Annotated in this window: 61 protein-coding genes, 1 tRNA gene and 2 other annotated features (1 of these 64 running past the window's edge); of the genes, 22 read left to right on the top strand and 40 right to left on the bottom strand. The window is 29.0% G+C overall.

Annotation, left to right across the window (positions count from 1 at the left end; translation table 11 throughout):
- Together ACLVEP_RS01200 and ACLVEP_RS01195 are read left to right on the top strand one after the other, a co-directional pair.
- Window positions 1–1,400: the 3' portion of an FAD-dependent oxidoreductase gene (locus ACLVEP_RS01200; RefSeq protein WP_412582268.1), read on the top strand. 523 nt of this gene lie to the left of the window's left edge; the window shows 1,400 of its 1,923 coding nt (coding positions 524–1,923); its start codon lies off the left edge, out of view; its stop codon occupies window positions 1,398–1,400.
- A 17-nt stretch (window positions 1,401–1,417) separates the two neighbouring features.
- On the top strand, window positions 1,418–2,458 hold the full coding sequence (locus ACLVEP_RS01195) for a zinc-dependent alcohol dehydrogenase (protein WP_412582267.1): 1,041 nt from the start codon (window positions 1,418–1,420) through the stop codon (window positions 2,456–2,458).
- Window positions 2,459–2,512: 54 nt separating this feature from the next.
- On the opposite strand, the gene ACLVEP_RS01190 is transcribed toward ACLVEP_RS01195, so the two are convergent.
- From ACLVEP_RS01190 to ACLVEP_RS01180, 3 genes are read right to left on the bottom strand one after another with little or no spacing between them, the layout of a single operon-like run.
- Window positions 2,513–3,169: an ABC transporter ATP-binding protein gene (locus tag ACLVEP_RS01190; protein WP_412582266.1), complete on the bottom strand. Its 657-nt coding sequence runs from the start codon at window positions 3,167–3,169 to the stop codon at window positions 2,513–2,515.
- Window position 3,170: 1 nt separating this feature from the next.
- Window positions 3,171–5,189 carry a hypothetical protein gene (locus ACLVEP_RS01185; protein WP_412582264.1) on the bottom strand — a complete coding sequence of 673 codons (2,019 nt, stop codon included), beginning with the start codon at window positions 5,187–5,189 and terminating at the stop codon, window positions 3,171–3,173.
- 5 nt (window positions 5,190–5,194) lie between these two features.
- Window positions 5,195–5,449: a hypothetical protein gene (locus ACLVEP_RS01180; protein WP_412582262.1), complete on the bottom strand. Its 255-nt coding sequence runs from the start codon at window positions 5,447–5,449 to the stop codon at window positions 5,195–5,197.
- Between the two features lie 168 nt (window positions 5,450–5,617).
- On the opposite strand from ACLVEP_RS01180, the gene ACLVEP_RS01175 reads away from it, so the two are divergent.
- The 4 genes from ACLVEP_RS01175 (at window position 5,618) to ACLVEP_RS01160 (ending at window position 7,302) form a co-directional block, all read left to right on the top strand.
- Window positions 5,618–5,956, top strand: a complete 339-nt coding sequence (locus tag ACLVEP_RS01175) for a PadR family transcriptional regulator (RefSeq protein ID WP_412582260.1) — start codon at window positions 5,618–5,620, stop codon at window positions 5,954–5,956.
- Window positions 5,946–6,326, top strand: a complete 381-nt coding sequence (locus ACLVEP_RS01170; RefSeq protein ID WP_412582258.1) for a DUF6120 family protein — start codon at window positions 5,946–5,948, stop codon at window positions 6,324–6,326. The genes ACLVEP_RS01175 and ACLVEP_RS01170 overlap by 11 nt, the downstream gene beginning before the upstream one ends.
- A gap of 1 nt (window position 6,327) precedes the next feature.
- The gene (locus ACLVEP_RS01165; protein WP_412582257.1) at window positions 6,328–6,777 is read left to right on the top strand and encodes a hypothetical protein; all 450 of its coding nucleotides are present in this window, start codon (window positions 6,328–6,330) and stop codon (window positions 6,775–6,777) included.
- Window positions 6,778–7,092: 315 nt separating this feature from the next.
- Window positions 7,093–7,302: a hypothetical protein gene (locus tag ACLVEP_RS01160; RefSeq protein ID WP_412582255.1), complete on the top strand. Its 210-nt coding sequence runs from the start codon at window positions 7,093–7,095 to the stop codon at window positions 7,300–7,302.
- 107 nt (window positions 7,303–7,409) lie between these two features.
- Here ACLVEP_RS01160 and thrS read toward each other — a convergent pair whose 3' ends face one another.
- From thrS to ACLVEP_RS01145, 3 genes are all read right to left on the bottom strand, one after another.
- Complete coding sequence (gene thrS, locus ACLVEP_RS01155) at window positions 7,410–9,158, bottom strand: threonine--tRNA ligase (protein WP_318001205.1); 1,749 nt, start codon at window positions 9,156–9,158, stop codon at window positions 7,410–7,412.
- Window positions 9,159–9,407: 249 nt separating this feature from the next.
- Complete coding sequence (locus tag ACLVEP_RS01150; protein ID WP_318001206.1) at window positions 9,408–9,638, bottom strand: hypothetical protein; 231 nt, start codon at window positions 9,636–9,638, stop codon at window positions 9,408–9,410.
- 53 nt (window positions 9,639–9,691) lie between these two features.
- A complete protein-coding gene (locus ACLVEP_RS01145) occupies window positions 9,692–10,411 on the bottom strand; it encodes a pseudouridine synthase (protein ID WP_412582253.1) in 720 nt (239 codons plus the stop codon).
- Between the two features lie 150 nt (window positions 10,412–10,561).
- Here ACLVEP_RS01145 and ACLVEP_RS01140 point away from each other — a divergent pair, with 150 nt between their 5' ends.
- From ACLVEP_RS01140 to ACLVEP_RS01125, 4 genes are read left to right on the top strand one after another with little or no spacing between them, the layout of a single operon-like run.
- Window positions 10,562–11,317 carry a threonine/serine exporter family protein gene (locus ACLVEP_RS01140; protein ID WP_317999781.1) on the top strand — a complete coding sequence of 252 codons (756 nt, stop codon included), beginning with the start codon at window positions 10,562–10,564 and terminating at the stop codon, window positions 11,315–11,317.
- Window positions 11,317–11,766 carry a threonine/serine exporter family protein gene (locus ACLVEP_RS01135; RefSeq protein WP_412582252.1) on the top strand — a complete coding sequence of 150 codons (450 nt, stop codon included), beginning with the start codon at window positions 11,317–11,319 and terminating at the stop codon, window positions 11,764–11,766. The genes ACLVEP_RS01140 and ACLVEP_RS01135 overlap by 1 nt, the downstream gene beginning before the upstream one ends.
- Window positions 11,763–12,908, top strand: coding sequence for a nucleotidyltransferase (locus tag ACLVEP_RS01130; RefSeq protein ID WP_412582251.1), 1,146 nt, complete (start codon window positions 11,763–11,765; stop codon window positions 12,906–12,908). Before ACLVEP_RS01135 ends, ACLVEP_RS01130 begins: the two co-directional genes overlap by 4 nt.
- Window positions 12,909–12,968: 60 nt before the next feature.
- Complete coding sequence (locus ACLVEP_RS01125) at window positions 12,969–13,160, top strand: hypothetical protein (protein WP_412582250.1); 192 nt, start codon at window positions 12,969–12,971, stop codon at window positions 13,158–13,160.
- A 39-nt stretch (window positions 13,161–13,199) separates the two neighbouring features.
- On the opposite strand, the gene ACLVEP_RS01120 is transcribed toward ACLVEP_RS01125, so the two are convergent.
- Window positions 13,200–14,210 carry an IS1595 family transposase gene (locus tag ACLVEP_RS01120; protein ID WP_412582248.1) on the bottom strand — a complete coding sequence of 337 codons (1,011 nt, stop codon included), beginning with the start codon at window positions 14,208–14,210 and terminating at the stop codon, window positions 13,200–13,202.
- Between the two features lie 292 nt (window positions 14,211–14,502).
- On the opposite strand from ACLVEP_RS01120, the gene ACLVEP_RS01115 reads away from it, so the two are divergent.
- Entirely contained in the window at window positions 14,503–15,216 is a 714-nt protein-coding gene (locus ACLVEP_RS01115; protein WP_412582247.1) for a hypothetical protein, read from the top strand.
- Window positions 15,213–16,475 carry a hypothetical protein gene (locus ACLVEP_RS01110; protein ID WP_412582245.1) on the top strand — a complete coding sequence of 421 codons (1,263 nt, stop codon included), beginning with the start codon at window positions 15,213–15,215 and terminating at the stop codon, window positions 16,473–16,475. The genes ACLVEP_RS01115 and ACLVEP_RS01110 overlap by 4 nt, the downstream gene beginning before the upstream one ends.
- Before the next feature lie 42 nt (window positions 16,476–16,517).
- On the opposite strand, the gene pheT is transcribed toward ACLVEP_RS01110, so the two are convergent.
- The 3 genes from pheT to ACLVEP_RS01095 form a co-directional block, all read right to left on the bottom strand.
- Window positions 16,518–18,908 carry a phenylalanine--tRNA ligase subunit beta gene (gene pheT, locus ACLVEP_RS01105; RefSeq protein WP_412582244.1) on the bottom strand — a complete coding sequence of 797 codons (2,391 nt, stop codon included), beginning with the start codon at window positions 18,906–18,908 and terminating at the stop codon, window positions 16,518–16,520.
- A 4-nt stretch (window positions 18,909–18,912) separates the two neighbouring features.
- Window positions 18,913–19,950 (bottom strand): phenylalanine--tRNA ligase subunit alpha, encoded by a 1,038-nt coding sequence (gene pheS, locus ACLVEP_RS01100; protein WP_119362903.1) that lies wholly within the window; start codon window positions 19,948–19,950, stop codon window positions 18,913–18,915.
- 35 nt (window positions 19,951–19,985) lie between these two features.
- Window positions 19,986–20,180: a binding site (T-box leader), on the bottom strand.
- 366 nt (window positions 20,181–20,546) lie between these two features.
- The gene (locus tag ACLVEP_RS01095) at window positions 20,547–22,112 is read right to left on the bottom strand and encodes a DDE-type integrase/transposase/recombinase (protein WP_412582242.1); all 1,566 of its coding nucleotides are present in this window, start codon (window positions 22,110–22,112) and stop codon (window positions 20,547–20,549) included.
- 209 nt (window positions 22,113–22,321) lie between these two features.
- On the opposite strand from ACLVEP_RS01095, the gene ACLVEP_RS01090 reads away from it, so the two are divergent.
- The gene (locus tag ACLVEP_RS01090) at window positions 22,322–23,020 is read left to right on the top strand and encodes a hypothetical protein (RefSeq protein WP_412582241.1); all 699 of its coding nucleotides are present in this window, start codon (window positions 22,322–22,324) and stop codon (window positions 23,018–23,020) included.
- Between the two features lie 75 nt (window positions 23,021–23,095).
- Here ACLVEP_RS01090 and ACLVEP_RS01085 read toward each other — a convergent pair whose 3' ends face one another.
- From ACLVEP_RS01085 to ACLVEP_RS01060, 6 genes are all read right to left on the bottom strand, one after another.
- Window positions 23,096–25,990 carry an MBL fold metallo-hydrolase gene (locus tag ACLVEP_RS01085; RefSeq protein ID WP_412582240.1) on the bottom strand — a complete coding sequence of 965 codons (2,895 nt, stop codon included), beginning with the start codon at window positions 25,988–25,990 and terminating at the stop codon, window positions 23,096–23,098.
- Between the two features lie 145 nt (window positions 25,991–26,135).
- A complete protein-coding gene (locus tag ACLVEP_RS01080; protein WP_107030597.1) occupies window positions 26,136–27,611 on the bottom strand; it encodes a prolyl oligopeptidase family serine peptidase in 1,476 nt (491 codons plus the stop codon).
- A gap of 73 nt (window positions 27,612–27,684) precedes the next feature.
- Window positions 27,685–28,509, bottom strand: a complete 825-nt coding sequence (locus tag ACLVEP_RS01075; RefSeq protein WP_412582239.1) for a helix-turn-helix transcriptional regulator — start codon at window positions 28,507–28,509, stop codon at window positions 27,685–27,687.
- Window positions 28,488–29,273, bottom strand: coding sequence for an HAD family hydrolase (locus tag ACLVEP_RS01070; protein ID WP_412582238.1), 786 nt, complete (start codon window positions 29,271–29,273; stop codon window positions 28,488–28,490). Before ACLVEP_RS01070 ends, ACLVEP_RS01075 begins: the two co-directional genes overlap by 22 nt.
- A 2-nt stretch (window positions 29,274–29,275) precedes the next feature.
- A complete protein-coding gene (locus ACLVEP_RS01065) occupies window positions 29,276–29,992 on the bottom strand; it encodes a TrmH family RNA methyltransferase (protein WP_412582236.1) in 717 nt (238 codons plus the stop codon).
- The gene (locus tag ACLVEP_RS01060; RefSeq protein WP_412582235.1) at window positions 29,989–30,657 is read right to left on the bottom strand and encodes a M48 family metallopeptidase; all 669 of its coding nucleotides are present in this window, start codon (window positions 30,655–30,657) and stop codon (window positions 29,989–29,991) included. Before ACLVEP_RS01060 ends, ACLVEP_RS01065 begins: the two co-directional genes overlap by 4 nt.
- A 46-nt stretch (window positions 30,658–30,703) precedes the next feature.
- Here ACLVEP_RS01060 and sspI point away from each other — a divergent pair, with 46 nt between their 5' ends.
- Window positions 30,704–30,898 (top strand): small acid-soluble spore protein SspI, encoded by a 195-nt coding sequence (gene sspI, locus ACLVEP_RS01055; RefSeq protein WP_412582233.1) that lies wholly within the window; start codon window positions 30,704–30,706, stop codon window positions 30,896–30,898.
- Between the two features lie 7 nt (window positions 30,899–30,905).
- Here sspI and ACLVEP_RS01050 read toward each other — a convergent pair whose 3' ends face one another.
- The gene (locus tag ACLVEP_RS01050) at window positions 30,906–31,361 is read right to left on the bottom strand and encodes a hypothetical protein (RefSeq protein WP_317999793.1); all 456 of its coding nucleotides are present in this window, start codon (window positions 31,359–31,361) and stop codon (window positions 30,906–30,908) included.
- Complete coding sequence (locus tag ACLVEP_RS01045; protein WP_412582231.1) at window positions 31,354–32,196, bottom strand: hypothetical protein; 843 nt, start codon at window positions 32,194–32,196, stop codon at window positions 31,354–31,356. Before ACLVEP_RS01045 ends, ACLVEP_RS01050 begins: the two co-directional genes overlap by 8 nt.
- A gap of 88 nt (window positions 32,197–32,284) precedes the next feature.
- On the opposite strand from ACLVEP_RS01045, the gene ACLVEP_RS01040 reads away from it, so the two are divergent.
- Both ACLVEP_RS01040 and ACLVEP_RS01035 read left to right on the top strand, forming a co-directional pair.
- Window positions 32,285–32,950, top strand: a complete 666-nt coding sequence (locus ACLVEP_RS01040) for an SEC-C metal-binding domain-containing protein (protein WP_317999795.1) — start codon at window positions 32,285–32,287, stop codon at window positions 32,948–32,950.
- On the top strand, window positions 32,950–33,585 hold the full coding sequence (locus ACLVEP_RS01035) for a DUF1287 domain-containing protein (RefSeq protein WP_412582229.1): 636 nt from the start codon (window positions 32,950–32,952) through the stop codon (window positions 33,583–33,585). Before ACLVEP_RS01040 ends, ACLVEP_RS01035 begins: the two co-directional genes overlap by 1 nt.
- Window positions 33,586–33,606: 21 nt before the next feature.
- On the opposite strand, the gene aroF is transcribed toward ACLVEP_RS01035, so the two are convergent.
- From aroF to ACLVEP_RS01005, 6 genes are all read right to left on the bottom strand, one after another.
- On the bottom strand, window positions 33,607–34,623 hold the full coding sequence (gene aroF / locus ACLVEP_RS01030) for a 3-deoxy-7-phosphoheptulonate synthase (protein WP_412582227.1): 1,017 nt from the start codon (window positions 34,621–34,623) through the stop codon (window positions 33,607–33,609).
- Between the two features lie 38 nt (window positions 34,624–34,661).
- Window positions 34,662–34,894: a binding site (T-box leader), on the bottom strand.
- A 29-nt stretch (window positions 34,895–34,923) separates the two neighbouring features.
- Window positions 34,924–35,589: an HAD family hydrolase gene (locus ACLVEP_RS01025; protein WP_412582225.1), complete on the bottom strand. Its 666-nt coding sequence runs from the start codon at window positions 35,587–35,589 to the stop codon at window positions 34,924–34,926.
- Between the two features lie 179 nt (window positions 35,590–35,768).
- Complete coding sequence (locus ACLVEP_RS01020; protein ID WP_412582224.1) at window positions 35,769–36,335, bottom strand: histidine phosphatase family protein; 567 nt, start codon at window positions 36,333–36,335, stop codon at window positions 35,769–35,771.
- An 11-nt stretch (window positions 36,336–36,346) separates the two neighbouring features.
- The gene (locus tag ACLVEP_RS01015) at window positions 36,347–37,210 is read right to left on the bottom strand and encodes a hypothetical protein (RefSeq protein ID WP_412582222.1); all 864 of its coding nucleotides are present in this window, start codon (window positions 37,208–37,210) and stop codon (window positions 36,347–36,349) included.
- A gap of 72 nt (window positions 37,211–37,282) precedes the next feature.
- Window positions 37,283–37,453 carry a 4Fe-4S binding protein gene (locus ACLVEP_RS01010; RefSeq protein WP_032091706.1) on the bottom strand — a complete coding sequence of 57 codons (171 nt, stop codon included), beginning with the start codon at window positions 37,451–37,453 and terminating at the stop codon, window positions 37,283–37,285.
- A 71-nt stretch (window positions 37,454–37,524) separates the two neighbouring features.
- Complete coding sequence (locus tag ACLVEP_RS01005; RefSeq protein WP_412582220.1) at window positions 37,525–38,052, bottom strand: histidine phosphatase family protein; 528 nt, start codon at window positions 38,050–38,052, stop codon at window positions 37,525–37,527.
- 85 nt (window positions 38,053–38,137) lie between these two features.
- Here ACLVEP_RS01005 and ACLVEP_RS01000 point away from each other — a divergent pair, with 85 nt between their 5' ends.
- The 4 genes from ACLVEP_RS01000 (at window position 38,138) to ACLVEP_RS00985 (ending at window position 41,082) form a co-directional block, all read left to right on the top strand.
- Window positions 38,138–39,544: an amidophosphoribosyltransferase gene (locus ACLVEP_RS01000; protein ID WP_032091708.1), complete on the top strand. Its 1,407-nt coding sequence runs from the start codon at window positions 38,138–38,140 to the stop codon at window positions 39,542–39,544.
- 89 nt (window positions 39,545–39,633) lie between these two features.
- Window positions 39,634–40,563 carry an aspartate carbamoyltransferase gene (gene pyrB, locus ACLVEP_RS00995; RefSeq protein WP_412582218.1) on the top strand — a complete coding sequence of 310 codons (930 nt, stop codon included), beginning with the start codon at window positions 39,634–39,636 and terminating at the stop codon, window positions 40,561–40,563.
- Entirely contained in the window at window positions 40,563–40,985 is a 423-nt protein-coding gene (locus ACLVEP_RS00990; RefSeq protein ID WP_412582217.1) for an aspartate carbamoyltransferase regulatory subunit, read from the top strand. The genes pyrB and ACLVEP_RS00990 overlap by 1 nt, the downstream gene beginning before the upstream one ends.
- Window positions 40,986–41,006: 21 nt before the next feature.
- Window positions 41,007–41,082, top strand: a tRNA-Thr gene (locus ACLVEP_RS00985).
- Between the two features lie 9 nt (window positions 41,083–41,091).
- On the opposite strand, the gene ACLVEP_RS00980 is transcribed toward ACLVEP_RS00985, so the two are convergent.
- From ACLVEP_RS00980 to ACLVEP_RS00910, 15 genes are all read right to left on the bottom strand, one after another.
- Window positions 41,092–42,342: a hypothetical protein gene (locus tag ACLVEP_RS00980; RefSeq protein WP_412582215.1), complete on the bottom strand. Its 1,251-nt coding sequence runs from the start codon at window positions 42,340–42,342 to the stop codon at window positions 41,092–41,094.
- Between the two features lie 45 nt (window positions 42,343–42,387).
- Entirely contained in the window at window positions 42,388–43,083 is a 696-nt protein-coding gene (locus ACLVEP_RS00975; RefSeq protein WP_412582213.1) for a biotin--[acetyl-CoA-carboxylase] ligase, read from the bottom strand.
- A gap of 48 nt (window positions 43,084–43,131) precedes the next feature.
- Entirely contained in the window at window positions 43,132–43,557 is a 426-nt protein-coding gene (fabZ, locus tag ACLVEP_RS00970; RefSeq protein WP_022000687.1) for a 3-hydroxyacyl-ACP dehydratase FabZ, read from the bottom strand.
- Window positions 43,557–44,798, bottom strand: coding sequence for a beta-ketoacyl-ACP synthase II (gene fabF / locus ACLVEP_RS00965; protein WP_412582212.1), 1,242 nt, complete (start codon window positions 44,796–44,798; stop codon window positions 43,557–43,559). Before fabF ends, fabZ begins: the two co-directional genes overlap by 1 nt.
- A gap of 11 nt (window positions 44,799–44,809) precedes the next feature.
- Entirely contained in the window at window positions 44,810–45,562 is a 753-nt protein-coding gene (gene fabG, locus ACLVEP_RS00960) for a 3-oxoacyl-[acyl-carrier-protein] reductase (protein WP_412582209.1), read from the bottom strand.
- A gap of 1 nt (window position 45,563) precedes the next feature.
- The gene (gene fabD / locus ACLVEP_RS00955; protein WP_412582208.1) at window positions 45,564–46,466 is read right to left on the bottom strand and encodes an ACP S-malonyltransferase; all 903 of its coding nucleotides are present in this window, start codon (window positions 46,464–46,466) and stop codon (window positions 45,564–45,566) included.
- Window positions 46,463–47,506: an NAD(P)H-dependent flavin oxidoreductase gene (locus tag ACLVEP_RS00950; RefSeq protein WP_412582207.1), complete on the bottom strand. Its 1,044-nt coding sequence runs from the start codon at window positions 47,504–47,506 to the stop codon at window positions 46,463–46,465. Before ACLVEP_RS00950 ends, fabD begins: the two co-directional genes overlap by 4 nt.
- Before the next feature lies 1 nt (window position 47,507).
- The gene (locus ACLVEP_RS00945) at window positions 47,508–48,434 is read right to left on the bottom strand and encodes a DUF561 domain-containing protein (RefSeq protein ID WP_412582206.1); all 927 of its coding nucleotides are present in this window, start codon (window positions 48,432–48,434) and stop codon (window positions 47,508–47,510) included.
- A 10-nt stretch (window positions 48,435–48,444) separates the two neighbouring features.
- Window positions 48,445–49,356: a beta-ketoacyl-ACP synthase III gene (locus ACLVEP_RS00940; RefSeq protein WP_412582205.1), complete on the bottom strand. Its 912-nt coding sequence runs from the start codon at window positions 49,354–49,356 to the stop codon at window positions 48,445–48,447.
- An 11-nt stretch (window positions 49,357–49,367) separates the two neighbouring features.
- Entirely contained in the window at window positions 49,368–50,288 is a 921-nt protein-coding gene (locus ACLVEP_RS00935; RefSeq protein WP_412582204.1) for an acetyl-CoA carboxylase carboxyltransferase subunit alpha, read from the bottom strand.
- A gap of 2 nt (window positions 50,289–50,290) precedes the next feature.
- Window positions 50,291–51,157, bottom strand: coding sequence for an acetyl-CoA carboxylase, carboxyltransferase subunit beta (gene accD / locus ACLVEP_RS00930; protein ID WP_412582365.1), 867 nt, complete (start codon window positions 51,155–51,157; stop codon window positions 50,291–50,293).
- Window positions 51,157–52,515, bottom strand: coding sequence for an acetyl-CoA carboxylase biotin carboxylase subunit (locus tag ACLVEP_RS00925; protein ID WP_412582203.1), 1,359 nt, complete (start codon window positions 52,513–52,515; stop codon window positions 51,157–51,159). The genes accD and ACLVEP_RS00925 overlap by 1 nt, the downstream gene beginning before the upstream one ends.
- Window positions 52,508–52,933 carry an acetyl-CoA carboxylase biotin carboxyl carrier protein gene (locus ACLVEP_RS00920; RefSeq protein ID WP_412582202.1) on the bottom strand — a complete coding sequence of 142 codons (426 nt, stop codon included), beginning with the start codon at window positions 52,931–52,933 and terminating at the stop codon, window positions 52,508–52,510. The genes ACLVEP_RS00925 and ACLVEP_RS00920 overlap by 8 nt, the downstream gene beginning before the upstream one ends.
- 104 nt (window positions 52,934–53,037) lie before the next feature.
- Window positions 53,038–53,265: an acyl carrier protein gene (gene acpP, locus ACLVEP_RS00915; protein WP_022000698.1), complete on the bottom strand. Its 228-nt coding sequence runs from the start codon at window positions 53,263–53,265 to the stop codon at window positions 53,038–53,040.
- Between the two features lie 174 nt (window positions 53,266–53,439).
- The gene (locus tag ACLVEP_RS00910; RefSeq protein ID WP_412582201.1) at window positions 53,440–54,438 is read right to left on the bottom strand and encodes a GtrA family protein; all 999 of its coding nucleotides are present in this window, start codon (window positions 54,436–54,438) and stop codon (window positions 53,440–53,442) included.
- A 158-nt stretch (window positions 54,439–54,596) separates the two neighbouring features.
- Here ACLVEP_RS00910 and ACLVEP_RS00905 point away from each other — a divergent pair, with 158 nt between their 5' ends.
- A complete protein-coding gene (locus tag ACLVEP_RS00905) occupies window positions 54,597–55,619 on the top strand; it encodes a YeiH family protein (RefSeq protein WP_412582200.1) in 1,023 nt (340 codons plus the stop codon).
- Between the two features lie 98 nt (window positions 55,620–55,717).
- The gene (locus ACLVEP_RS00900) at window positions 55,718–57,397 is read left to right on the top strand and encodes a Na/Pi cotransporter family protein (RefSeq protein WP_412582199.1); all 1,680 of its coding nucleotides are present in this window, start codon (window positions 55,718–55,720) and stop codon (window positions 57,395–57,397) included.
- A gap of 41 nt (window positions 57,398–57,438) precedes the next feature.
- Here ACLVEP_RS00900 and ACLVEP_RS00895 read toward each other — a convergent pair.
- On the bottom strand, window positions 57,439–57,671 hold a 233-nt coding region (locus ACLVEP_RS00895), incomplete at its 5' end, for a DUF4351 domain-containing protein (RefSeq protein ID WP_412582198.1).

Raw genomic sequence — 57,671 nt, 5'->3', positions numbered from 1 at the left:
TTTGTAGTTTTTTAAGTCCATATACAAATCATCGAACAGACGAATATGGTGGAAGTGCTGAAAATAGAGCACGTTTTCCTAAAAATATCATTCGTAAAGTAAGAGAAGCTGTTGGTAATGATTTTATTGTAGGTTATCGTTTAAGCGCTAGTGAAGGTGTTGAAGGTGGTTTAACTCCAGAAGATACTGCTGCTTTTGCTAAAAGCATTGAAAATAATGTTGATTATATCAATGTAGCCGCTGGTATTTATGAAACCATGGAACAATACATTATTCCACCAAATTATGAACCACATGCCATGGTCGTACCATTTGCAAAAGTCATTAAAGAACAAGTCACTAAGTGCCCTGTTATCGTGGTTAACTCTTTAACACCTGAAACAGCAGAAAAAGCATTGGAAGATCAATGTGCAGATATTATTGCTATGGGAAGACCTTTAATTGCTGATCCAGAACTTCCTAAAAAATTAATGGCAGGAAGAAGAGAAGATATTCGACCATGTTGTAGAGGTCATGAAGGCTGTGTATCTTTATTCTTTTCAGGATGCCCTATTCGTTGTGAAGTCAACCCACAATGTGGTCGTGAAAAAGAATTAAAGCTTGTTAAAACAAATAACTCACAAAACGTTGTCATTATTGGTGGCGGTGTAGCTGGTATGGAAGCAGCAAGATATGGTAGTGAAGTGGGACATAAAATGACACTTATCGAAAAAACAAATGAATTAGGTGGACACTTTATTGAAGCAACAAAACCAACATTTAAAGAAGATCATAAACGTGTTTTAGATTGGTTAAAAACACAAGTTAAAAAATCAAATACTAAAGTAATGATGAATACTGAAGCAACACCTGAATTAATTAAAGAACTTAATCCAGATGCAGTCATTATCGCAACTGGATCACATTATACTTCTATTCCAGTTTCAGGTATTGAAAAAGCCATCACTCCTGATGTTGCTATTAAACGAGAAGTTCCTATTGGTCATAAAGTTGTTGTTATCGGTGGTGGTCTTGTTGGTAGTGAAGTGGCTTTAGATTTAGGAAATGAAGGTAAAGATGTTACAATTATTGAAATGTTACCAGCTATTGCTAGTCAAGATGAACCATTAAGTCAAATTTCACTTACTAAACATTTAGCTGCTGCACATGTTCAATGTTTAACTTCTTGTAAAGTTATTGAAATAAAAGAAGATGTTGTTATTTATGAAAATGCTCATCAAGAAAGAGTAGAAATTCCTTATGATACGCTTGTATCAGCAACTGGCTTAAAATCAAATGACACAATCAGTAATCAATTCAAAGATTCAGCTCAAAAAGTCATTAAAATTGGTGATGCTCGTCAAGCTAAAAAGATTTTTGAATGTTTCCATCAAGCTTGGCAAGCAATTAGAGAATTATAGAAAAGAGGGTTATTTATATGAAAGGTGCAATTTATCATGGTATTGAAAATGTTTCAGTTGAAGAAATAGAAATGCCAGAATGTGGAGATTATGATGTTATTTTAAAAAATGTCAAAGGCAGTATTTGTGGAACAGATGTAGGAGCCTATTATCATGGAGGAGATGATGCAGGTATTTATCCTGAAAATCAATTTGGTCATGAAATGAGTAGTATTGTTTATCAAGTAGGTTCAAAAGTAGACCCCCATATAAAAAAAGGTATGCGTGTTTTCCCTAATCCATGTCTTTCAAAAAGACCTGATTGTGGTTTATCTTCTTTATCTATATGCGATGAATGTGGTGCATTTTCACAATATGTTCAAATTCAAGATGCAAAACTTGATTATAACATTTTTGAATTGCCAGAAAACGTTTCTTTTGATGAAGCCGCTATTATCGAACCATTTTCAGTAGGTATGCATGGTGTCAATGTTGGTCGTGCTAAAGCTGGAGAAAAAGTGGTTATTTTTGGAGCAGGAATGATTGGTTTATGTGCTTTATCTGCTTGTATTTCTAAAGGTATTAAAGACATTGTCGTTGTTGATATTAATGAATGGCGTTTATCAAAAGCTAAAGAAATGGGCGCTGTCCCTTATAACGCAAATGAAGGAAATCTATTAGGATTCTTACAAGGTCTTTATGGCGATGATTTAATTAATTTCGGTGGAAATAAGGTTGCAAATATAGATTTATACATTGATACTTCTGGTGCAAATACCATCATTCCAGAAGTTACAAAAATAGCAAAAATGAACAGTCGACTTGTTATTATTGCTCTTTATCATCATGAAAGTACCTTCAATCCACTCGATCTAGTTTATTCTGAAATGGAAATCATGGGTTCTATTGCCTACAATGATGTCGATATTAAACAATGTATTCAAGCACTTCATGAAAAATCAACACCTGTAGAAAAAATCATTACACATCATTATCCATTAAAAGATATTGATCAAGCATTTAAACAAGCAGCAAAAAGTAATGAAACATTAAAAATACTTATTGATCATGAAAAGTAAATTTATTAAAAATTCCTACCAGTATTTGGTAGGATTTTATATTATTATTAATATTTATATATTTAATTCACTAATACTTTTATTAATTAAGCGATATTTATGATGAGCAATTGACTCTACATCCTGATCATGAGTAACAATAATAATTGTTTTCCCGTTTTTATTTAATTGTTTCAATAAATCTAAAATAATCATTTTATTTTTTGAATCAAGATTACCCGTCGGTTCATCACATAAGATGATTTCACTTGGTTTTACAAAAGCTCTTGCAAAAGCTACTCTTTGTTGTTCTCCTCCTGATAGAGAACTTACTTTTTCATTTTTTAGCTCTTCTAAATGAAGTTGTTTTAAAATAGATTCGATCTTTTTTTGATGATTTTCCTTTGTATATTTTAACCCCAATTCTATATTTTGATAAACTGTTTCATCATCAATCAATGCATAATTTTGAAAAATATAACTGATATCATTTCTTAAAATCAACATGGCTTGTCTGGTATTAGACTTTACATTTTGATGGTCAAGAATATTGATTGTTCCTGTTGTTGTTTTTAAAAGTAGACCGATAATATTTAAAAGGGTTGATTTCCCTGAACCGCTTTCTCCCATGATCGTATTGATGGTCCCTTTTTCAATTGTTAGATCAAGGTTTTCAAACAACACTTTTTGATTGAACTGCATTTTGATATTTTCTAGCTGTAAAGCATTCATTTTATGATCCTCCCTTTAAATAATAGATCGTCTTTACATTATAAATATAATATGTCATATAGATATGTAATAAACCATCAAACAATAAGAATAATACAGGAACCCATATATATTCTCTACATAAAACTAAAACCGGTACATAACACACTAACAACTCTAAATACAACTCTTTAAAGATCATCCATCTGTTTAAGCCCATGATCTTTTTGACCATGACCTTTTTCATGTTTAACTTGACATAGAAACAGTAATTTTCATAAAGGATTATGATTATCAATAAAACTGTTAATACAATAATAATCGTATTTTTAAATAGATAATAAGGCGAACGTAATTCAGTCTGTTTTATATAGTCATCTAAAGAATACCATTTCATTGCTCCTTCAAAGTGGCTTCCCTTGACGATTTGATCAACCTGATGAATCGTCTTTTTTATATAGATATTGGTATAGGGATTTCTATCTTTTCTTTGATAACGTTTTCCATAGACAAATAAGATTGCTTTGTCATTGGTTTCTTCGCAATAACTTGCTTCTAAATTTCTTAAATGAGGCTGTTTATTATCTATAATGACCTTTTCCAACTTCATCTCTTTTTCCTGTGAAAACTGGTGAATATCAACATCTTTTAATGATTCAGGAACAAGGACAAAACAATGATCTGTATCTAAATCAATACTGAGTTTTTTCCCACTTGTATCCATCATTGGAAAATGTTTTAAATATTGATAGTTTACAATATATTCATCAATATTTTCCTTAAATGGTTGCCACATAAAAGAAATAGCACCATTGTCTTCTAGCAGATCATAATAGTTCTGATATTCTTGAATAGTAGAATTCATCTTGCCATTAATGACATCAATTAAACTATAATCGAAATTTTGATAATGATAATCCATCGTATAGATATTTATGTAATCTTCTATCCCCTGATAGTTAGACTTAACATAATGCAAATGTTGAAAATCATTGATAAGTATCTGGTTATATTGCACTACCAATGGCATCAAAAGCAATAGAAATACAAGTTTGGCTATATAGTTTAAATTCAAGAAAATCTTTAGACTTTTCTTTCCATATAAACCATCCAATTTAAAATGAACTGACAGATAAACTGTAATAGCGATTAATATTCCAATAAGACTGATGATTTCCAGTAGAGTGATTACAGATAAGCTTGATATCATCATCTTCGTTAAAACATTGATTTTTCTTACAAAGCAAACAAATAAAACAGCTGGAACCAAAACAGAAAATCCCATTCCTAATAAAAATGTCTTCAAGTACAGATCCTTTACGATTTCTATTACACTTATACCATTCAAATAATAGATCGTATGTGTCTTTTTATTTTTTATCAGCCATCCAACGATAATCAATAAAAATATAATAACACAGACAACAAACATAGTCGTATTCATACTTACCTGATTATTATTTGTATCACTTCCATGTTCATCCATTTCATAACTTTCTTTTATGGGATATTTTACATTTAATTCATTTAGAAATGATGTTATTGCTTGATCATCACCAATAAAGCAATAGTCTCCTACAACATCATGATTATTATACAAATATGATATGGGTTTGATATTTAAAATCATATTTTTTCCCATCGAAAATATTGGAACAACATTTTTATTTTTTTCTAAATTAGAATAATAATTTTTTTGTTTCACATCACCAAAATCAATTTTTTTATCTACGATAACATCGCATAAATCTTGAATATCTTCATGAGAATAAAGATAATACTGATATATTCTTCTTTCTTCATCAAAATCCGATTTAAATACAGTAACTTTATATTTATCAGCCAAGATTGAAAGATCATTTATAGATTCTTTATTATTTTCATAGATAGTCTGCTCAAAAGTAACTAAATTATTAGACTTATTATTTATCGAATCAATTCCGTATAAATTATCCTCATGTATAGTTTGATATTTATTATAGATGTCATAAAACAAGAAAGCTGAAACGATAATAATAATACATGTAAATATTTTCTTCATAAAATTTATGATTCTACTAAAACTTTATGAGTATGTGATACTTTTGATCTAACAGTTACTTTTGATTTAATATAAGCATAAAAATATCTTTTACTACTATTATTGTTATTAATTATTCTTCTTATACAATAATCTCTTAACCTATCAGATAAATCTATTTGGAAAAATCCATCATGATAAAAACCTAGGCATTTTATACCATTTATATAATCCATTACATTCATCTTGTCTAATAAAAAAACTGAATTTGAAGTTAACATAATTGTTTCCTCCTTTTATTTTGTTTCTAAGAAAGCGCTTTCCTTACTCAAAGTGTACCATATCCATTTATGTTGTCAACGTATTTATTTTGTTTTTCGACATATTGTATATAAATGTCATGTCGTATATAATATATCTATAGAATGAATTCATTTTTGGAGGATATTATGGCAAAAAATACTAATTATTTATTCAAGCTTGATTTGCTTTTGTTAAGTATTCTCAAAGAAAAGGATAAATATGGTTATGAAATGATTAAGGAAATTGCTCAAAGAACTGATAATCTTATAGAAGCAAAACATGGAACTATGTATCCTATTATTTATAAACTTTTAGAAGAAGAATATATTACAAGCAACACTATTTTAGTAGGCAACAAAGCAAGAGTCTACTATCATCTTGAAGAGAAAGGAAAAGAATATTTAGAATCAATTACTCAAGATTATGATAATCTTGTTCAAAGCATTGATTTAATTGTTCATGGGACAAAGCATTATGAAAGATAGTAAAAAATATTTTAAGGATATTAATAAATTATTTCCTGTTCATAGTAATAAAGAAAAAAAATATTTAAATGATTTAAAAGAACAAGTTGATGAATACGATAATCTTTCTTATCATGAATTAGAAGAACAATTTGGTACACCTATTGATGTAGTCATTGCCTATTATGAATCAATAGATACAAAATATATCTTAAAAAAAATAAATCTTAAACGCATGATTACAACTATTTGTATTTTAATTTTATTATTTGTAGCATCTGCTTCATGTTACGAAATATATGTAGTAAATAAAGAAAGAGAAAAAATAGATAATATGTATCCTATACATTATGAAGAAGAAATTACCAAAGATAAGGAGATTATAGAATAATATGAAAAAATTACTTTTAGGATTAACATTAGTTTTAATGTTGTTTTTACCAATAAATACTGTATATGCTTTAGAAGAAAATTATAGCACTATATATTACGAAAACGGCTATTACTATGAAACTATAGTTACTACCATAAATTCCGTTGCACGTTCAGCAAAAGAAGGCAGTAAAACAGTTTATTGTAAAAATTCATCGGGTAAAACTTTATGGTCTGTAACAGTTAATGGAACTTTTACATATAATGGAAGTACTTCTAGCTGCACATCAGCAAGTGTTTCAACTTCGGTAGTAGATGCTAGTTGGAAAATTGCAAGTAAATCTAGTTCAAAAAGTGGAAATACTGCAAAAGCAACTGCCACAGCTCATTACTATTTAAATGGAAATATTATAGATAGACAAACAAAGACTGTTACTTTAAAATGTAGTGCCAGTGGAAAATTAAGTTAATTTTATGTAGCTGAAAATTAGAATTTCTTTGTAATCATCTTTTAAAAACATTAATATCAAAAATGAGTGTTTTTTTGTTCCCTTCCTTACAAAATAGAGCATAAAAGTCCTTGTTGCATAAGGACTTTTTATATATGCTCAAAAATAGGTATACTAATTTAGGTTAAAATAAGACAAAACTTTTAACATATTCATTGATAAAGAAATGGTTCACTTAAATTAATGCCTTTATCATAAGAATATAGATAAAAAGGATTGATAAATACACATTATTTCCACATATATATAATAAAATAAATTAAAGAGGTGATACATATGAAGCTTATTTATTTAATTGTATTAATGATCATTGTTATAATTGCTATTAACCTTTATCTATTTATTCAAAATAAAAAAAATAAAGGGAAAAACAATTACTTAGAAACTAAAGAACTTCATGATTTATCCCGAGATGTTCATAGTGTAGACTATGAAATTTCAAGAGCACAAGCACATATGACTTACCGTAATCCAGGTGGAATGTGAATTTGTCCTCTAACTATTGAAAGGATACAATTTGTATGTATCCTTTTCATATGCAAAAAAAAGGACGTACGAAATTAAATCATTCATTTCGTAATCGTCCATTTTTATTATTTTTTATCTTTGATTTGTTGTTTTAACATTGAAACAAATTCATCAATAGTAACTGTTGTTGCTTTTTGTTCACCATGTTTACGATAAGTAACAGTTCTTTCATCACGTTCATTATTACCTAAAACAAGGATATAGTTTGCTTTTTGCATTTGTGCTTCACGAATACGATATCCTAATTTTTCATCTCTTGAATCAAGTTCTACTTCAAAACCTTCATCTAATAATAATTGATAGATTTCATTAGCGTAATCTAAATGATATTCATTTTTAACAGGTAATACTTTTACTTGTGTAGGAGCTAACCATAATGGTAAGTTTCCTTTTGTTTCTTCTAAGATATAAGCCATGAAACGATCTAATGAACCTAAGATAGCTCTGTGTAATACAACTGGTGTTTTCTTAGTTCCATCTTCAGCTACATAAGTTAAGTTAAATTTAGCTGGTAAACAGAAATCTAATTGACAAGTTGATAATGTAATTTCATTACCAATGGCTGGTTTAACATTAACATCTAATTTAGGACCATAGAAAGCAGCTTCCCCAATTTCTTCAGTATATTCAATACCAAGTTCATTCATTACTTCACGTAATTCATTTTCTGCTTTATTCCACATTTCATCATCATCATGATATTTTTCTTTATCTTCAGGATCTCTAAGTGATAATACACAACGATAATCTGTAATATTGAAATCTTTATAAACATCTAAGATTAAATCAATAACACCTTTAAATTCTGATTTAATTTGTTCTGGTGTTACGAATAAATGGGCATCATTTTGACAGAAATGTCTTCCTCTTTCAATACCTTTAACAGCCCCTGATGCTTCATATCTAAAGTCATGAGCAATTTCACCAATACGAATTGGTAAGTTTTTATAAGAATGTAATTTATTTGCATAAATCATCATATGATGAGGACAGTTCATTGGACGTAAAACAAATGATTCTCCATCCATTTCCATTTGTGGGAACATGTTTTCTTTATAATGATCCCAGTGTCCTGATGTTTTATATAAGTTTACTGTTCCTACAGCAGGAGTTAAGACATGTAAGTAACCTAATTTCTTTTCTTTTTGTTTGATGTATCTTTCAAGTTTTTGCCAGATAGCATATCCTTTTGGTAAATACATTGGAAGACCTCTACCAATTAAATCATCAACCATGAAGATTTCCATTTCTTTACCAATTTTACGATGATCTCTTTCTTTAGCTTCTTCTAATAAATTTAAATGTTCTTCTAATTCTTCAGCAGTTGGGAAACAAACACCATAAATACGTTGTAAAACTTTATTATTTTTATCACCTTTCCAATAAGCTCCAGAATGTTTGATTAATTTAAAGTTTTTACACATTTTAACTGTTTCAACATGAGGACCTCTACATAAATCAGTAAAATCCCCTTGGCTATAACAAGTAATTGTTCCATCTTCTAAATTAGAAATTAAATCTAATTTATATTCATCATCTTTAAACATTTCTAAAGCTTCTTCTTTAGAAATTTCACGACGAACAATTCTTTTACCATCTTTACAGATTTTTTTCATTTCTTTTTCAATTTTAGCGATAGCTTCATCACTAACAACTTCATCACCTAAATCAACATCATAATAGAATCCTTCAGCTACAACAGGACCTACCCAAAACTTAGCTTGTGGATAAAGATGTTTAATTGCTTGTGCCATAACATGGGCACAAGAGTGATTTAATGTATTTAATTGTTCATTTTCTTTAAAATCTACCATTTTCCTTCTCCTTTACATAAAAAACTCTCATCCAAAGGACGAGAGTTTCGTGGTACCACCTTAATTTGCTTTTCAGCCTCAAAACTTTAACGCAGTTAACGACAATCTTTTTCAAGTGTAGCTATTAGGGAGTATCTTATAAACATTCTCAAGGTTTTCACCAACCACCTTTTCTCTAAATCAAATCATTTATAAAACATATCCTAAATCATTGCTTTTTTATTTACGTTTTTATTCTAATACAATATTTTACATTGTCAACTGATTATTGGCTTTCATTTCTTTTATTTGCATACATTTTTTCTTAAAAGCTAAATATACAAGTTTCGAAGGAAGTGGTTCATGCAATGTAAGAGTATCACACTTAACACAATATAACCCTTCGATTCCATTAACACATATATTTTCTACCCATTCATCTGTTGCATCACAAATACTGCAGTTTTTTAATTGTTTATCATCAATAATTTGTACTCTCATTTCTATCACCAACAATTAGTATAAGCACTTATGCATAAAAATGATGTCGAATTTTATTTTCCAACTAATTTTTTTAAATCTTTTACTTCTTGTGGTTTTAAACGACGATATTCACCAGGACGTAATCCTTTTAAATTGACACATCCTACAGAAATACGATGTAATCTTTTTACTGGATGTCCTACGCTTTCAAACATCTTTTTAACTTGTCTGTTTTTTCCTTCATAAAGTTTGATTTTTAAAACTGTTGTTTTATGTTCTATATCTTTATAAGTAACTTTGATTTTACAAGGCATTGTTTTTTTACCTTCTAAATAAACACCTTTTTCTAAGTGATGTAAATCTTCACCTTTAATAAGACCTTTAATTGTTACTTCATAGATTTTTTCTAAGTGACTTCTTGGATGCATGATCATATTCGCAAAATCACCATCATTAGACATAATTAAAGCACCTGTTGTATCAAAATCTAAACGTCCTACAGGATAAATTCTTTCTTCAACATCTTCAAAATAATCAATCACTTTCGGTCTATCAAATTCATCATCTAATGTACAAACACATCCTTGTGGTTTATAAAAAAGATAATAAACTTTATTTTCACCAACAATAGCTTCTCCATCAACTAAAACAACATCCCCAGATTTAACTTTAGTTCCTAGTTCAGTTACAACTTGACCATTAACAGAAACTCTACCTTCTCTAATTAAATCCTCTGCTTTTCTTCTTGATGTATAACCACTTGAAGCAATATATTTTTGTAATCTTTCCATTTATTTCACCTACTTTATCAAAGCTATTATACCTAATTTTTACATCTTTGCAATCTGTTTTTATATTTTTGAAAAATACCTTTTAAACGTACTTTTTTTCTTTCATAAATACTCAATAATTGTTATACTAACTTTTGGTGAAATAAAAAAATGAATGAACAATTATTAATAAAAAATATTGCTGAAATCGGTAAATTATTACTTAAAAATGGAGCAGAAATTTACCGTGTAGAAGAAAGTCTAGAACGTATGTGTCAAAGCTATGGCTTTCAAGATATAGGTGTCTTTGCTTTACCTACTTATTTTACAATGAGTGTCACTTTTCAAGATGGAACAAGTACTTCACTTACTAAAAGGACTTTACAAAATCGTACAAATTTAGATGCTCTTTGTTCTTTAAATAATCTTGTTAGACAAATTTGTGATGAAACACCTTCTAATGATTTTATTGAACAACAAATAAAAGATATCAATAATATACATCCTATTATGCCTCTTGTTTTTTTAGGGTATGGTTTAGGAGCAGGTGGTTATGCTGTTTTCTTTGGCGGAGGACTTCAAGAAGGAATTATTGCTGGAATTATTGGTTTTTTAATGTATTTTTTTGTGTGGATCAATGAAATTCTAGGCATTAATGCTTTAATGCGTACAACACTTACAAGTATGTTTTTAACAATCTTAGCGATTTTGTTTTATCATTATCATTTGATTTATAATTTAGATGCAACAATTATTGGTTGTTTAATGATTTTAACTCCTGGAATTGCAATTACAAATAGTTTAAGAGATATTATTGATGGAAACTATGTTTCCGGTCAAGCACGTTTAGTTGAAGCTTTTTTTATTGCAACAGCTATTGCTTTAGGAGTTGGATTGATGCGTATTTTATTGAAAGGATTGATTTAATGGAACAAGTAATTCAATGTTTAAGTGCTTTTTTAGGATGTTTAGGATTTTCTTTTGTTTTTAGAGTACATCGTCATTTACCTTATGCACTTTTAGCATCTCTTGGTGGAATGCTAGGATGGATCGTTTATTTACTAGTAATTCCTTATTTAAGTAATATTATGTCAAATTTATGTGCAATGATCGTTGTTGCTTTATTTAGTGAAATAATGGCAAGAATATGTAAAGCTCCTGCAACTATTTTTATTGTTGTTGGTTGTTTCCCTATTGTCCCTGGTAAAGGAATTTATCAAACAATGCTTTATTTAATTTCACATGATCAAGATTTATTTCTTGATTCTCTTTTTCAAACAGTAGGAACAGCTCTTGCACTTGCAACTGCTATTTTAATTGTTTCAACTTTCTTTAAAGTTATTAAAACCATTAAACAAAAGGACTATCATTTATGAAAATATTAGGAATTGTTGTTGAATATAATCCCTTTCATACGGGACATCTTTATCATTTACAAAAGGCTAAAGAAATTGTAAAACCAGATTTAACGATTGCTATCATGTCTGGAAATTATGTACAGCGTGGAGAAGTTGCTATCATTGATAAATTTAAAAGAAGTGAATTAGCTGTTAAATATGGTATTGATTTAGTCATTGAGCTCCCTTTTGCTTATACGATACAAAGTGCTGATTATTTTTGTAAAGGGGCTATTGATTTACTTTACCATATAGGAATTACTGATCTAGTTTTTGGTAGTGAATGTGGTGATATTGATATATTTAAAGAAATTGCTTACGCTATTAAACATCATCCTGACACTTATAACCAATATGTTAAAACGGCAATGAAAAAGGGATTACGTTATCCTGATGCCTGTAATCAAGCTTTAAGTTTATTATTAAATAAAAGCATAAAAACACCTAATGATTTATTAGGATTAGGTTATGTTAAAGAAGTCATTGAAAATGATTATCCTATTACTTTACATTGTATTAAAAGATCCAATGATTATCATGATACCTCTCTTACAAAAATAGCTTCTGCAACAGCCTTGCGTAAAGCTTTAAAAGAAAAACAAGATGTTCATGATTATTTATTAGATATGTCTTATTATAATCTTCTTTATAATCAAAATGATTTCTTTGATTATTTAAAATATCAAATTATTATTCAAAGCCCTACAGATTTAAAAAAGATTCATCTTGTTGATGAAGGCATTGAAAACCTATTAAAAAAAGTCATTTTTAAAGTCAATAACTATGATGAACTTGTCAATCTTCTAACAAGTAAACGTTATACAAAAACAAGAATTCAAAGAATGCTTTTACACATTTTAATGAATAATACAAAAGAAGAAATTAAAAACTGTTTTCCAATTCATTACCTTCATATTTTAAAAATGAATCAAAAAGGGCAAAATTATTTAAAAACAATCAAAAAAACATGTGATTATTCCTTAATCACAAACCTTTCTTCAGCTAAACATCCTGCTTTAGATTTAGAAATCAAATCATCAAAATTATTATCTTTAATAGACAATCAAATCTTAAAAAAAGAATTTCAAAATATACCTATTATTGAACTATCTAAAAGATAGTTCTTTTTTATTATTAAAATATATGCTTAAATTAAGATAGTAGTTAAAGGAGATAATATTATGTTATTTTATTATACAAAGGTACAAGTAAATGATTTATTGACACCTCATTTATTAATTGAACAAGTGATTTATTGGTTACAACATACAAAGAATAAAATGAAAGATTTAAATTATGATGATTCTTTAAATTATATTTTAAAAGAAGAACATAAAAGCTTGGAAATTAAAGATTTTAATACTAAAACCTAACCCAAGATAAATGTTGGTAAGTATTTCTTGGAAAACTAATCAAATAGCGAAAAATTTAGAATCATATTTAAAATCACTGAATTTCAACGCACATAAACTATTGATGATTTCTTTAAATATGTGAAGAAATACCTTCTTTTGATAATATTTATTATGTTGATCTTTATATTTATAAAGTCCCATATAATTTCTTAAATATTTATCTGATATTCCTCGATATTTATAAAGGAATAAATCTATTGATGAATGTAAATCGTTTATCTTTTTAAGAGTATAACCGTCTTTTTCTTTTTTACCTGATGGTATCTTGACCCATTTAACTTTTAAATCTTTCATCAGTTTATGATATGATCTCAAGCTATCACTTACAACCTGACATGTACTTGGAATCTTGTCTTTATATATTTTATAAAGCTCTTTAGAATGGATTCTTCCTGTTTCAGATACTTGTATAACTTTATTGTTATGTTGGTCTATGGCACATACGATATTTCTTTTTTGATGGCTCATTCCTCTTTTGACTTTTTCTTTATTTTCAATGTGTTTACCAGGATGTGAAACGACATTTAATTTTTCATCCAAATAAACAGTATCACTTAAAACAGGATCATCATCAGTTAAAGTGGCAAGAATACTTAATATTTTATGTCTCCAAACAAGAGAAGTTTGTTCACTTATTCCAACTATAGCAGCAGAACGAGCAAGAGTATCGCCATTAAATAAAGATTGAATATATTCAAACCATTGATAAGGTTGTTTTTTAGTATATGAAAGCAATGAACCGGTAATAGAAGAAAATGTTTTTAAACATTCTTTACATAAATATCTTTGATTTCCCTTATTATCCTTACCATATTTAATGATATGTTTATTTTGGCAATGAGGACAAAAAGAACTATCATAGTTGTTTGATAGTTCTTCATGGATATTTGTATCATAAATATGATTGATTAAATGATTATTGAGTTTTTCCCTAATAATTTCAATTTCATCATCACTTGCGTTATTGATAATTGAATCAATAATATCATTAAACATTTTATCTTCCATAGCTTTCCACCTCTTGACTATATGATAAAACAAATCAAAAAGTTAAGCTTCCAATTATGAAAGTTAGACTGACATTATTAGGTGTCATTACCAACATTTATCTTGAGTTAGGCTTAATACTAAAAATATCTTAGGTATTCAATTTATTACTGATCATAATTACAAAAAGAATCAATTTACAATCGAAATACTCTATCATTATCAACAAAAAGTTCTTGAACTTTCATTTTATAAAGAAATATCAAATGAATCAAAATATATTTCTAAAATCTCAATTCCTAAAATATTTCCAATGATTTTAGAAAGTAATTATATTCAAAAAGATCAAGACTTATCAATACAACCAACACCTCATTTTATTAATGAAAAAACAGTCAATCAACTATTAAAAAAATCATATCATTTACCCATAATGATTTTATATAAAAACAAAAAATGTCTTGTTAATCCCTTTATTTTAAATCAAGAACTCTATGGAATGTGCCATATTATTGTCATTCCAACAAATAAAGAAATAGATTATATCCAAATTATTTATCCAAATCATGAAAAAGAAAAACTATTTTATGAAAAATCTTTTCTACAAACACTTATTCAACATATTCGTTATTATATGTTACAAGAAAATGAATTTTATTCTTTTTCAGAACTTCAACAATCTGAACTCTTACAATCTTATCAAGATGATGCTATGTCCTCTGTAGAAGTTCAAGAATTATTCTTAGATGAAATAAAGAATATTGAAAAAGAAATAATTGATTTACAAAAAGAATATCAAGATAAAAAAGATATTCTTGAAAAGCTTACAAACATAAATCAAGAATACAATCATCTATTAAAACAATATGATGAATCTCCATTGATTTCAATTCATCAAGATAATTATAAAGAATATCAAGACTTTATTTTTTCAGTTATTCGTAAAACTTTAATGAATTTATCTCCTGATGATACTTATCGTAAAAGAGATCTTTTAGAAGCTATTGAAAGGAAACATCAACTATGAAGCATTTATCAACTTTGATTGCTGTAAAAAAACTAACAATCATTCAATTTACAAAAATCATTCAAGAACTATTTCATTTAAATGATTTTTCATTAGATTCATCTATGATTCATTTAGAAAATTGTACAATTTATCATGATGAATCAACTATAGCTTTTTGTATTCATTATCAAAAAAATGATTACGAATATATTTTTAATGAAACTCAACAAAACATATATATTTCTATCAATAATCATCATCAAATGATAGATTTAATGACTTATCTTGACCATCATCATTTCTTAAATAATGATGAGTTTTCATACACACAACCAAATATTAAAGATATTGATGATTTAAATCAAGTTATTGAATTTATAGAAAACAAAACTGTTCTTCCAATTATTTATTTAAATACATCTTTAAAAGATTTAAAAAATGATATTTTACCTGAAATTCAATCAACTGCTTATATTCTTACAAGTGAAAATGAAAATTTTCATCAAGCATTTCAAGAATATTTTCATTTAAGAAATAATAGCTATATTCTTTATTTAAATCATGAATCACAAAAGATTTCTTTTTTAAAAAATGAATCTTCTCAAGAATTCATAGAAAAAGTAATCATAAAAATTCAAAGTTATATTTCACAACGTACATATTCTTTTCCTTATAATATGAAAGATTTTCAACATCATATTATTAAAAAAATAATTGAAAATCATAAAGAAAATGATTTTCAAGAAACTTCTTCTATTGAACAACAAGTATCTGCTTTAGAAGATAAGAAAAAGAATTTACAAAAATATATTGAAAATTTAGATAATCAAATATTGGTTTTAGAAAGTCAAAATGAAGAATTAGAAAACTATATTAAACAACAAGGATGTTATCCTTTAATCTTAAAGGGAAATGAGAAAGAATTTTATGAAGGTGAACAAAAAGATCTTCTTCTATATCTTTTAAAAGAAGAACTTAAAAATAATCATAATCAAAAACAACAACAAATCATTCATACAATTCTTAAACAAAACCCTCCTATTGGATATCGAAATAAATATTTAACTGATATCTTTAATTTATTAGTCAACGAAGGTCTTTCAAAAAAATCTATCGATACTTTAAGTCATTATGGAATTGTATTAAGTCATACTGGAAAACATCCAACAACCACTTTCTTTAATGATTCACGTTATACAATGACATTTTCTTCAACACCAAGTGATCTTAATGCAGGTAGACAATATTATCGTCAAATTAGAAAACTTTTCTTTTAACTTTGAAGTAAAAAAGAGGTGCCGTCGCACCTCTTTTTCTAATTATCCTCTAAGTACTGCTCCAAAATCTTTTTCAACTGCTTTTAAGATTTTTTCCATAGCAGCATTAATTTCTTTTTCTTGTAATGTTTTCTTTTCATCTTGGAAAGTTAAATTAATCGCTACTGATTTTTTACCAGCATCTACATGTTCACCTACATAAACATCAAAGATATTGGCTGCTTTAACAAGTTTATTACTTGATTTAATAATTTTTTGACATACATCATTTGCTGGAACTGATTCATCCATTACTAAAGCAATATCTCTTGATACAGATGGATATTGTGGAATTGGTTGATATTTCACTTTACCTGTTTTGATATTTAATAAAGCAGATAAGTTTAATTCAACAACATAAACATCTTTAACATCATATTTCTTTTCCATTAATGGATGGATTTGTCCTACGACCCCTACAATTTCATTTTGTACTTTAATATATGCACTACGTCCAGGATGGAATGATTGATTATCACTTTCTACGCGTTCTAGACGATAACGAGATTCATTGATTCCTAATCTTTCAAAAATTGTTTCTACAAATCCTTTTACTAAATAGTAATCTGCTTTGTATGAAATTTGTTTAAATGGTAATCCATGGTATTCACCAGTACATGCAATTGCAAGATTTTGTAATTCAACACCTTTTGAATAAGTTGTTGATAATTCATATAAATGAACATCTTTCATATTTCTTGATTGGTTATAATTAATGACTTGTAATAATGAACCAATGATAGATTGTCTTGTCACTGATCTTTCTTCACCTAATGGCATTGCAAGTTTAACTGGTTCTTGATCATGGAAAATATTGAAATCATGAACAAGTGATGGTGATGTTAATGAATATGTTAATGTTTCATGTAATCCTAAGTCTTTTAATAAAACTTTCATCATATGTTTCTTTTCTTGAATTTCAGTTCTTTTTCCAATTGTCATTGACATTTCTGGTAATGTTGATGGAATGTTATCAAAACCATACATACGAACAACTTCTTCAATTAAGTCAGCTGCCATTGTAATATCATTACGATATGTTGGAATTTTTACATTAAATGTATCTTCTTTTAATTCATATTTGAATTTTAATGAATCAAAAATTTCTGCAATTTCATTTGTTTGAATATTTGTTCCAAGTAATCCATTAACTTGTTGTGTAGAAACTGAAACATATTTATCTTCAATATATAAAGTTGTTGAAACTGTTTCATAGATTTCTTTAGCATCTGAAAGTTCTTCTAATAAATTAGCACATCTTTCTAAAATATTTAAAGAATTAGCTGTATTTAAAGCACCTTTAATATAATGTTGAGAAGCATCTGTTAATAAATTTAATCGTCTTGCTGTTTCTCTTAAACTTGGTCCATCAAATGTAGCAACTTCGATGACGATATTTTGAGTATTTTCATCAATCTTAGTACTATCAGCTCCCATGACACCAGCAACACAACCAACACCATTATCTGTTGAAACAATGATATCATTAGGTTCTAATTTATATTCTTCACCATCTAATAAAATAGCTTTTTCATCAAATCCTGTTTTTACTACAAATTCTTTTTTAGCTAATTTATCATAATCATACATATGAATTGGTTGACCTGTTTCTAACATCACGTAGTTAGAAATGTCTACAATATTGTTAATTGGTTTAATACCTGAAGCAAGTAAAGCTGTTTTTAACCAAGCAGGTGATTCTTTTGTAGTAACACCTTTTACAAGTTTTGCTCCAAAGAATGGACATAATTCAGTTTCAACCTTCACTTCAATATCACTTCCAGCAATTCCTTTTTCTTTAATTTCTGGTAAGTTAACATCTCTTTTTAAAACTGCAGCTACTTCATAAGCAAGTGAAGTTAAAGCCATACAATCTGCTCTATTTGGTGTTAATCCAATATCTAAAATTGTATCTTTTAATCCTAAATATTCTAGAGGATCTGCACCTACAGGAGCATTTTCATCTAAAACATGAATTCCTTCTTTATCTTCAGGAGATAATAAACGTTGGTCTAAACCAAGTTCAGCAATTGAACAAATCATACCATTTGATTCTTGACCACGAATCGTACTTTGTTTAATAACAAAACCTTCTCCTAAATCACATCCAGGATTAGCAACAATAACTTTTTGTCCAGCAGCTACATTTGGTGCTCCACAAACAATTTGAGTCACTTCTCCAGGTCTTACTTCTACTTGACATACATGTAAATGATCACTATCTGGATGATCAACACATTCTTTAACATAACCAATTGTCATGTTACTTCCGTTTGCTAATGCATGCATTCCTTCTACTTCTAAACCAATTGAAGTAATTTTATCAGCAAGTTCTTTTGGATCTTGATCATCTATTTTAACATATTTATTTAATAAATTTAAACTGACTTCCATTTTCTTACTCCTCTCTTTGGAATTGGTTTAAGAATCTTAAATCATCATTATAGAAATCACGAATATTATCAATACCGTATTTCAACATTGCAACACGTTCGATTCCAATTCCAAATGCAAAACCTTGATATACTTTACTATCAAAACCACACATATCTAAAACTTTAGGGTTAACCATACCAGCACCTAAAATTTCAATCCATCCAGTTCCTTTACACATTGCACATCCTTTACCACCACAATGATGACAAGAAATGTCTACTTCTACTGATGGTTCAGTAAATGGGAAATATGATGGACGTAATCTAATTTCACGCTTTTCCCCAAAGAATTTTCTTGCGAAGACTTCTAATGTTCCTTTTAAATCTGCTAAAGTAATATTTTTATCAACAACTAAACCTTCACATTGCATAAATTGATGTGAGTGAGTTGCATCATCATCATCTCTACGATATGTTTTACCAGGACAAATAACTTTAATAGGTCCTTTCCCTTTAGCAGCAAGTAATGTATGTGCTTGTACTGGAGAAGTATGAGTTCTCATTAAAGTATTTTCATCAATATAGAAAGTATCTTGCATATCTCTAGCAGGATGTCCTTTTGGTAAATTCATTAATTCAAAATTAAAATAATCACTTTCTACTTCTGGACCTTCTGCAATTTGATATCCCATTCCTAAGAATAATTCTTCTAATTGAGAAACAATAATTGATAAAGGATGCATTGTTCCTTGATCTAATTTATAACTTGGTAAAGATAAATCAATTGTTTCACTATTGATTTTATCAATAATTGCTTGATGTTCTAAAACTTCTTTTTTATCTTCAACAGCTTTTGATAATTCTTGTTTTACTTTATTACTTGTTTGACCAAATGTTTTTCTTTGATCTGGGTCCATGTTTTTCATTGATTTCATTGCTTCTTGAATAGGACCTTTTTTCCCTAAATAAAGAACACGAATATCATTTAATTCTTTTAAAGATGTACAAGCTTCAATTTTTTCTAAAGCTTCATCTTTAATTTTTAATAATTCATTTTCCACTTTATTTCCTCCTTAAATATAAAAAAACTCATTCCTCTAGGAACGAGTTGATCGCGGTACCATCCTAATTCATGTTTAAAACATGCTCTTAATTAAACATTAACGCAGTCTCACGTCACTGATTAGGTGCTCTCCATGGTGAATTCAATAAACTATCTGTAGGAGTTTCCAGCTTCTCTCCCTCTCTAAAACAGCATCCTTTATTTACTAATCCATATCAACGATTTATATACCCCATTATTATATCAAAATTTATGATGAAAACAACCCCAACTTAAAACAAAATCATAGTAACAATCTCATTGACACCCCTTAAGCAAAGGAAGATAATTAAATTAAAGATAGTTTTCATTCTAATTGATCTTAAATAAGATTCCTTTAGATTGAAACATTTTAAAAGGTAGAGTCTAAAGTTTATGAAAACTATATAAAATCATAGGTTTTAGGACTCAATGAACGATGTGAAATCATTCAAAAAGTTATAAAACTTAATATTTCAGAATTTTCTAAATCATTGGATTATAAAAAGTAATAAAAAAAGACTGAAAAAGGCGCAATGAGGGTATCGTCTCTAGGAACATATCTTAGAGAAATGATCAGTTGGCTGTATTTGTCGGATGATAATGATGTGATATTTCAATAAGTTTAAGCCATTGATCAGGCATAAGCATATCATTATCAAATAATCCTGTGACGGGTGTTTTAAATCCTAATGATGAATGTGGTCTTAGAAAGTTAAAAAAGCATACAAAAAGAATCATGTAGCTGTTGGCACCTTCGATTTTGTCATAACCATTAGTTCCATAATAATTCTGCTTATATGTACGATTGAGCCTTTCTTCAATCTGCTTGAAAGGTCTATATTTTTTAGATGTCTCATCTTTATTTTTAACACCGATGACTTGATGAAGATCAAACTTGATATCATTGATATCAAAAAAGACCTGAGTGGCATTATAGATGGGGTTGCCATCTGTAATAAGAGTAAGGTTTTCAGGAATATTACCATTGTAATGTTTCAAACAGTCATAGATGGATCTACAGGCACATTCAGTATCACGAGTTGGATAAATCGTATGGGATGTAATAATTTTGGAATGAGGATCTGACCAAAAGAAAACATACTGATTTTTACCCCTGACTTTGATGTAAGTTTCATCCCCTGCAAGAAGTGAACCAATCTTATAAGGATAATGATCAACCATATCTTTTACAAGAGATGATACACCATTGGCATAGTTGATGACGGTCTGGTGAGAAATACGCACACCATGAATTTGTTTCATGATGAGAGCAGTTTTTCTGGCACCAAGACCATAATTGACGTAATACGTCAAAATAAGACCAAGGACTTTATGATCAAAATGGATTCTGGAAATATTAAATCCTGTATTTAAAGACTGAGATACCTTTTTAAGAGATTTCATATCAAATTTGAATTCGCGATAGTGATATCTAAGACGATACTGATTACTGGAGGTAATAAGAGAATCCCTGTCATCACTGTCTAAAACTTCTTTATTATGTTTGTAATAGGAACAGTCCTGATTCATGCAGACGTAAACAAAATAGCCATTGCGATCATGATGTAAAACAAGCTTACGTTTGCAGTGAGGACAGTAGATACCAATCTCATCTTTGATAGTCGTTTTAACGGTAAAAGTATTCTTGCAAGCCTTGCATTGATATTGACCTTTGCCTTTATTATTGTCATAAATATATTCTTTAGGAGCACCACAATAAGGGCATACACCGTCAAATGCAAAAGATTCAGGATTTCTTCGCCTGATAGGACCAATATTCTTTTTGTTGATGATGTCTTCAAAAGAAAGCTGTTCAACCAGTTCATTTTTGAATAGAGGAGGTTCATCGACCTTGAAATCAGCATAGGGGATTTGGACATCTTTGTTTTTAGAAGATTTAAGATGAGAGATTTCTTTTTTTGTAACAGGATTGATATTGTCTTCAAAGAACCTGTTGAGCCAGTCAATATGTTTAGAGGCCTCATCAAGATGATAGATAAAATCAATATTGTTCAAATGATCAGAAATAGAGTCAGAAATCCTGTTTAAGATGTTCAGAGGCTGAAAATATTGAGAGAATTTAAAATTTTGTTTAGAAAAAGATTCAATAGAATCAATTAAATGTGTTATACTTTGCATGATGAAATATCCTTTCGTTAGATTATTGTTAGCGCAAAAAAGTATAACATAGGAATTTCATCTTTTTTAGTATAAAACGAAAAAAAGATGATTACTAAGATATACTCAGTAATCATTTTACTGTTTATATAGATAAATTGGAGGGTAGTGTATTTACGCTATTTAATATAGATTTTTGACACTACCTTTTAAAAAGAAAGGAGATATTTATGAAAAAGAAAAAATTATTTTTAGCATCCTTGTTGTCATTTTCATTGACAGCCTCAATGTTTTTTACAACAAATATTCATGCATTAGAAGAAGTACAAAATGAAAATCAAATTGAAGAAAGTAATGAGACTTTAACAGAAACACCATCATTAACATTGGTATCATCTACATGGGATGGAGAAAATGATATTGTTTTTAATGTTCAAGCAAAAGATACAAAAGTTGAACTATTAGAAATGTATATTTATAGTGAAGGATCTTCTATAGGATCTATTTATGTTGAACCTTACAAGGCACTTGATGATAATGGAAACGGGACTATCACTATTAGTAATAACGAATTAAAAAATATAAAAACACTTATTAGTCCTGATAATCAAACATTTAATTGGTCTCAGATCGAACAAATTGAAATGGTTTTTAGTTTTTCTAAAGGAGAAGAATTGAGTTCATTTAAAACAGTTTATGTACCTGTTCATATTTTAGAAGCACCAACTCCAATAAATCCTGATAAAACAGATAAAACTGAAACTGTTAAAAATGATACAAATAACAAAACAACTGTAAAACAAACATCTTCAACAGCTGTAAAAACAGGAGATAACACAAATATTACTCCTTATGTTTCACTCCTTATTGTCAGTGTTGTTGTTATTATTGGTATTGTTGTTTATAAGAAAAAATCATCTAAAAAATAATCTATAATATTTTTTGCATAAAAAGTGGGATGAACATTCATCCCACTTTTATTCCCCTTAACATTTTTAAATCATTTAATTATTTTTTTTACTCTTTTTTACTACAAGGATAAAAGCCAATGCAGACAAGCATGCAAAGACAACCAATGGCATTACTTGTGTTGAATCACCTGTTTTAACGTTTGTAGTTGTAGAAGTCACTGTATCGTTTTTAGCTGGTGTTTTTGTTGGTTCATTAGAATCTGATGGTTTTTGATCTGGGTTAGTTGGTGTTTCTGGTGTTTGTTTATCTAAACGAATTGTTTCACCAGTATTAACATCACGAGCATATTTACTCATGAATTCCCACATCAATTTAGCATCAGGAGTATAGTTCCAATGTCCCCATCCATAAATACGAGCCATGCTAATTTCTACACCTTTAGCATTTTCCATTGCTCCTACATCAATTTTAGCAATATTTTCAGCTGTAGGTTCAATTGTATAACGTTTTGTCCAAGGAACTCCATATAAATAAGCATCTGCTTCTAAAACATCTTCAAGTTGTGTTACTTCCATATCATTTAATTCTTGATAAAGTTGTGCAACTTGTAATCCTCCATTTGATTCAGTTGTATCAAATGCACCTTTACAATATTCATCACCATCACCTGTAAAGTAGATAATAGGCATGTCATATTTATCTTTATTTTCAGCAACTGCTTTTTTATTTAATTCACTTGCTCCAAATGGACCTGAGTGACCTGCTGCTGCAGCAAAATATTTTGAATCAGATAAACCAGCATTTGTTGTATTCATACTTCCTGCTGATAATCCTGAAATATAAACTCTTGATTGATCAATTTGTGGATATTTTTCTTCAATAAGTTTTAACATTGTAATAACATCTGAATCTGCAGTAGCATTTAAATCATCTGTCATTGGATCATATGTATATCCTTGATAAGTGTGTCCTTGCCATTCAGGACAAATAAGAATAACGCCTTCTTCACTAGCAATTTGTGCCCAACCAGATGTATCATATTGTGTTCTTGGATCATTTGTATTTCCATGGAATAAAACAACTGCAGGAACACTACCTTCTTTAGCATCTTTTGATTGTTCAGGAATATATTCATACCATAATGAATCAATACCATCATTATCTAAATCTTGTGTATTAACATAACGATCAATATTATCAATAGCATCTACAGAATCAAAATATTGATATTTTCTTGCTTGATCAGCTTCTTTATTACCTGAAATTAAAGGACGTGAATACCAAGTAGCTGTTTCCTTATAAACATCACTATAATTTCCAATTCTACCAAATTTCTTAAGTACTTTTTCCCAAGCATCTTTTGTTGCAGAAACTGCATCTAAACCAGTATCCTTATTAACTGCAACAACTTCATAATGGCTTTCTGGATTTACATAATAACCATCTTCAGTTTTAGTTGCACTATTTGCTTTTACATAAGTATTTACAATTTCATCATTATCAGTTACTAAATAAGTTGGTACTGAAACATTAACATCCATACCTTTTTCTGGATTAACTAATGCAAGACCAGAAACAAAGTTCATATAAGAAGCTAAATTTTGATTAATGAATGTAGCCCCATTACCAATTCCAATTAATTTAAAGTTACTAGATACACCTATTTTACCTACGATTGCTTCAAATCCTTGAACATCATCACTTGTAAATTCAACACCATTAGCTGGTCTTGCTACATAAACTTTACTTGCTGAACGATTAACAATTTCTTTAATACCTGATGCTTCAATATATCTTTCTGCTTCTTCATCAGACATATTACCATCAGGATAAACAACAAATGTAGGTGCAGCAGCTGCATTTACTGATTCAATACTTAATTGATCACTACCACTATAAACATAAGCTTCTTGCATTTGATTAACTGCTTTTTTATAAGCTTCAATATATTTAGGTAATGTATCGATTTTTGCTTTTGCACCATTACTTGAAAGTTCAACTGCATCTGGTGCCCAAGATGCTGCTGTATAACTATTTGAAATAGTTGTACCATCTAATAAACCACTAATAACTTGAGCCATATCATTGAAATATTGAATTGACATTTCATTTGGTCTTTGCGCATTATCTTCCCAGAATTGTTGCCAACGATGACCTGCTAAAATAGATAGAGATGGATTATTATTTAAAATCTTTCTAGCAAGTGAACATCCTTTATCTAATGCAGCAAGTGGATTACCACCATTTGTTTCAAAAAGTGCCCAAATAAATCCACTACCGAAAGTATCACCTGTAAATAATGCTTCATGTGTTTCATCAGTAATCATTAATGAACCTTCAGTATGTGCATTAACAACATTAAATTCATAAGGTGCACCATAAATATCAACTGTTTCACCACTATGTACTTTTGTTATTTTGCCATCAAATTGAGAAATAGCTTCAAATGCAACATCATAATCAGCATCACTTACATATACATTGTCTACTGTTACATTACTAAAAACTTCTTTTGATCTACCAAAACCAGTATGATCACCATGACTATGTGTAATGATAATTGATAAATGTTTATCACCTGTCATAGATTCAACAATTGTTTTAGCGTTTTGAATATCTTCTTCATTTTGGGAACCATTTCCTAAGTCAACTAATACAACACCATCTTCTGATAATACAAAATACATTGATGATGGATTATTCATTGCCCCATTTTCATCAGTTGCTCCACCAGGAAGTTTCTTTGTTCCTTCATCCCAATGATAAACATTATCTTTGATTTTTTCGACTTTGTACCTTCCTAATTCAGCATATCCATCTTTCATTAACGTTTTTAAAAATTCGCTATTATTTTCATCAAGCGTTAATAGTTCAGAAATATCTGAATTTGTTTTTTGTTCTCCAGTATTTTGAGCTTGTACAACACTTATCCCACTTAGTGCAAACATAATACTTAAAGAACTAATAAATACCTTTTTTGTAAACATCCATATTCCCTCCTTTTCTACCATTATATAAAATAAAGCGCTTACATACATGTCAAAAACATGCATAAAATCGGTCTTTTTCTATCCAAATGTATTTTTTTACAAAAAAAAAGTCAAAGATTTTTCAATCCTTGACTCTTAAATATTATTCATATTCTTTATGTGCAATAAGCAAATAAGCACAGCTTGCAACAGCTAATAATGACATATAAGTAAATATTGGACTATTGTCTCCTGTTTTTACAGCTGTTTTTTCTGTTGTTTTTTGAGAATCTTCAACCTTATCTGCTATTTCTACATTTTCATTTTTTACTTGTTTGCTTTGTTTTGATAACCATGAAAATAATTCTAATGATGTATCATCTTCAATGGCTTCTCCATTGAACACATAGATCCATGACCAATGTGTTGAATATTGATATGGTTTTCCATCTTCTCCATTATAAAGTCCTGATGTATCATGAACATCATCTGGTGAAAAGACATGAAGATTAGTAGCGTTAGCGGCTTTTAATTTTTCAATAAGTGGTCTTGAAAATTGATTTGGATCTAACGTATCATCATTTTCACAATACGTAATAAATAATGGAAAATCTTTAAGTTTTTGAGCATCTTTTTCACTTAAATCACTAGCATCAAAACCTGTGCAAATTGGAAAAGCTGCAGCAAAATAATCAGTATACGATAAAACCATTTGCATTGTCATATACCCACCATTAGAACATCCACCAATATAAATACGACTTGTATCAATATCATCATTACTATCAACATACGCTTTAATACATTCCATTAAACTCTTTACATATGTTGAAGGTGTATGTCTTGGTGTAAATTTTAATCCTGATTCAGTAAATTCAAAATCACCATAACCATCCATCCAAAGCGTTGGACATTGTGGAACAAAAACATAAGCATTACCAAGTTTTTCTTGAATTTCTGGACTAATTAAACCTGTCACTTTATTTCCCAATACTGCTATTTGAGGATTTGTACCACCTTCTCCTCCACCATTTAACCATACAACTAAAGCATTTTTATGATCATCTTTTGCTGGTGAATATGTAGCAAAACTATAATTTGTTCCATCTGTTGCTTGATATCTACCTGAATAATCAAATTGATCTCCCGCAGATAAAGAACGAGATGTATAATTTGTATCAATATTTAAAGTATCATATTCATTTTGACCATCAATTATTTCTTTATTTTCTTTTAATGAAATTGTTAAATAATAAGGATCTGCCCATTCATTAAAACTTTTATAAATGAAAGGACTCCCTTCTGTTGGACTTACTTTTAAATCAATTGTAAAATATTTTGAAGCACCTTCTACTTTTTGACCATTTTGATCAGAAATATAAGCATCTACAATTGTTCTTTGAAAATCTTCAGCATTTTCTTTAGTTTCTACAACCTTTAAAACATCTTTATCAATTGTCGTTATTTCTTGATCAACATTTACAATTACTCTTGGTGTTGCTACTCCCCAATCATATTCATCTACAATTAAAGAATAAGTTCCATTAAGTACATGATTACTATTTACTGCATAGACAGGCGCTATCGCAAGTGAAAATAGCATCACAAAACAAAGCAAAAATCTTTTTGTATTCTTCATTAGAATTTCCTCCCTAAAAAAAGTATATCATTTATTACTCTTTATAATAGGTCTTTATTTGAACAAATAAACTCTATTTTAATAACTTTCGATATTCATGAGGTGTCATTTTATAAATTCTTTTAAAAATTCTATTAAATGATTTAGGATTCGCAAAGCCATTATTATAAGCAATATCTGTCATCGATAGATTAGTATGTAATATATCATTAATTGCTTTTTCCAATCTAACACTATCAATATATTCTTTAATTGTTGTTCCAAAATTTTGTTTAAAATATCTTGATAAATAAGATTGTGAAACATAAAAATGATCAGCTAATACTTGTATACTTAAGTTCTCTTTATAATGTTGATCAATATAATTAACAATCTTCACTATTTTATTATTATTTATTTCATTTTCTTGAAGTACATATTTTTTTCTTACAAGTAATTTTTTTAAAAGTACATACATTAATATATCTGTTAGACCTTTAATCGCAATATGACCATACTCTTTATCATTATCATAAATATCGACTATTCTATAGATTGTTCGTACTATTTCCCGGGAAACTTCTCCATCTGGTTGTACAAATTCATAATGATCAATCAAAGGAAATATGCTTTTAATATAATCATAATTAATTTGAATGCCATATCCTTTATAAACCTCATACCCACTTACAAAAGAAATCCCATGAATATTTTTACTATTAATAATATAAACATCAACATTTTGACTTCTAATCATATGTCCATTATCCCATATTTCTACCTTACCTAATATAGGAACCAATATTTCTATACTATTATGCCAATGTTTTTCAACATTTTCTTCACTACTTTCATAATACAAATCTAATATTTTAATAGGTAAATGTTCATCCAATTTTATTTTTTCGTACACGTACATTCATGAAGCACCCCCTCGTGATACAATGCTTTGATTATTCCCTCTTGATCAAAATCATCAGTCACATAAGTTGCTTTTTCTTTTAATACATCTACTGCGTTTCCCATTGCAATACCATGTCCTACTTCTCTAAACATTGCTTGGTCATTATAACCATCACCAAAAGCATACGCATTATTTTTATCAATATGGAAATAATCTAACAAATAAGCAATGGCATGTCCTTTATCAAATTCAATTGTTGAACAATCACAAGAGCCACTTCCTCCATGATCATTAATAATTAAATCATTTTTAAAAAGTTCAACCATTGTTTCAAAATGTTCTTGATTTTGATAAAACATATCAAAAGTATAAAACTCACCTTCTAGAGTATCTACTAGATGCTCTATTCCATATTCCTTTTCTAAATTTACTTCTTGTTTTTTATCTAAATGATATTTTAAAGCTTTATTATCACTAACAAACATTGCACCAAGTTTCCCTTGATCAAGTTTACCAGTATAATAAGCTAACTGTTCTTGTGTAAAAGCCTTACTATAAAGTTTTTTTCCTTCATATAAAATATAACGTCCATTACAACTAATAATTCCACTTACTAAATCACCAAACAAACGACTTGCATAAAATGGAGCTCTTCCTGTACAAATAAATGTTTTATAACCTTTTTCTTTCAATAAATGAAGAGCCTTTAAATTAGACTTTGTAATGACACCATGTTTTCCAAGAGTGCCATCAATATCAAAAAATAAAATCTTATCCATTTTTATTCTCCTTGAAAATGATACATCATAATACTTCCTGCTACTGCCACATTTAAAGATTCAATGGTTGTAATTGGGATATAAGCAATTTGATCACAAATTTCAATAATTTCTTTTTCCATCCCATTACCTTCATTACCTAAAACATAAGCCATTTTTTCATGGCATTTAATTTGTTGAATTGGTTTTCCATTTTCTAAAGCACTTCCTACAACACAAACTCCTTTTTCTTTTAAAACAGGTATAATTTCATTTAAATCACCATAAAAACATGAAAGATGAAAATGTGCTCCCTGCATCGATCTTAATAATTTATCATTATAAAGATCTACACATTCATTTGATAAAATCACTTGATCAATCCCAAAAGCAAGTGCCGTACGAATAAGAGTCCCAATATTCCCCGGATCTTGAAGATAATCCAAAATCAAATATCTTTTTCCATCTATTAATTTCTTATTCTTTTGAATAAAACATCTTGCCATTATAGGTTGAGGTGTTTTAGTAAAAGCCAATTTTTCCATAATTTCCTTAGAAACAACTAAATTTTCTACCCCTAAATCAACTGGTTCTGTTGAAATAATTAAATCTGTTTGTTTTGCTTTGATAGCTTCTTCAACTAAATGTCTTGTTTCCACTAAATAATAATCTTTTCGATATTTCTTTTGTTTCAATTTTAATAATTCTTTAACAGTCTTATTTTGCATTGACGTAATCATATTCCCACATCCTTTAATAATCTTTCTCTTTCTTTATAATCTGGCATTCTTTTTTCTATTTCTTGATAAAACGCTTTAGAATGATTAGCTTCAATAAAATGACATAATTCATGCACAATGACATAATCTATCAAATTCTTATCCACATGTGCTAAAACAAGATTAAAACACACTTTATTTTTTTGATAAAAACAAGCACCCCATCTTCTTTTCATCTTTTTAATTTGTATTTCAGGAAAAGCATGATGAAAGCTAGTACTTAAATAAAAACTCATTTTTTCTTTTAAATACTTCATTAATTCTTGTTTTAAAAAAAGTTCTATAACTGCTTGTATATTTTTAGAATAAACATAGATTCGTTGTCCATGAATAGCACATTTTTTTATATTCATATCTTTTAAAACAATTTGATATTGCTGATTAAACAAATAAACATAGCCACCATCTTGATATTTATATTTTGGCACGTAACCTCTTATTTGTTCAAGTATTTCTTCTTGGTGATTTCTCATTAATTTTTCTATTTCACCTTGAGGAAACAAAGGAGAACAGCTAATTACTACTTCTCCTTTTTCTACTCTTAAATAACAATTCTTAATCTTTTTATAATGAATCTTATACGTAATTTCTTGTTCATTTAAAATGATTGTTTTGGTTTCTATCATGTATAATTTTCTCCTTTTTGGTCCACTCTTTTTAGGGAGTGATAAAATGGATATTCGACAAGCTATATTTTTTAGACTACATGATTGTTCAAGTAGTGAGCTTAAAGAAATTATTGAAAGTGGTATTGCCTCTAAAGAAGAAACTATTCTTCCAGGATTAGGGGTTTTATTTGAAACCTATTATAATTCTTTAAGTTCAAAAGATGAATTACTTGACAAGCTTAGTCATTTATTAAAGTAGACTCTTTTTAGAGTCTCTTTTTATATATTTGTTTAAGTGAACGTAAAACCATAAATCCAAACATTAAATAAGCATCATAATGAAATAATTTTGGTAAAGAGATTATTTGAATAACCACTAATAAAATAATCATCAAGACATACATCACCCATGAAATAGAATAATTATGTTCATGATACATAAACTTAAATGTTTGATGATGTGTTTGGTCATACCAATCACTGATGATTTTAAATAATTCAAATAATAAATAATTAAAAATCCATACTAAACAAAAATACATAAAAGTAAAAATATTATTAACAAATAAATAAGGAATTGTATCTGTTAGTGATATTTGATAATACTTTGATAAATCTATTCCAAAAGCACAAAGAGTAATGAAAAAAGTCATAATGCCATTTCTAGCAAGATATAAGACAATAAAATCTTTTTTTAATTTTAAATATCTTTCTTTATTCATTAAAACCACCATTTTCCTTTGAAAAATTCAATTTAAAAACATAACTTTTTTCACTTTGATCTTTTGATAAAATAATAACAACACTTATCTTCTTCTTTTTTAATGATCCTTGAGTAATATCATGATCATATGTTTGATAATTTTTTTGATTAACGATTTCTTTTGTTTTCCCTGTAATTTTTTTAAACACAATATAATTTTTATCATTTTTTTCATTTAATTTATTACTTTTTAAATAACGATACTCTAAAGAAATATGAGGATATTTCTTTAACAATGCTTGATCTGAAGAGGTTAAATAACCTAATCTCATAAAATCATCACTTACACAAGCATTTTCTACTTTAAATGTTTTTGATGAACATGAAAGTTTTTGTACTTGTTTTAATTTTAAAGCATGTTGATAAACTGTTTTTTGATTTTCATCTTTAATTAATAAACGGACTTGATCAATATCTTTTAATTGTTTTAAATCCTCTTTATTTTCTAAATCATAGCTACCACCATTTAAATACTTTAAAGGATAGCTTAGTTGATATTTTTTATTTTTTGATTTTATTTGTAAAATCACTTCAATATCTTGCCCATCTACAAGTGAATCAAGCTTACCTAAAACAAGTGTTCCATCTCCACAATGATAATTAGATTGATCTTTATACAATTCATAATCCTGTAATGTATTGCCTTGATGATCTAATGATAAAAAATAATCATAATAGACTTTTGTTCCATAAGTATGAAAAGAATAATTATCATACATCGTAATTAACGAAACAAACACGATTATCAAGCATAAACATGTAATAATTAAATTTGATTTATGTTTTTGATCCATATTTTCTCACCACAACTATTATACACAATAGTTTTGTTTTTACCAAATGTGACATTTTATGGTATGATTAGAAAAAGGAGTGACCCTCATGGAAAAAGAAATATTATTAAAGAAAATAGAAAGTACAAATCATTTAAAAGAACTTTATCAATTATGGAATGAATTTAAAGGGTATCTTGAAAACCAACCTAGTTTATTAGAACTTGGTCAACTCTTCGGTTTTAATTATCATCTTCAAGAAAAGTTCAATCAATTAAGTCAACTTTTTATTCAAGAAAAGAAATATCCTGAAAGTATAGAATTTCATCAAGACTTTATCAGTTTCTTTAAAGACGATAAATATCTTTGCCCTTTTTATAAAAACCTTGCTTTATCTTATTATCATCAAGAAAGTGATAAAGGAATTTCTTATTTTCAAGAATTACTTGAACGTTATCCTTATGATTATGAAATCATGGATGCTTATTTTACTTGTCTTTATAAACAAAATCATCCTCAAGAATTAAAAAATATGATTCAAAAACATCTACCTCTATCTATTGAATATAATGTTGAAACAGAAAATATTATTCATCATGTTGTAGAAATTCTTAAAGCAATAAATGAAGAAGATTTAGCTTTAAAATATGCACAAATTGAAAAACAACAAAATGATTTTGGTAAAAGAAAACCAACAAAAGTCATCAAAGTAGGTCGTAATGATCCTTGTCCATGTGGAAGTGGTAAAAAATATAAAAAATGTTGTGGTAAATAATGAAGAAAATCATTATAATACTTGTTCCTATCATTTTAATCACTTATCTTCTTTATCAAAATAATTTAATACCACATCTAAAATATACAAATAAAGATTTTAATATTGAAACTTATAAAAGTAAAAATGATCAAGATCATGATGGTATTGATGATCAAAGTGATATCTTACAAAACGTTAGAAAATATATTGAAACAAAACCTCAATATAAAAGTAAATATTATCAAGGTGGTTATCCAACAGATCATTATGGTGTATGCAGTGATGTTGTCGCATTTGGTTTATTGAATGCTGGTTATGATCTACAAATTCTTGTAGATCAAGATATTAGAGAAAATCCTCAAAGTTATCAAGTTGAACATCCTGATAAAAATATTGATTTTCGACGTGTAAGAAATTTAAATGTTTATTTTAAAAGACATGCCTTATCTTTAACTCTCGATATTTATGATTTAGATAAGTGGCAAGGTGGCGATATTATTGTTTTTAAAAAACATATTGGTATTATTTCTAATTATCGAAATAAAAAGGGAATCACTTTTGTGATTCACCATGCTTATCCCCATCAACGCTTTTATGAAGAAGATATTTTAGAAAAAAGAAATGATATTATCGGTCATTACCGTATATCTTAGTACCACCAATGGTGGTACTTTTTATATTTCTTTACCTACTGCATCTGCAATTGGTTTTATTTCTTTCATTAATTGTTCGAATTTGGCTGGTTTTAATGATTGTGGTCCATCACATAACGCTTTTTCTGGATTGTTATGCACTTCTATCATTAATCCATCACATCCTGCTGCTAATGCTGCTTTTGCCATTGGATTCACTAACCACCATTTTCCTCCGGCATGACTTGGATCGATAATGATTGGTAAGTGTGTCAATTCTTTGATCACTGGGATTGCTTGTAAATCTAATGTATTTCTTGTATATGATTCAAATGTTCTTACTCCTCTTTCACATAAGATGACATTTGGATTTCCACTTGCCATGATATATTCTGCTGACATGATCCATTCTTGATATGTTGCACTCAATCCTCTTTTTAACAAAATAGGTTTCTTTGTTGCTTTCCCTACTTTCTTTAATAAATCAAAGTTTTGCATGTTTCTTGCTCCTATTTGAATCAAGTCTACTTTTTCAATGAATTCATCTAAGTATTCTGCATCCATCAATTCTGAAACGATTGGTAGTCCTGTTGCTTCTTTAGCTGCTACTAGAATATCTAATCCTGCTGATCCCATTCCTTGGAAGGCATATGGTGATGTTCTTGGTTTGAATGCTCCACCTCTTAAAAGATTTGCTCCTGCTGCTTTGGCTGCTTTAGCGATTTCAATGACTTGTTCCTTGCTTTCTACTGAACATGGTCCTGCAATCACTGCTAGATGTCCACCACCAATTTTAACGCCACCAACATCAATGACTGAATCTTCTGGATGGAAAGCTCTATTAGCTAATTTATATGGTTCTGATACATGCATGACCTTTTCTACGGCTGGATCGACTTCGATCGATTCTGGATCTACTTTTGTTGTATCTCCAATAAGTCCCATTATTGTTTGAGTTTCTCCTTTTGAGACATGAACTTGTAAACCTTTTTCTACTACTGTTTTTTCAATTCTTGTTACATCTTCATTTTTAGCTTCTTGTTTTAATACAATAATCATTTTATTTTTCCTCCTTTATAAACAAAAAAACTCATCCTGTAAAGGACGAGTTATATTCCCGTGGTACCACCTTATTTTACCTAAAGATCACTCTTTAAGCCTCATCAAGTACTATCATACTTGTACCATATAACGGTGATAACCGGAGACGCCTACTGATTTCAACGTTCTACTCATAGCTGTATTCACAAATAACGCCAAATCTTTTTCCACCAACCAAAGACTCTCTATATTTTAATTATTTGTTACTATGTCTACTCACTGTATTTAATTTCATTCTACATATCATTGTATACAATGTCAATCATTATTAAGCTTCTTTATAACACTTAATAATTCTTCATCACTATAAACTACATAATCTATAAAAGAAACATCTTTCTTTAAATGTTGATGATTATACCAAATTGTCTTAATTCCTGCTTGAGATGCTCCTATCATATCTATTTCATAACCATCACCTACATAATAAGTTTCTTCATCTTTAATTAAATCAAAAATTTCTTTTTGTGGTTTTTGATAACCTACTTTATCAGAAACAATAACAGGAAAATCTATGATTTCAAATAAAGATTTGATTTTACTTATTTGTGCTTGTTCCTTCCCATTTGTAAGAATGCCATAAGTTATATTTTTTTCTTTTAAGTAAGTAAATACTTCTTTCATTGTAGAAGATAATGAAATATGTGCTTGTTGGTATTCATAAACTTTTTGAAACTTTAAAGCTTGTTGATTAGAAATATCTATATTAAAATCTTTAAAAGCTTCCTTTAATCTATAAATTGCTAGTTCATCTTTAGTAATTTGTTTGTTCAAATATTGGGGATAAATTTCATTGTTATAAATTCTACTTTTTTTCCATAATTGATAGATATCTATCTCCTTTAAAAATACTTCTTGATAAGCTTTATAAAAAGGATCATACAAACGATAAAGTGTATCATCTAAATCAAAATAAATCTTCATATTTCCTCCTAAAATAAAAAACAGGTTTCCCTGTTCTTTATTGGTTGGTCGATGTTCTTTTATATTATGACAAGTGAAAAGTAAGTTTATATTAAGTAGCCAACCTCTACTATTTTCCTCATCTATATTCTAACTCATTTAATTAAAAAAATCTAGTTTTAATCAATATTTTTTAATAATTAAGGTCTAATGATTTCTACAAATTTAAAATCATGATTTTCATAAGTAAAATGTAAAATACAACAGTTTGTTAATCCTCCACTTAATACTTCTTGAGGATCTGTCACAGTTGATAAAAATGATACACAAGCTCCTGCATGGGAAACTGCTAAAACTGTCTGATGATCTTCTTTTTCCATCACTTCAGTAAGTGTTTCTCTTAATCTTTTTTGGACATCTTCAGTATATTCCCCACCATAGTGTGGAAATAAATCATTATAATGAAAGTTGTCAAAATGTGGATTTAAATCTTCACTTTCTCCTTCAAACATCCCAAAGTTTCTTTCTTTTAAACCTTTAAGTCTTTTATAATATTGATCTCCAATAATAAGTTCAATTGTGTCACAACATCTTTCAGAAGTACTACTATAATAATGATCAAAAGAAATATCCTTTAAGTATTCTTTAGCTTTTAAAGCTTGTTGTTTACCTAATTCAGTAAGTGGTGAATCACACCACCCTTGAATTTTTCTTCTTACATTAAATAAAGTTTGACCATGTCTCATTAAATATAAATCTTTTTTCATATTCATACCTCTTATCCAAAAATCTCTTTAATCACTTCTAATAAATCCTTTTGTTCTTCATTCATAGGCATACAAGTATTAATTTCTTGATAATATTTTTTTAATAAATCATTATTTCCTATTTGTTGTAAAGAAGTCATCACTTTATAATAAAGCATAAATCTAAATTGAGGATATTCTTTACAAATATCTTTTATTTCATCATCTAAATCTTCTTGTGTATATTTAACTAATGTACTTAAAACATCCATACGAATTTCTACATATCTTAAAGAAAGAGCATATTCTTTTTGAAGTTGTTTTAAAAGTGAATAAATTTTTGTTAGAAAAGAAACCTGATGTTCAACATAATCAAATTCTTGGAAAACACGCGTAAAAAATTGTTCTAAATCAATTCCATAAGGACTAAAAGTATTTTGTAAGTCTTGATTTTTTTCGTGTTTCATTTTAATAAGACGTTTCATGATATTTTCTGTTTTTTCAAGCAAATCTTGATAATCATGATCTTTTTGAATAAGTTCTAATAGATCACTAGCAATATAGTTTTTATCAGGAATTTGATGAATATCTACAAAATGTTCAATAACCTTTACAATATAAAAAACAAGTGCATCATCATCAAACATTTCTTCTTTTTCACCAAGTCGATCTAATTGTTGGTCATATTTTTCATCAAAGAAAGCAATTGTTTCATCTATATCTTCACATTGTTTATAATAATCCATAACAGCAGTATATTGAATATCGATATCATTATGATTTAATTCTTTTTCAATCATATGATAAGTTAAATTTTGAAAAAGTTTTTGTTTTTCATTTAAATAAGTTTGATTATCTTTATATTCTTTTTTTAAAGTATGTATTGTTGTCTTCATAAAAAACCTCCAACGCTATTTTATCATATAAAGCAAAAATAAAAAGAAGATATTTCTATCTTCTTCATCTTATTATTCAGCTGAAATAGCTTCTACTGGACAAGTTCCAACACATGCTTGACATCCAATGCATGTATCTTTGTCACATTCCATTTTTCCTTCGTCATCAAATGCTAAAGCTTCTACAGGACAAACACCAGCACATGCTCCGCATCCGATACAAGTATCTTTATCTACGTTCATATTTAACTCTCCTTTTCCTTTTTTCCTATAATTAGTATAACACTTTCCACTTTTCAGTCAATACAAAGTCACTATTTTTCATAGCACTGAATACAACAATTTTCGGGTAGCCATGTCATTAATTCTTCATTTGTCATTCCATAAAAATAACTATGAATGACACGAACAATACCCCCATGACAAACAACTAAAATATTTTTATCAGGATATTTATTTTCAAGTTCTTCTAAAAAACTATACACACGGTGAACGACTTGAAATAAAGATTCTCCACCTGGATAATGTAATCCATAATTTTGTTTATAATATTGAAATTCTTCATTATTAATAATTCCTTCAAATTTACCAAAATTGATTTCTTGTATTCTAGAATCCACTTGAATTTCTAATTGACGTTCTTTATTAATGATTTGCGCAGTTTCAAAAGCCCTTTGAAGTGGTGAAGAAAAAATATAATCTATTTTAAAAAATTGTAAGTCTTCCTGTGCTTTTTTAGCTTGTTGTTTTCCTAAAGGAGTGAGTTCAACATCTGAAATACCACAAACTTTATTATCAATGTTATAGCCTGTTTGACCATGTCTTACTACATATAATCTCATTATTTTACATCCTTTATCTTCATTTTATTTTATGTTATCATATTTTTGGCATTTAGAGAAAAAAAGAAAAAGGAGAAAATTACATATGGGCGGTATGTTTGGCGTTGTCAGTCGTAAAGACTGTGTCACTGATTTGTTTTTTGGTATTGATTATCATTCTCATTTAGGAACAAAAAAAGGTGGGATTGCTGTTTATGGAGAAAACGGTTTTAATCGTGCAATTCATAATATTTCAAATTCACCATTTAGAACTAAATTTGAAAATGATATTAAAGAAATGTCTGGAAAAATGGGAATTGGTTGTATTTCAGACAATGAACCTCAACCTCTTTTGATCAATTGTCGTTTAGGAAGTTATGCAATTGTTTCTGTAGGTAGAGTCGCAAACATGGAAGAATTGATTCAAGATGCTTTTGATAATGGGCATACTCATTTTTTAGAGATGTCTGGGGGAGAAGTCAATCAAACTGAATTGATTGCTGCAATGATTAATCAAAAGGATACTTATGTCGATGGAATCATCAATGTTTTAAGGAAAGTAAAAGGTTCTATTTCTTTTATGTTGATGACAAAAGATGGTTTATATTTAGTACGTGATAAATTAGGAAGAACTCCATTAAATATTGGTAAGGGTGAAAATGGATTCTGTGCTTCGTTTGAAAGTCATGCTTATATCAATTTAGGCTATTCTTTATATAAAGAATTAGGACCTGGTGAAGTTTGCTTTATGACAAGTGAAGAAGTGAAAACACTTGTAGAAGCCAATGATAAAATGAAAATTTGTTCATTTTTATGGGTATACTATGGTTATCCAACAAGTTGTTATGAAGGACGTAATGTTGAAGAAATGCGTTATGAATGTGGTCGTTTAATGGCTCAAAGAGATGATATTAAAGATATTGATCTTGTAGCAGGTGTTCCTGATAGTGGAATTGCTCATGCGATTGGTTATTCAAATGAATCACATATTCAATATGGAAGACCTTTTATTAAATATACACCTACGTGGCCACGTTCATTTATGCCACAAATTCAAGCGGATCGTAATTTAATTGCAAAAATGAAATTAATTCCAATTGCCAGCTTGATTAAAGGAAAATCATTATTATTAATAGATGATTCAATTGTTCGTGGAACACAACTAAGAGATACAACTGAATATTTATATAACTCTGGAGCAAGAGCAGTCCATATTAGACCTGCTTGTCCTCCAATTATGTATGGATGTCCTTACTTAAACTTTTCAAGAAGTACAAGTGATATGGATTTAATTACACGTCGTGTTATTAGAAAGCGTGAAGGAGAAAACGATATCAATATGTTAGAAACATATAGTGATCCTGATACTCCTGAATATAATGCAATGGTAGAAGAAATCCGTAAAGAACTTAATTTTACTTCTTTACGTTTTAATCGTTTGGATGATATGCTTCAAGCTATTGGACTTGATAGTGATAAGATCTGTACATATTGTTTTAATGGTAAAAAATAATACGGGAAGAAATTTCCGTATTTTTTTAAAATATATTTAATAGCCTTATAAGGAGTGCTATAATATTGAAGGAAAAAAAGGAGACTATTATGAAATATTTAATTGACCCAATGGATTTAAGTGTAGAAGAAATTGATGAACTGATTGATATTGCTAATGATATCATTAAGGATCGTACGCGTTATCAAGATGTTTGTCATCATAAAATTCTAGCCACATTATTTTTTGAACCAAGTACACGTACAAGACTTTCTTTTGAATCAGCTATGTTATCACTTGGTGGAAGTGTTTTAGGCTTTTCAAGTGCAAACAATACAAGTGCTTCTAAAGGTGAAAGTGTTAGTGATACTATTAGTGTTGTTTCAAGCTATTGCGATATCATTGCAATGCGTCATCCAAAAGAAGGTGCCCCTCTTGTTGCTACAAGAAAAAGTACAGTACCTTTAATCAATGCAGGAGATGGTGGTCATAACCATCCAACGCAAACATTAACTGATTTACTTACAATTTATAGAGAAAAAGGTAGATTAGATAATCTAACAATTGGTTTTTGTGGGGATTTAAAATTTGGACGTACAGTTCATTCACTTACAAAAGCAATGTCACGTTATAAAAATATTAAATTCGTGTTTATTGCACCACCTGAACTTAAAATTCCTGAATATTTAAAACATGATTTATTAGATGCTAAAAATTTAGATTATAGAGAAGTTGAAACAATTGAAGAAGTTATTGAAGATTTAGATATTCTTTATATGACACGTGTTCAAAAAGAAAGATTCTTCAATGAACAAGATTATATTCGTTTAAAAGATACATATATTTTAGATTTAAAGAAATTAGAAAAATCAAAATCTGATTTAATCGTTATGCACCCATTACCTCGTGTTAATGAAATTGCTATTGAGGTTGATGATGATCCAAGAGCTAAGTATTTTGATCAAGTTCAAAACGGACGTTTTATGCGTATGGCACTTATTTTAAAAATGTTAGGATTGGAAAATGAGGTAGAAAGATAATGAAGATAGATAGTATTAAAAACGGAATTGTTTTAGATCATATTACTGCTGGTAAATCTTTAGAAGTTTATAAAGCATTAGGATTAGATAAATTAGATTGTAGCGTTGCTATTATTAAAAACGTTAAATCTAATAAAATGGGTAAAAAAGATATTTTAAAAATAGATGAAGAATTTGCATTAGATTTTGATGTTTTAGGATATTTAGATCCTAATATTACTGTCTGTATTATTAAAGATGGTAAGCTTGTTGAAAAGAAAAAATTGCAACTTCCTCAAAAAATCATTAATGTAGAAAGATGTAAAAATCCTCGTTGTATTACATCAGTAGAACAAGGATTAGATCATGTTTTCTATTTAGCAAATAAAGATAAACGTATTTATCGTTGTCTTTATTGTGAAACAAAAGTTGAAAAAAAATAGAAGCTTTGCTTCTATTTCTATGCTGGAGTAGCTCCAATGGTAGAGCAACTGACTCGTAACCAGTAGGCTGTGGGTTCAAATCCCATCTCCAGCACCATTATTAAAATCAACGTGAGGTTGATTTTTTTATTAAATTTTTTTCCATAAGTTTTTGATAGAGTATATCAATTCTTCTAGAAAAACCTTCTGTTAATTTTTCTATTTGAATATCGAACAACTGAATATAAGATTGATTTTCTTTTAAAAGTTGATTGTAAACTTGAACAAGCTCTTTTAATCTTTCAAAAGTTTTTTCTTGAAGAGAAATGGTAAATAAATCTAATAATTCTTCACTTGATATTAAATAATTAGTAAAACATTTAACTTCTCCTACATTAAAATCCCAATACTTTTCAGTTACATTACAATTATTACTTCTACCTGTGTCAAAGATTGGACAAACATCTACCCATTTTAAAGTATCAACATTACGAATAATACCAAAATTATTCAAATGACGATCTTCATTTAACATGATATAATCAAGCATCAACATTTTTTGAACTTTTTCATCAGCATTTTGAATTCCATGATCTTCAAGAATTTTAATATAAACATAAAAATCATCTTTTGAATGCATAAGTTGATTTTCTTCTTGTAATACTTGATAAGCTGGTATTATTTCTTGAGAAGAATTTATCATACACTTACAAACAGAAACAAGTGTTTGTTGTCGCTTTGTTTGAATCTTTTTTAATGAATACTTAACATATGGAACATTAATAATTTCACATATTTTGGAGGCAATTACTTCATTAATTGGCTCAAATGCATAAAGTGTACCAGATCCTTTTAAAAGATAGTTTTCATTATTAACTTTAATCCATGCTTTTTTTAATTGTCCACCCAATGTATTATTGGGAGTTGTATATTTACTTTTACTTGTTGATTCTATATTAAGCGTATTAAAACTATCTTTTCCGTAAGTTGCTTCAAAAAAATCTTTGCCGTCATAATCATGATCAAAATAATTAATATCTTCCCAAGAAATATTTTCATCTAAAGGTTTTAGCCAATATTGATCGGATAACGACAATGCATAATGTTTATTGGCTAATTCATAACCATCTCGAACTTGATATTCTTCAAAAATACTATCTTTATTATCCCTATAATTTGGAACAATTCTTGTTGAAAACCACTCATTTATTCCTTTTATAATTTCTTTATGTGTTTTATTTTTTTTAAAATCTTGATAAATCGAAAATGGCAATGCTTCTTTATTTAATAAAATAAAATCATTTTCAAAAAGAAAATCGTCATCATTTTGTTGTAAGATCATTAACTCTTTATTTTTATTCATTAAATAATATTTCATCAATATTATTCCCTTCTATTCTAAAATTTTATTACTTATTCTACTCTATATCTTTGTATCATGTAAAGATATTTCATTAACTACCTGCTTATAAGTTCTTCCTTGTCGATCAACAAATAAAACAGCTCCATCATCTAATAGCTTTTGAAAACAAACTTCACCATACTCACCATATTCTACCCACTTATCTTTTAAATAAGAAATACTATTAGCATATTCTAAAACCTTATGAAACTGATTTGTTTGATATAAATTATAATAAATCAACATAAAGGTTTTAAGACCTACAGCTAACTTAGAAATCTTATAGGTTTTCCCTGTAACTTGTTTCATGGATTGATATTCATTATTATTGACATTTAAACCTATTCCTACGATTACACCTTTTAAATCAGGATCTAAAATTGTTTCTACTAAAATACCACAAATCTTTTTTCCATAGACATAAATATCATTGGGCCATTTGATAGTTGCTTTTATACGATGACGATCAAGTAAACCAACAACAGAACATGTCGCTAATTGTGTCATTTTCCAAGCATCTTCTATTTTATGAAAATCTTTAAATAAAAAACTCATAATCAAATTTTCATTTGCATGGCTTTTCCAAACATGACCATTTCTACCTCTACCTTTTGTTTGATATTTGGCAGTAACGCATGCTTGCATAGGTAAATTTTGATATTCTCTTTTTAAATAATCATTTGTTGAATCGATTTCTTCTAGCTCTATTAGTTTCATAAAGTCACCTCTTTATCATGATAAAATAAAAAAAATTGCAATTCAAGATTATTGAATTGCAAATGTAAGTTCGGCTTTGCAAACAACTTTACCATTTACTTTTGCAATAGCTTCACCAATTCCTACGGGTCCTTTTTGTTTAGTAAGAACACATTCCATTTCCAAAACATCCCCTGGTGTTACTTGTCCTTTAAAACGACAATTTTTAATACCACCAAAAAAAGCAATTTTCCCTTTATTTTCTTCTTTTGATAAAATGGCAATACATCCTACTTGTGCCAAAGCTTCGACGATCAAAACGCCTGGCATGACATGATGACTTGGAAAATGTCCACAAAAATGCATTTCATTAACACTGACACATTTAATTCCTTTAGCATACTCACCTGGTTTATAATCTGTAATTCGATCTACTAAAGCAAAAGGATAACGATGAGGATTGATTTCTTGTATTTGATTACTATTAAGTTCCATTACTCTTCTCCATATTTCTTAAAAATAATTGAGGCATTATGCCCTCCAAAACCTAATGAATTTGACATTACATAATTTAATGCTTGTTTTCTCCCATGATTTGCGACAATATCTAAATCGCATTCTTCATCAAAATTTTGATAATTAATAGTTGCTGGAATAAAGCTTTCTTCAATTGCTTTAACACATAAGACACCTTCAATGCCACCAGCAGCTCCTAAACAATGACCTGTATTTCCTTTTGTTGAAGATACAGCCACTTTATAAGCATGATTTTTAAAAGCTTTTTTGATTGCAGCCGTTTCTAACTTATCATTCATCGGTGTTGATGTTCCATGAGCATTAATATAATCAATTTGACTAGCTTCAAGAGAAGCATCTTGAAGTGCATTGATCATGGCTTTAGCACCTCCAATACCTTCGGGAGCTGGAGCTGTCATATGATAAGCATCACAACTAACACCATAACCTACCATTTCACAATAAATATGTGCCCCTCTTGCTTTAGCATGTTCAAGTTCTTCTAAAACAAGCATTCCTGCTCCTTCGCCCATGACAAAACCATTTCTTTCTTTATCAAAAGGAATTGAAGCACGTTTTGGATCATGCGATTCACTTAAAGCTTTCATTGATGTAAAACCACCAATACCAAGAGGTGTAATGCTTGCTTCACAACCTCCAGCAATGGTTACATCTAAATAACCATCACGAATATTTCTAAAGGCATCACCAATAGCATTTGTTCCCCCCGCACAGGCTGTTACAGGACATGTAGCAAGTCCTTGTGCTTTAAAGGCAATGGCAATTTGACCAGCTGCTAAATTAACAATGGTCATAGGAATAAAGTATGGAGAAACACGATCAAAACCTTTCTTTAAACCACGTTGATGATTTTCTTCAATAGATCCTAATCCTCCAATACCACTTGATACAACTACCCCAAAACGATCATGATTTATAGAATCTATCTCTAATTTAGAATCTTTGATAGCTTCTTTAGCAGCAATCAGTCCATATTGAATAAATTTATCCATTTTACGAACATCTTTTTTATCTAAATATTCAGTAGCTTCCAAGTTCTTTAATTCACCTGCTACTTTTACCTTCATATTTGAAGTATCAAATGATTGAATGAAATCAATCCCACATTGATGATTTAAAATACCTTCCCATGTATCATTTACATTATTTCCAATAGGTGTTAAAGCACCTATTCCTGTTACGACAACTCTTCTTTTCATATACTTCTCCTTTACATAGCCATGCCACCATCAACATGCAATGTTTGTCCAGTAATATACTTTGCTTCATCACTTGCTAGAAAAACAACAGCATTTGCAATATCTTGAACACTTCCAAATGTTCCTAAAGGAATTTGACTTTTCATTTGTTCTTTAATATCATCACTTAAAACATCTGTCATTGCTGTTTGAATAAATCCCGGAGCTACAGCATTTACAGTAATCCCTCGACTTCCTACTTCTCTAGCAAGAGACATTGTCATTCCAATAATTCCTGATTTACTAGCTGCATAATTGACTTGTCCAGCATTTCCCATAACGCCTACAACAGATGACATGGAAACAATACGTCCATATTTTTGTTTCATCATTAATTTTGTCGCATGTTTCATACAATTCCATGTTCCTTTTAAATTTACATCAATAACTGCATCAAAATCATTTTCTTTCATGCGTAACATTAAACCATCTTTTGTAATTCCAGCATTATTAATTAAAATATCTAATCTTCCATATTCATTTTTAATTGTTTTAAACATCTCTAATGTTTCATCATAACTTGCTACATTTGCAGATAAGATTTCACATTTTCCTCCAAGACTTTCAATTTCATTTTTTGTCATTTGGGCAATTTCTTGATTATTCCCTAAATCTATATAATTAATTAAAACAAAAGCACCATTTAAAGCTAATGTTTTAGCAATTTCTTTACCAATACCTTGTCCTCCACCTGTAACAAGAGCAATTTTATTTTCTAATCTCATTTTATTCTCCTTTCAAAGCTTTCACTGTTTGTTTCAATGATTCCATATCTTCTATTTGATAAAGCTGAATACTTCGATCTATCTTTCTAACAAAACCACTTAATACCTTTCCTGGCCCTACTTCAATAATCGTATCAACACCTTGATCTATCATATAGCGAATACTTTTTTCAAAGTAAACAGGTGACATCACTTGTTTTTCTAAAATTTCTGGTATTGATTGATCTTCGATTTCATGACCTAAAGTATTAAAAATAACAGGTATTTTCATTTCATGAAAAGTTTCTTTTTTAAATCTTTCTTTTAAAGCAATTGACGCTTCTTTTAATAAAGACGTATGAAAAGGTCCACTCGTATTTAAAGAAATCACTCTTCTTGCTTTATTTTCTAAAGCCAATTCTTTAACTTTTTCCACAGCCTTTTTTTCACCAGCAACAACAAGTTGACCAGGGCAATTATAATTAGAAATAGAAACAACTCCTAATGAACTCGCTTGATGACACAAATCTTGTAAAAGATCTTCCTTCATTCCTAAAACGGCAATCATTTCACTTTCAATTTCTGATACTGCTTCTTGCATGACTTTTCCTCTAAAACGTGCAAGATCAATCACTTGTTGTCTTTTAAAAACCCCTGCACAATATAAAGCCGAATATTCACCTAAAGAAAGACCAGCTGTATAGTCAGGAACAATCCCTTGTTCCTTTAACAAATCTGTAATAATTGTGGCTACCATCACCATACATGGTTGGGTATATGGTGTATAAGATAGGTTTTCAAGTGGCCCATTAAAACATAATTCCTTTAAATCTTCATTTTGATCAAAGATTTCACGAGGATAAAATGATTTTCCCATTCCCACAACTTGACTTCCTTGACCAGCATAAATAATTCCTAATTTCATTTGTCATCCTCCATTAATTCATGAATCACTTCATCAACATGCATCAAATGATCTTGCCTATAACCATAAGCTCCTGTAAAAATAAGACCATCTTCTAAATTTCCTTTAACAGCTTCTATTAAAGCTCTTGAAATACAATAAGGTGTATTTTTAACATCACAAGGAATTAAACATTGATAACATTTTTTAACAGGTATTTTTTCTTTCTTGGTTTTTTTAACAAAACTATTTTGCATTGCTCTTCCAGGCATTCCAACAGGAGAAGAAACAAAACCAATATCTTCTTGATGAGCTTTTAAAAAAGCCTCTTTATATTTGATATGAGCATCACATTCATACGTTGTAATAAAGCGTGTTGCTACTTGAATACCATCAACCCCTAGATCAAAAAAATGTTTAACATCACTTCTTTGACTGATTCCTCCTGCTACAAAAATAGGAATATTCAATTTATTATTTTCTACAATTTCTTCAACATCTTTAAAAATTTCTTCTAAACTTTGGCATGTTTGATTTTCTAAATCTTCTTTTTTAAACCCTAAATGTCCTCCTGCTTGACTTCCTTCAATAACAATAAAATCTGGTGTACGTTGATACTTTTTGAGCCAATGTTTTATGATTACCTTACAGGCTTTACCACTTGAAACAATTGGAGCAATTAAAACATCATGATCTTTTACCAATTCTGGTAAACGTAAAGGAAGCCCAGCTCCTGAAATAATAGCATCAACTTTACTCTCTAATGCTGCATTGATCAATTCATCATAATCTTTTAAAGCAACCATCGCATTGATAGCTACTAAACCTTTTCCTTGAGAAAGCTTTTGTGCTTTTAAAATTTCTTTTTTTAAAGCACGAATATTTGCTTGTCGATGATTACTTTCAAAATCATCTTCCTTGTATCCTGGATGCGCTGTAGAAATAACTCCCATCGCCCCACACTTAGCAACATGTCCTGCCAAATTTCCTAGAGACACACCAACACCCATTCCTCCTTGAATTAAAGGAACAGTTAGGCTTTTTTGATTGATTTCTAACATTTTAAATCTCCAAATTTGAATAAGTTTCTTGTAACTCACTCATCATTTCTTCTAAAATTTGTTTAACGGGTTTAATTTCATGAATCATTCCTGCAACTTGTCCTGCCATCAATGAACCATCATCAACATTTCCCTCAAAAACGGCTTTTCTTAATGAACCTAGAGTATATTTTTCAAGTTCCATCATATCTGCTCCCGCTTTTTCTTTTTGAATATAAGCTTTTGCCATTTTATTTTTTAAGATTCTTACTGGTGTTCCATTAATTCTTCCTGTAACAGTTGTCGAAGTATCTTTTGCCTTTAAAATTGCTTGTTTATAATTTTCATGAATTGGACATTCTTTACTTGCGAGTAAAACTGTTCCAATTTGTACACCACAAGCACCTAAAGCATAAGCCGCTAACATTTGCATGCCACTGGCAATTCCTCCTGCAGCAATAACAGGAATAGAAACATTGCTTACAACTTGAGGAACAAGCGCCATAGTCGTTGCCTCACCAATATGTCCTCCTGCTTCACAACCTTCAACAATTAAACCATCCACACCTGCACGTTCTAATCTTTTAGCAAGAGCCACACTAGGAACAACAGGTAAAACTTTAATTCCTGCTTCTTTCCACATTTTTATATATACACCTGGATTTCCAGCACCAGTTGTCACGACTGGAACATGTTCATCAATAACGATTTGTGCCATTTCTTTGGCATCTGGATTGAGTAACATAATATTGACACCAAAAGGTTGATTCGTTAATTTTTTACATGCTTGAATTTCTGCTTTTAACATTTTAGCATTCATTCCTCCAGCTCCAATCAAACCTAGCCCTCCTGCATTAGAAACACTCGCAGCAAAGGCACCTGTAGCAATATTGGCCATTCCTCCTTGAATAATAGGATATTTAATATTTAATAACTCATTTAATTTCATTTTGTTCTCCTTACCATTCCATTAAAATTGCACCCCAAGTAAGTCCTCCACCAAAACCAACGAGAATGATTTTCATTCCTTTTTGAAGTAATCCTTGTTCATTCATCTTCGCTAAAGCTAATGGAATACTCGCTGCTGAGGTATTTCCATATTCTTGTAAGTTCATATAAAACTTTTCACTTGAACATTGATATTTTTTATAAACATGTTTAATAATTCTTTCATTTGCTTGATGACAAATCACATAATCAATATCATTTAACGTCATTTTTGCTTGATTTAAGACATGATCAATACTTAAAGGAATTGTTTTAATAGCAAATTTAAAAACATCTTGACCTTTCATTTTTAAATAATCGTTTCTTTTAGAAAATAGTACTTCTTCATTTCCATCACTATCTAAATAACTATAAAAAAGCTTTTGACTTTTTTTAATAAGCGTAGCGGCTGCCCCATCTCCAAATAAAATACACGTATTACGATCTTGATAATCTACAATAGAGCTTAATTGTTCACTTCCAATAACAAGTCCATATTGATTTTCCTCTAACAAGCTTTGAGCAACTTTTAAAGCATAAACATAACCACTACAAGCAACATTGATATCAAAACACATCATTGATTGATGATTTAAACCTAAAGCTTTTTGTACAAGACACGCATTACTTGGCGTATTATTTTCTGGTGTCATCGTAGCTACAATAATTAAAGCAAGTTGACTTAAATCTTGATTTTGAGTTGCTTTTTTAGCAGCTTCAATAGCTAGAAAAGCACTTGATTTATCTGAAAGATGTCTTTTTAAAATACCAGTTCGTGAAACGATCCATTCATTAGATGTTTCTACCATTTGTTCAAGTTGTTGATTATCTAAAGTCTTTTCAATTTTGGCATAACCTGTAGAAACAATTTCAATTCCATTCATCTTTTTCACCTTTAAAATACTTGTCCTATCTTTCTATATTTTTCATAACGCTTATTAATCAATTGAGATGTTGATAACTTTTGTAATTCTTTAAGATTAGTATTTAAATATTCTTTTATTTGTCGATAAACTTCATAGCTTTCAACAGTAGCCCCTTTTAAATCTTCATCTATGATATGATCAATAATATGACGCTCATAAAGATCCTTAGCTGTTAATTTCATTAAGCTTGCAGCTTCTTCAACACGTTTTCCTTCTTGATCTTTCCATAAAATAGAAGCAAATCCTTCAGGAGATAAAATCGAATAAACACTATTTTCTAACATGACTAAACGATCACTTACACTTAAAGCCAAAGCTCCTCCAGAACCTCCCTCACCAATAACAATAGTAATAATAGGGACTTTTAAAAGAGACATCTCTAAAAGATTTCGAGCAATTGCTTCTCCAATTCCATGCATTTCTGCTTCCATTCCTGGATAAGCTCCTGGAGTATCGACAAAAGCAATAATAGGACGTTTAAATTTTTCTGCCTGTTTCATTAAACGCATAGCTTTTCGATAGCCTTCTGGTGAAGACATTCCAAAATTACATTTTAAATTATCTTCTAAAGTTCTTCCTTTTAAATGACCAATAATTGTTACAGGTTGTTGATTAAATAAGCCAATACCTCCAACAATTGAACCATCATCTTTTGCTAAACGATCTCCATGTAATTCAATAAAATCATCAAAGAGATGATTGATATAATCTTTAATATTTGATCGTGTACTTTTTCTCGCAAGATAAACATGATCATAAGGTGAAAGATGTTGATAATATTCTTCATGTTTTTTGATTTGACTTTTGATTTCTTTTTTTCTTTCTTGATTGCAATCAAGAAGTTCTTTTTGTAACTTTTCAATTTCTTTTTCTACTTGACTTAAAGACACCCTTATGCCCCCTTACCATGCATTTTTAAAATTCTAATAAGTGTTGAACGCATTTCTTGACGTTTCACAATTAAATCAACAAATCCTTGTTCTTCCATAAACTCCGTTGTTTGGAAGTTCTCCGGTAATTTTTGTTTAAGCGTACTTTCAATGACACGTCTTCCTGCAAATCCAATTAATGCTTGAGGTTCACCAATAATAATATCTCCTAAACTTGCAAATGAAGCTGTTACTCCTCCTGTTGTTGGATGGGTAATATATGAAATATAAAGTAAACCTGCTTGATGATGTCTAGCAAGAGCTGCGGAGGTTTTTGTCATTTGCATTAAGGAAAAAATTCCTTCTTGCATTCTAGCGCCTCCTGAAGCTGTAAAAATAATGAGTGGATACTTTCTTTTGGTTGCATGTTCAATAGCTTTCGTGATTTTATCACCTACAATAGAAGACATACTTCCCATTAAAAAACGTGAATCCATCACACAAGTAATCACTTTTGTCCCATTTATTTTTCCACTTGCTACAACAACGGCTTCATTTAAACCTGTTTTTTGTTGTAAAAATTCTAATTTTTCATCATATCCAGGAAATTCTAAAGGATTTACTCTTTGTGTACTTTTATAGAGTTCTTTATATTTTCCTTGATCATAAATCATTTCTAATCTTTCATAAGCAGTAATCTTTAAATGATTTCCACAATGAGGACAAACTGACATATTTTTTTTAAGTTTACTTGTAAGAATCAATTCTTTACATTTTGGACATTTTGTATAAAGTCCTTCAGGAACTTCTTTTCTTTCATTTTCTCTTTTTTTTCTTAATGATTTAAATAAAAGAAGTTTTTCTTTTCTTTCTTTAAATAGCTGTTCCATCATCTTTCATTCACCAACTCATCTAAATGTTTTTCAATAAAACTTGTATCAAAATTTCCTTTGACATAATCACTTTCATGTAAAATCAAATACTGTAATTCTTGATTTGTATCAATACCATCAATCACTAATTCACTTAAAACCCTACGCATTTTACGAATTGCTTCAATACGATTTCTTCCATGAACGATGACCTTAGCAATCATTGAATCATAATGAGAAGACACTTGATAACCTTGGTATAAAGTTGTATCAATACGTACCCCAAAACCTCCTGGAATATGTAAACTGCTAACAATACCTGGTGAAGGTCTAAAACCTTCTTGAGGATTTTCAGCATTAATACGACATTCAAGGGCATGTCCCTTTAATTCAATATCACTTTGTTTATAATTCAATTTTAAATGTGCAGCTATTCTAATTTGTTCACGAATCAAATCAACCCCCGTTACCATTTCTGTTACTGGATGTTCAACTTGAATACGTGTATTCATTTCAATAAAATAATATTTTCCATCAGGTGCTAAAACAAATTCAATCGTTCCTGCATTAAAATAACCTACTTTTTTAGCTGCTTTGATAGCATCATTTCCCATCTTTTCTCGAAGCTCTTGACTTAAAGCTTTACTTGGAGATTCTTCCATCATCTTTTGGTTTCTTCTTTGAATTGAACAATCTCTTTCTCCTAAATGAATAACATTACCAAAATGATCAGCTAAAATTTGAAACTCAATATGTTTAGGATTTAAAATCAATTTTTCCATATACATATCATCATCACCAAAACAAGCCTTTGCCTCCGCTTTAGCTGTTAAATAAGCATTTTCAAATTCTTCTTCCTTAAAACATTTTCTCATACCTCTTCCACCACCACCGGCAGAAGCTTTAATTAAAACAGGATAACCAATCTTTCTAGCAATTTCTTTTCCTTGACTGACAGATTCAATACTGCCATCACTTCCAGGAACAACGGGAACTCCTGCTTCAATCATCATTTGTCGAGCAACGCTTTTATTTCCCATTTGATCAATCACATCACCACTTGGACCAATAAAAGTCATGCCACATTTTTCAACGAGTCTGGCAAACGTCGAATTTTCAGATAAATAACCAAATCCAGGATGGATTGCATCACATCCTGATAAAGTAGCTACTGATAAAATATTTTCCATATTTAAATAACTCTCACTACTTTTAGCAGGTCCAATACAGTAAGCTTCATCTGCTAATTGAACATGTAAAGAAGTGGCATCTGCTGAAGAATAAACAGCAACGGCTTCAATTCCCATTTCTTTACAACAACGAATAATTCTAACGGCTATTTCACCACGATTAGCAATCAATATCTTTTTAAACATTTTCTTCAATAACCATTAAAGCTTGATCATATTCAACAAGCGCTTCATTTTCTACAAGAATTGATGTAACCGTTCCATCACATGGTGCCTTAATTTCATTCATCACCTTCATTGCTTCAATAATACAAACAGTTTCTCCTTTTTTTACTGTTTTCCCTATTTTGACATAAGGATCACTTTCAGGTGAACTAGCAATATAAAATACTCCTACGATTGGTGATTTTACAGGTGTACCTGTAGGCTCTTTTGTTTTAACTTCTTCAACCATTTTATTTTCTTTTTCTAATGGTTTTACATATTCAACTTTTTCACTTTCTTTTTCTAATTCTATTTTTAAATCATCTATTTCTACTTTCATTTTAGTGACATTTGATTGATCAAATTCACTCATAATTTGTTTAATGAAATCTAATTTCATAGTATTCTCCTTTTATTTGAAGTTCAAAGTATCTAGCAAAATAATAAGCTTTGAAGTTCAAAGCTTATTACAAAATATATAGTCGCCTCAGCGACACTTCTTTACTATTTGTTTGCTTCAATATAATCTACGATATCTTTAACAGTTTTCATGTTAGAAGCAACTTCATCTGGAATTTCTACTTCAAATTCTTCTTCAATTTGCATAATTAATTCAACAGCATCTAAAGAATCAGCTTCTAAATCATCTTTTAAATTTGCTTCCATTGTAACTTGACTTTCATCACAACTTAATGAATCAACAATGATCTCTTTTACTTTTTCAAAATCCATTTTACTTTCCTCCTTGAATACGGTTTGTATTATACACGAAGAATATAAAATGTAAATACTTTGAAGTTCAAATTTAATTATTTTCTTAATTTTCTTTGATTTTATCAACGTTTTTTATTTAAAATATTTTTAAAAAGAGGATAAAACTCATCGTTTTATCCTCTTTTTCTAACATTACTCTTTATGAAACACCCATTTAGTTTGTGCACTATAACTAAGTAAAAATAATAAAAGATCTCCCACAGGTTTAGCAAGTTTTTCTGACATAATATTAAATACTGATGCTACATAAACAAATAAAGTTGATAAAATTGTAATAATAATTGTCAAAATCAAAAAACGAATGGCCGTTTGTTTACTGTTTGTCTTTCCTTTAAAAACATATTTTTTATTAATTATATAATTAACAATTGTAGAAATGACTCTAGCGATAAGACTTGCAAGAGCAATACGCCAAAAATCACTCGTCATCCATAATTTTAAAACATCCAATAATATCCAAGCTAATAAAACATCTATAATAGAACTAATAATAGACGAAGATACAAAACGAATAAGATGTAAAAAGATAACATAAATGATTTGGTAGGTCTTATTTTTTGGATGAAACGCTTCTTTTGATAATTTTTTTACTTTAATTTCTTCTATATGATGTTGATTTTGAACTTGATCTATTAAAGCCTGTACTTCATAACAATTTTCATCAACTTCTAACATTTCATCTAAATAAGATATTGAAAAACCAAACAATTCACTATCTACATTGATAAATTTTTGATTATAAATGAGTGAAAATAATTGCGAGATGATTCTTTTTCCTTGGTGATGTACAAAATAAAATTTAGATGTATCCTCATTAATTGATTGACTCATTTGATCAACTAACTTTAAATCATATTCATTTTCAATAACAAGTATGCCCTCTCTATCCTTTAAATGTTCTTTAACATACTGATATCCTTTTTTTAAAGCATAGCCTTTCCCTTTAAAATGTGGATAATTAATAATTTTACAATCATGAACCATCTTTTCAAAAATAGCATGATAATTTTCATCAGAACCATCATTAATTACTATAATATCATAATTTTTTTCTTTTAACTTTTTAACATAGTTTATAATCCTCTCCCTAGGATTATAAACTGGTATTAAAATAACCATTTTACTAAACATATTCATCCCTCATCATATCTATGATACATGAATGTGTTTTAAAGTACAAACTTATGAGAAAAAATTATTCTTAATTTTTCTTAATAATTAATTTATGAGTTTATAGTTATTTACTATTATTTATGCTAAACTACTTTTGTTTAAAAGGGAGAAAGTTTATGAATTTAAAAAAGAATTATAAAGGAATCTTATTATGTTTAATCATTGCGATTCCTTGTTGGTTTTTAGGAAAGAAGTTTCCTATTGTTGGTGGTCCTGTCTTTGGGATTATTCTTGGAATGATTATTACTTTATTTATTAAAGATAAAAATGAATTACAATCAGGTATTACTTTTACATCCAAAAAAATCTTACAATATGCTGTTATCTTATTAGGATTTGGAATGAATTTATCGGTTGTTTTACAAACAGGAAAACAATCTTTGCCAATCATTTTAGCTACTATTTCTACATCATTGATTGTTGCTTACCTATTACATAAAATGATGCATATTCCAAGTAAGATTTCTACTTTAATTGGTGTTGGTTCTTCTATTTGTGGAGGTTCAGCCATTGCAGCTACAGCACCTGTTATTGAAGCAAGTGATGAAGAAGTAGCTCAAAGTATTTCCGTTATCTTTTTATTTAATATGATTGCTGCTTTATTATTCCCTACGCTTGGAACACTGTTAGGTTTTTCTACAAAAAGTGGCGAAGCTTTTGGAATTTTTGCTGGTACTGCTATTAATGATACATCTTCTGTAACAGCAGCAGCTTCTACATGGGATTCAATGTACCATCTACAAAGTGCTACTTTAGATAAAGCTGTGACTGTTAAACTTACGCGAACACTCGCTATTATTCCGATTACTTTGGTTTTATCTTTTTTTAAGTTAAGAAAGAATAAAGATGGTCAAAAAGTTAATTTAAAGAAAGTTTTTCCATTTTTTATCATTTATTTTGTATTAGCTTCTATTATTACAACAGCTGCTATTAAAATGGGTGTCTCTGCTGATTTCTTTACACCTTTTAAAGAATTAAGTAAATTCTTTATTGTTCTAGCAATGGTGGCTATTGGTTTAAATACAAATGTTGTTAAATTAATTAAAAATGGTGGTAAACCAATTATCTTAGGTTTTATTTGTTGGATATGTATTGCTTGTATGAGTTTATTCATGCAACATCTTCTTGGAATATGGTAAAAAGCTCTTAGGAGCTTTTTTTGTTAAGTTAATGTTAAGTTTATTTACTTCATATTAAGAAAGTGTTAATCTACTTACGGATTGTGAGGGATATATATATGAAACTGTCGAATATTTTTTCTATGTTAGGCGGTTTAGCGCTTTTCCTTTATGGAATGAACATGATGTCTAATGGATTAGAGCTTGCTGCTGGAAATAAAATGAAATCTATTTTAGAAAAATTAACTTCTAATCGTATTTTAGGAGTTTTAGTTGGGGCTTTAGTTACAGCTGTTATTCAATCTTCTTCAGCAACAACTGTTATGGTTGTTGGATTTGTTAACTCTGGATTGATGTCTTTAACAAGTGCTGTTTGGGTAATTATGGGGGCCAATATTGGGACAACAATTACAGGTCAATTGATTGCTATTAATATTACTGCACTTGCTCCGTTATTTGCTTTTATTGGAGTTGCGATGATTGTTTTCTTTAAAAGTAAGAAATTGGATGCTATTGGAACTGTTATTGGTGGTTTAGGTATTTTATTTATTGGAATGGAAACAATGTCAAAGGCTATGGTGCCACTTAGAACAATGCCTGAATTTGTAGGATTGATTTCTAAATTCCAAAATCCACTTATTGGTATTATCGTAGGAGCTTTATTTACAGCGCTTATTCAAAGTTCATCAGCGTCTGTCGGTATTTTACAAGCTTTAGCTAAAAGTGGTGTTATGACTTTATCATCATCTATTTATGTATTATTTGGTCAAAATATTGGGACTTGTATTACTTCTGTTCTTGCTTCTATTGGAACAAGTAAAAATGCTAAAAGAACAACAATTATTCATTTATCTTTCAATATTATAGGGACTGTTATTTTTGTAACGATTAGTTTATTGTTCCCATTTGCAGATTTAGTACAAAGTATTACACCTAATAATGTGGCTGCTCAAATTGCCAATGTACATACGATTTTTAATGTAGCAACAACTTTATTATTACTTCCAATTGGGACTAAATTGGTTGATCTAGCAATTAAGATTTTACCTGAAGATAAAGAAGAAAGTGAACATATGTCTCTTAAATATTTAGATTTCAGTATTTTTGAAAATGATTTTCATATTGGAACAAGTGCTATCGCTAATACTCAATTATTTAATGAAACTCAACATATGTTAAATGTAGCGAATCATAATGTTAAAAGAGCATTTGAACTTTTAAATCATTTTGATCAAGAAAAATATGAACGACTTTTAAAAGATGAAAACTATATTAATTATTTAAATCAACAAATTATTGATTTTACAACTGCAGCTATTTCAAATGAGTTTCCTACAGAAGGTTCTCAAACAATTGTATTATTCTTAAAACTTTCTTCAGATTTAGAAAGAATCGGAGATCATGCAATCAATATTGCTAATAGAGCTCAAAAGTTAGCAGAAGATGATACCCATTTTTCTCAAGATGCTTTAAAAGAAATTAGTATTATGGAAAGTTTATGTAATAATATTTTAGATGAATTGATTATTTTAGATTATGATGAATTTAAAAATATCGTTGATAAAGTAGATGTGATGGAAGATAATATTGATAAAACTCAACATCAATTTACTGTTAATCAATTAATACGTTTAAAAGAAAAGAAATGTTCAACTGAAAACAGTATTATTTATACAAAAATCTTAACTGATTTTGAAAGAATCGGTGATCATGGATTAAATATTGCTGAAAGTTTATATCATATTCGTAAAATCATGAAACAAATGAAAATGATTAAACCTGAAATTGAAGAAGCATAAAAAATAGGTTATAGCGATTAATTCGTTATAACCTATTTTTATTAATGAATAATTTTTAAAACATCATCTTCACTATTAATATTAAATATATTAACAGTTAGTGCTTCTAATTTATCGAGGGATGCTTTTGTAAGTTGTTCTTCTAAATTACTTGATAGATTTCCTAACTTTATTTGAAGTTGTTCTTTTAAGGTATTTAGTTTACCTTTTTCAATTCCTATACTTTCTCCCTCGTTTCTCATTCTTTGAAATAATTGATCCATTGCCTTACACA

Source organism: Faecalibacillus sp., from assembly GCF_047023275.1.
Taxonomy (GTDB): Bacteria; Bacillota_I; Bacilli_A; order Erysipelotrichales; family Coprobacillaceae; genus Faecalibacillus.
Note: the sequence above shows the minus strand (reverse complement) of the source record. Positions and strands in the feature narration are given on the sequence as shown.

Coding starts and splice junctions, on each gene's coding strand:
- ACLVEP_RS01115 (WP_412582247.1), top strand. CDS start 14,503: ATGATTTTAGAAAGTAATTATATTCAAAAAGATCAAGACTTATCAATA.
- ACLVEP_RS00910 (WP_412582201.1), bottom strand. CDS start 54,438: ATGTTTAGTAAAATGGTTATTTTAATACCAGTTTATAATCCTAGGGAG.
- ACLVEP_RS01025 (WP_412582225.1), bottom strand. CDS start 35,589: ATGAAGATTTATTTTGATTTAGATGATACACTTTATCGTTTGTATGAT.
- ACLVEP_RS01015 (WP_412582222.1), bottom strand. CDS start 37,210: ATGAAGACAACAATACATACTTTAAAAAAAGAATATAAAGATAATCAA.
- fabF (WP_412582212.1), bottom strand. CDS start 44,798: ATGAAAAGAAGAGTTGTCGTAACAGGAATAGGTGCTTTAACACCTATT.
- ACLVEP_RS01195 (WP_412582267.1), top strand. CDS start 1,418: ATGAAAGGTGCAATTTATCATGGTATTGAAAATGTTTCAGTTGAAGAA.
- ACLVEP_RS00920 (WP_412582202.1), bottom strand. CDS start 52,933: ATGAAATTAGATTTCATTAAACAAATTATGAGTGAATTTGATCAATCA.
- thrS (WP_318001205.1), bottom strand. CDS start 9,158: ATGGTAGATTTTAAAGAAAATGAACAATTAAATACATTAAATCACTCT.
- ACLVEP_RS01120 (WP_412582248.1), bottom strand. CDS start 14,210: ATGGAAGATAAAATGTTTAATGATATTATTGATTCAATTATCAATAAC.
- ACLVEP_RS01160 (WP_412582255.1), top strand. CDS start 7,093: ATGAAGCTTATTTATTTAATTGTATTAATGATCATTGTTATAATTGCT.
- ACLVEP_RS01050 (WP_317999793.1), bottom strand. CDS start 31,361: ATGAATAAAGAAAGATATTTAAAATTAAAAAAAGATTTTATTGTCTTA.
- ACLVEP_RS01010 (WP_032091706.1), bottom strand. CDS start 37,453: ATGAACGTAGATAAAGATACTTGTATCGGATGCGGAGCATGTGCTGGT.
- ACLVEP_RS01110 (WP_412582245.1), top strand. CDS start 15,213: ATGAAGCATTTATCAACTTTGATTGCTGTAAAAAAACTAACAATCATT.
- aroF (WP_412582227.1), bottom strand. CDS start 34,623: ATGATTATTGTATTAAAACAAGAAGCTAAAAATGAAGATGTAACAAGA.
- ACLVEP_RS01185 (WP_412582264.1), bottom strand. CDS start 5,189: ATGAAGAAAATATTTACATGTATTATTATTATCGTTTCAGCTTTCTTG.
- ACLVEP_RS01080 (WP_107030597.1), bottom strand. CDS start 27,611: ATGAAGAATACAAAAAGATTTTTGCTTTGTTTTGTGATGCTATTTTCA.
- ACLVEP_RS00940 (WP_412582205.1), bottom strand. CDS start 49,356: ATGAATGGAATTGAAATTGTTTCTACAGGTTATGCCAAAATTGAAAAG.
- ACLVEP_RS00975 (WP_412582213.1), bottom strand. CDS start 43,083: ATGAAACTAATAGAGCTAGAAGAAATCGATTCAACAAATGATTATTTA.
- ACLVEP_RS01135 (WP_412582252.1), top strand. CDS start 11,317: ATGGAACAAGTAATTCAATGTTTAAGTGCTTTTTTAGGATGTTTAGGA.
- ACLVEP_RS01070 (WP_412582238.1), bottom strand. CDS start 29,273: ATGGATAAGATTTTATTTTTTGATATTGATGGCACTCTTGGAAAACAT.
- ACLVEP_RS00980 (WP_412582215.1), bottom strand. CDS start 42,342: ATGAAATATTATTTAATGAATAAAAATAAAGAGTTAATGATCTTACAA.
- ACLVEP_RS00925 (WP_412582203.1), bottom strand. CDS start 52,515: ATGTTTAAAAAGATATTGATTGCTAATCGTGGTGAAATAGCCGTTAGA.
- fabG (WP_412582209.1), bottom strand. CDS start 45,562: ATGAGATTAGAAAATAAAATTGCTCTTGTTACAGGTGGAGGACAAGGT.
- ACLVEP_RS01175 (WP_412582260.1), top strand. CDS start 5,618: ATGGCAAAAAATACTAATTATTTATTCAAGCTTGATTTGCTTTTGTTA.
- ACLVEP_RS01140 (WP_317999781.1), top strand. CDS start 10,562: ATGAATGAACAATTATTAATAAAAAATATTGCTGAAATCGGTAAATTA.
- ACLVEP_RS00905 (WP_412582200.1), top strand. CDS start 54,597: ATGAATTTAAAAAAGAATTATAAAGGAATCTTATTATGTTTAATCATT.
- ACLVEP_RS01035 (WP_412582229.1), top strand. CDS start 32,950: ATGAAGAAAATCATTATAATACTTGTTCCTATCATTTTAATCACTTAT.
- ACLVEP_RS01125 (WP_412582250.1), top strand. CDS start 12,969: ATGTTATTTTATTATACAAAGGTACAAGTAAATGATTTATTGACACCT.
- ACLVEP_RS01060 (WP_412582235.1), bottom strand. CDS start 30,657: ATGATAGAAACCAAAACAATCATTTTAAATGAACAAGAAATTACGTAT.
- ACLVEP_RS00950 (WP_412582207.1), bottom strand. CDS start 47,506: ATGTTAGAAATCAATCAAAAAAGCCTAACTGTTCCTTTAATTCAAGGA.
- pyrB (WP_412582218.1), top strand. CDS start 39,634: ATGAAATATTTAATTGACCCAATGGATTTAAGTGTAGAAGAAATTGAT.
- acpP (WP_022000698.1), bottom strand. CDS start 53,265: ATGGATTTTGAAAAAGTAAAAGAGATCATTGTTGATTCATTAAGTTGT.
- ACLVEP_RS01085 (WP_412582240.1), bottom strand. CDS start 25,990: ATGTTTACAAAAAAGGTATTTATTAGTTCTTTAAGTATTATGTTTGCA.
- ACLVEP_RS01005 (WP_412582220.1), bottom strand. CDS start 38,052: ATGAGATTATATGTAGTAAGACATGGTCAAACAGGCTATAACATTGAT.
- ACLVEP_RS01075 (WP_412582239.1), bottom strand. CDS start 28,509: ATGTACGTGTACGAAAAAATAAAATTGGATGAACATTTACCTATTAAA.
- ACLVEP_RS01180 (WP_412582262.1), bottom strand. CDS start 5,449: ATGTTAACTTCAAATTCAGTTTTTTTATTAGACAAGATGAATGTAATG.
- ACLVEP_RS01145 (WP_412582253.1), bottom strand. CDS start 10,411: ATGGAAAGATTACAAAAATATATTGCTTCAAGTGGTTATACATCAAGA.
- ACLVEP_RS01000 (WP_032091708.1), top strand. CDS start 38,138: ATGGGCGGTATGTTTGGCGTTGTCAGTCGTAAAGACTGTGTCACTGAT.
- ACLVEP_RS01130 (WP_412582251.1), top strand. CDS start 11,763: ATGAAAATATTAGGAATTGTTGTTGAATATAATCCCTTTCATACGGGA.
- ACLVEP_RS00900 (WP_412582199.1), top strand. CDS start 55,718: ATGAAACTGTCGAATATTTTTTCTATGTTAGGCGGTTTAGCGCTTTTC.
- ACLVEP_RS01040 (WP_317999795.1), top strand. CDS start 32,285: ATGGAAAAAGAAATATTATTAAAGAAAATAGAAAGTACAAATCATTTA.
- fabD (WP_412582208.1), bottom strand. CDS start 46,466: ATGAAATTAGGAATTATTTATGCTGGTCAAGGAAGTCAAGTTGTGGGA.
- ACLVEP_RS01045 (WP_412582231.1), bottom strand. CDS start 32,196: ATGGATCAAAAACATAAATCAAATTTAATTATTACATGTTTATGCTTG.
- ACLVEP_RS01020 (WP_412582224.1), bottom strand. CDS start 36,335: ATGAAAAAAGATTTATATTTAATGAGACATGGTCAAACTTTATTTAAT.
- ACLVEP_RS01150 (WP_318001206.1), bottom strand. CDS start 9,638: ATGAGAGTACAAATTATTGATGATAAACAATTAAAAAACTGCAGTATT.
- ACLVEP_RS01170 (WP_412582258.1), top strand. CDS start 5,946: ATGAAAGATAGTAAAAAATATTTTAAGGATATTAATAAATTATTTCCT.
- accD (WP_412582365.1), bottom strand. CDS start 51,157: ATGGAACAGCTATTTAAAGAAAGAAAAGAAAAACTTCTTTTATTTAAA.
- ACLVEP_RS00990 (WP_412582217.1), top strand. CDS start 40,563: ATGAAGATAGATAGTATTAAAAACGGAATTGTTTTAGATCATATTACT.
- ACLVEP_RS01090 (WP_412582241.1), top strand. CDS start 22,322: ATGAAAAAGAAAAAATTATTTTTAGCATCCTTGTTGTCATTTTCATTG.
- fabZ (WP_022000687.1), bottom strand. CDS start 43,557: ATGGAACTTAATAGTAATCAAATACAAGAAATCAATCCTCATCGTTAT.
- pheT (WP_412582244.1), bottom strand. CDS start 18,908: ATGGAAGTCAGTTTAAATTTATTAAATAAATATGTTAAAATAGATGAT.
- ACLVEP_RS01095 (WP_412582242.1), bottom strand. CDS start 22,112: ATGCAAAGTATAACACATTTAATTGATTCTATTGAATCTTTTTCTAAA.
- sspI (WP_412582233.1), top strand. CDS start 30,704: ATGGATATTCGACAAGCTATATTTTTTAGACTACATGATTGTTCAAGT.
- ACLVEP_RS01190 (WP_412582266.1), bottom strand. CDS start 3,169: ATGAATGCTTTACAGCTAGAAAATATCAAAATGCAGTTCAATCAAAAA.
- ACLVEP_RS00945 (WP_412582206.1), bottom strand. CDS start 48,434: ATGAAATTAAATGAGTTATTAAATATTAAATATCCTATTATTCAAGGA.
- ACLVEP_RS01165 (WP_412582257.1), top strand. CDS start 6,328: ATGAAAAAATTACTTTTAGGATTAACATTAGTTTTAATGTTGTTTTTA.
- ACLVEP_RS01065 (WP_412582236.1), bottom strand. CDS start 29,992: ATGATTACGTCAATGCAAAATAAGACTGTTAAAGAATTATTAAAATTG.